The organism is Flavobacterium sp. LMO6, assembly GCF_009495795.1.
Taxonomy (GTDB): domain Bacteria; phylum Bacteroidota; class Bacteroidia; order Flavobacteriales; family Flavobacteriaceae; genus Flavobacterium.
Genome location: NZ_WIBH01000006.1, coordinates 1 through 57671, shown reverse-complemented (window position 1 = coordinate 57671; position 57671 = coordinate 1). Strand labels below are relative to the sequence as shown.

At 30.9% G+C, this 57671-nt stretch carries 62 protein-coding genes, 3 tRNA genes and 1 riboswitch (1 of these 66 running past the window's edge); of the genes, 41 read left to right on the top strand and 24 right to left on the bottom strand.

The window, feature by feature from the left end:
- From guaA to GFJ99_RS07660, 9 genes are all read right to left on the bottom strand, one after another.
- A protein-coding gene (gene guaA, locus GFJ99_RS07700; protein ID WP_153208236.1) for a glutamine-hydrolyzing GMP synthase crosses the window boundary here: on the bottom strand, window positions 1–370 show its beginning. 1163 nt of this gene lie to the left of the window's left edge; the window shows 370 of its 1533 coding nt (coding positions 1–370); its start codon is at window positions 368–370; its stop codon lies off the left edge, out of view.
- A gap of 72 nt (window positions 371–442) precedes the next feature.
- Complete coding sequence (locus tag GFJ99_RS07695; protein WP_153208235.1) at window positions 443–1621, bottom strand: AIR synthase related protein; 1179 nt, start codon at window positions 1619–1621, stop codon at window positions 443–445.
- Between the two features lie 91 nt (window positions 1622–1712).
- Window positions 1713–2159: a hypothetical protein gene (locus GFJ99_RS07690; RefSeq protein ID WP_153208234.1), complete on the bottom strand. Its 447-nt coding sequence runs from the start codon at window positions 2157–2159 to the stop codon at window positions 1713–1715.
- Window positions 2156–2980, bottom strand: a complete 825-nt coding sequence (locus GFJ99_RS07685) for an OmpA family protein (protein ID WP_153208233.1) — start codon at window positions 2978–2980, stop codon at window positions 2156–2158. The genes GFJ99_RS07690 and GFJ99_RS07685 overlap by 4 nt, the downstream gene beginning before the upstream one ends.
- 40 nt (window positions 2981–3020) lie before the next feature.
- Entirely contained in the window at window positions 3021–3872 is an 852-nt protein-coding gene (locus GFJ99_RS07680; protein WP_153208232.1) for an OmpA family protein, read from the bottom strand.
- A 43-nt stretch (window positions 3873–3915) separates the two neighbouring features.
- On the bottom strand, window positions 3916–4752 hold the full coding sequence (locus GFJ99_RS07675; protein WP_153208231.1) for an OmpA family protein: 837 nt from the start codon (window positions 4750–4752) through the stop codon (window positions 3916–3918).
- 42 nt (window positions 4753–4794) lie between these two features.
- On the bottom strand, window positions 4795–5682 hold the full coding sequence (locus GFJ99_RS07670) for an OmpA family protein (RefSeq protein ID WP_153208230.1): 888 nt from the start codon (window positions 5680–5682) through the stop codon (window positions 4795–4797).
- Between the two features lie 127 nt (window positions 5683–5809).
- Window positions 5810–6592 carry an OmpA family protein gene (locus tag GFJ99_RS07665; protein ID WP_153208229.1) on the bottom strand — a complete coding sequence of 261 codons (783 nt, stop codon included), beginning with the start codon at window positions 6590–6592 and terminating at the stop codon, window positions 5810–5812.
- Between the two features lie 73 nt (window positions 6593–6665).
- Window positions 6666–8852, bottom strand: coding sequence for a glutamine synthetase III (locus GFJ99_RS07660; protein WP_153208228.1), 2187 nt, complete (start codon window positions 8850–8852; stop codon window positions 6666–6668).
- A gap of 125 nt (window positions 8853–8977) precedes the next feature.
- Here GFJ99_RS07660 and GFJ99_RS07655 point away from each other — a divergent pair, with 125 nt between their 5' ends.
- Entirely contained in the window at window positions 8978–9538 is a 561-nt protein-coding gene (locus GFJ99_RS07655; protein WP_153208227.1) for a DUF1543 domain-containing protein, read from the top strand.
- A gap of 38 nt (window positions 9539–9576) precedes the next feature.
- Here the strand turns inward: GFJ99_RS07655 and GFJ99_RS07650 are convergent, their stop codons facing one another.
- Complete coding sequence (locus tag GFJ99_RS07650; protein ID WP_153208226.1) at window positions 9577–10092, bottom strand: hypothetical protein; 516 nt, start codon at window positions 10090–10092, stop codon at window positions 9577–9579.
- Between the two features lie 107 nt (window positions 10093–10199).
- On the opposite strand from GFJ99_RS07650, the gene GFJ99_RS13645 reads away from it, so the two are divergent.
- A complete protein-coding gene (locus GFJ99_RS13645) occupies window positions 10200–10340 on the top strand; it encodes a hypothetical protein (protein WP_008253734.1) in 141 nt (46 codons plus the stop codon).
- A gap of 3 nt (window positions 10341–10343) precedes the next feature.
- Window positions 10344–10715 (top strand): YchJ family protein, encoded by a 372-nt coding sequence (locus GFJ99_RS07645; protein ID WP_153208225.1) that lies wholly within the window; start codon window positions 10344–10346, stop codon window positions 10713–10715.
- Here the strand turns inward: GFJ99_RS07645 and GFJ99_RS07640 are convergent.
- Entirely contained in the window at window positions 10712–11188 is a 477-nt protein-coding gene (locus GFJ99_RS07640; RefSeq protein WP_153208224.1) for a GyrI-like domain-containing protein, read from the bottom strand. The two genes, GFJ99_RS07645 and GFJ99_RS07640, sit on opposite strands and share 4 nt — an antisense overlap.
- A 158-nt stretch (window positions 11189–11346) precedes the next feature.
- On the opposite strand from GFJ99_RS07640, the gene GFJ99_RS07635 reads away from it, so the two are divergent.
- A complete protein-coding gene (locus GFJ99_RS07635; RefSeq protein ID WP_153208223.1) occupies window positions 11347–14085 on the top strand; it encodes a choice-of-anchor I family protein in 2739 nt (912 codons plus the stop codon).
- Between the two features lie 72 nt (window positions 14086–14157).
- Here the strand turns inward: GFJ99_RS07635 and GFJ99_RS07630 are convergent, their stop codons facing one another.
- Window positions 14158–17589, bottom strand: coding sequence for a methylmalonyl-CoA mutase family protein (locus GFJ99_RS07630; RefSeq protein WP_153208222.1), 3432 nt, complete (start codon window positions 17587–17589; stop codon window positions 14158–14160).
- Between the two features lie 132 nt (window positions 17590–17721).
- Between GFJ99_RS07630 and GFJ99_RS07625 the strand changes: the two genes are divergently transcribed.
- The gene (locus GFJ99_RS07625) at window positions 17722–18417 is read left to right on the top strand and encodes a DUF4197 domain-containing protein (RefSeq protein WP_153208221.1); all 696 of its coding nucleotides are present in this window, start codon (window positions 17722–17724) and stop codon (window positions 18415–18417) included.
- 251 nt (window positions 18418–18668) lie between these two features.
- Here GFJ99_RS07625 and GFJ99_RS07620 read toward each other — a convergent pair whose 3' ends face one another.
- Entirely contained in the window at window positions 18669–19655 is a 987-nt protein-coding gene (locus GFJ99_RS07620; RefSeq protein ID WP_153208220.1) for an FKBP-type peptidyl-prolyl cis-trans isomerase, read from the bottom strand.
- An 81-nt stretch (window positions 19656–19736) separates the two neighbouring features.
- Here GFJ99_RS07620 and GFJ99_RS07615 point away from each other — a divergent pair, with 81 nt between their 5' ends.
- Genes GFJ99_RS07615 through GFJ99_RS07605 form a run of 3 tightly spaced genes read left to right on the top strand, consistent with a single transcriptional unit; the run spans window position 19737 to window position 21205 of the window.
- Window positions 19737–20135, top strand: a complete 399-nt coding sequence (locus GFJ99_RS07615; protein WP_008253749.1) for an RNA-binding S4 domain-containing protein — start codon at window positions 19737–19739, stop codon at window positions 20133–20135.
- Window positions 20136–20702: a methyltransferase domain-containing protein gene (locus GFJ99_RS07610; RefSeq protein WP_153208219.1), complete on the top strand. Its 567-nt coding sequence runs from the start codon at window positions 20136–20138 to the stop codon at window positions 20700–20702.
- 8 nt (window positions 20703–20710) lie between these two features.
- The gene (locus GFJ99_RS07605) at window positions 20711–21205 is read left to right on the top strand and encodes a phosphoribosyltransferase family protein (protein ID WP_008253753.1); all 495 of its coding nucleotides are present in this window, start codon (window positions 20711–20713) and stop codon (window positions 21203–21205) included.
- Here GFJ99_RS07605 and GFJ99_RS07600 read toward each other — a convergent pair.
- On the bottom strand, window positions 21197–21712 hold the full coding sequence (locus GFJ99_RS07600) for a shikimate kinase (RefSeq protein WP_153208218.1): 516 nt from the start codon (window positions 21710–21712) through the stop codon (window positions 21197–21199). The genes GFJ99_RS07605 and GFJ99_RS07600 overlap by 9 nt on opposite strands.
- 128 nt (window positions 21713–21840) lie before the next feature.
- Between GFJ99_RS07600 and GFJ99_RS07595 the strand changes: the two genes are divergently transcribed.
- The 7 genes from GFJ99_RS07595 (at window position 21841) to GFJ99_RS07565 (ending at window position 26057) form a co-directional block, all read left to right on the top strand.
- Window positions 21841–21913, top strand: a tRNA-Lys gene (locus tag GFJ99_RS07595).
- Between the two features lie 26 nt (window positions 21914–21939).
- Window positions 21940–22012 (top strand) — tRNA-Lys (locus GFJ99_RS07590).
- Between the two features lie 43 nt (window positions 22013–22055).
- A tRNA-Leu gene (locus tag GFJ99_RS07585) sits at window positions 22056–22138 on the top strand.
- A 132-nt stretch (window positions 22139–22270) separates the two neighbouring features.
- Entirely contained in the window at window positions 22271–23170 is a 900-nt protein-coding gene (locus tag GFJ99_RS07580; protein ID WP_153208217.1) for a MerR family transcriptional regulator, read from the top strand.
- A gap of 55 nt (window positions 23171–23225) precedes the next feature.
- Complete coding sequence (locus GFJ99_RS07575; protein WP_162523940.1) at window positions 23226–24686, top strand: phytoene desaturase family protein; 1461 nt, start codon at window positions 23226–23228, stop codon at window positions 24684–24686.
- Window positions 24687–24688: 2 nt separating this feature from the next.
- Complete coding sequence (locus GFJ99_RS07570) at window positions 24689–25528, top strand: phytoene/squalene synthase family protein (RefSeq protein ID WP_153208216.1); 840 nt, start codon at window positions 24689–24691, stop codon at window positions 25526–25528.
- A gap of 85 nt (window positions 25529–25613) precedes the next feature.
- Entirely contained in the window at window positions 25614–26057 is a 444-nt protein-coding gene (locus GFJ99_RS07565; protein ID WP_008253768.1) for a sterol desaturase family protein, read from the top strand.
- 26 nt (window positions 26058–26083) lie between these two features.
- Here the strand turns inward: GFJ99_RS07565 and GFJ99_RS07560 are convergent, their stop codons facing one another.
- The 5 genes from GFJ99_RS07560 to GFJ99_RS07540 all read right to left on the bottom strand — a co-directional run bounded on the left by GFJ99_RS07560 (window position 26084) and on the right by GFJ99_RS07540 (window position 30151).
- On the bottom strand, window positions 26084–26617 hold the full coding sequence (locus GFJ99_RS07560; protein WP_153208215.1) for a DUF4252 domain-containing protein: 534 nt from the start codon (window positions 26615–26617) through the stop codon (window positions 26084–26086).
- Between the two features lie 3 nt (window positions 26618–26620).
- Window positions 26621–27151, bottom strand: coding sequence for a DUF4252 domain-containing protein (locus GFJ99_RS07555; protein WP_153208214.1), 531 nt, complete (start codon window positions 27149–27151; stop codon window positions 26621–26623).
- A gap of 8 nt (window positions 27152–27159) precedes the next feature.
- Window positions 27160–27603 carry a hypothetical protein gene (locus tag GFJ99_RS07550; RefSeq protein ID WP_153208213.1) on the bottom strand — a complete coding sequence of 148 codons (444 nt, stop codon included), beginning with the start codon at window positions 27601–27603 and terminating at the stop codon, window positions 27160–27162.
- Entirely contained in the window at window positions 27584–28099 is a 516-nt protein-coding gene (locus GFJ99_RS07545; RefSeq protein WP_008253778.1) for an RNA polymerase sigma factor, read from the bottom strand. Before GFJ99_RS07545 ends, GFJ99_RS07550 begins: the two co-directional genes overlap by 20 nt.
- Before the next feature lie 114 nt (window positions 28100–28213).
- Window positions 28214–30151, bottom strand: coding sequence for a TonB-dependent siderophore receptor (locus tag GFJ99_RS07540; RefSeq protein WP_153208212.1), 1938 nt, complete (start codon window positions 30149–30151; stop codon window positions 28214–28216).
- Window positions 30152–30230: 79 nt separating this feature from the next.
- A riboswitch (cobalamin riboswitch) is annotated at window positions 30231–30433 on the bottom strand.
- A gap of 80 nt (window positions 30434–30513) precedes the next feature.
- Between GFJ99_RS07540 and GFJ99_RS07535 the strand changes: the two genes are divergently transcribed.
- From GFJ99_RS07535 to GFJ99_RS07510, 6 genes are all read left to right on the top strand, one after another.
- Entirely contained in the window at window positions 30514–30924 is a 411-nt protein-coding gene (locus GFJ99_RS07535; protein WP_153208211.1) for a hypothetical protein, read from the top strand.
- Between the two features lie 218 nt (window positions 30925–31142).
- Window positions 31143–32273 (top strand): ABC transporter substrate-binding protein, encoded by a 1131-nt coding sequence (locus GFJ99_RS07530; protein ID WP_153208210.1) that lies wholly within the window; start codon window positions 31143–31145, stop codon window positions 32271–32273.
- Window positions 32274–32298: 25 nt separating this feature from the next.
- Window positions 32299–33324: an iron ABC transporter permease gene (locus GFJ99_RS07525; protein ID WP_153208209.1), complete on the top strand. Its 1026-nt coding sequence runs from the start codon at window positions 32299–32301 to the stop codon at window positions 33322–33324.
- Between the two features lie 2 nt (window positions 33325–33326).
- Window positions 33327–34112, top strand: a complete 786-nt coding sequence (locus GFJ99_RS07520) for an ABC transporter ATP-binding protein (protein WP_153208208.1) — start codon at window positions 33327–33329, stop codon at window positions 34110–34112.
- 70 nt (window positions 34113–34182) lie between these two features.
- A complete protein-coding gene (locus GFJ99_RS07515) occupies window positions 34183–34944 on the top strand; it encodes a dienelactone hydrolase family protein (protein WP_153208207.1) in 762 nt (253 codons plus the stop codon).
- 7 nt (window positions 34945–34951) lie between these two features.
- Window positions 34952–35929: a hypothetical protein gene (locus tag GFJ99_RS07510; RefSeq protein WP_153208206.1), complete on the top strand. Its 978-nt coding sequence runs from the start codon at window positions 34952–34954 to the stop codon at window positions 35927–35929.
- A 2-nt stretch (window positions 35930–35931) separates the two neighbouring features.
- On the opposite strand, the gene GFJ99_RS07505 is transcribed toward GFJ99_RS07510, so the two are convergent.
- Window positions 35932–36498 (bottom strand): pseudouridine synthase, encoded by a 567-nt coding sequence (locus tag GFJ99_RS07505; protein WP_153208205.1) that lies wholly within the window; start codon window positions 36496–36498, stop codon window positions 35932–35934.
- Window positions 36499–36579: 81 nt separating this feature from the next.
- On the opposite strand from GFJ99_RS07505, the gene rmuC reads away from it, so the two are divergent.
- The 6 genes from rmuC to GFJ99_RS07475 all read left to right on the top strand — a co-directional run bounded on the left by rmuC (window position 36580) and on the right by GFJ99_RS07475 (window position 43553).
- A complete protein-coding gene (gene rmuC, locus GFJ99_RS07500) occupies window positions 36580–37956 on the top strand; it encodes a DNA recombination protein RmuC (RefSeq protein ID WP_153208204.1) in 1377 nt (458 codons plus the stop codon).
- A 6-nt stretch (window positions 37957–37962) separates the two neighbouring features.
- Window positions 37963–38511 (top strand): acyl-CoA thioesterase, encoded by a 549-nt coding sequence (locus tag GFJ99_RS07495; protein ID WP_153208203.1) that lies wholly within the window; start codon window positions 37963–37965, stop codon window positions 38509–38511.
- 52 nt (window positions 38512–38563) lie between these two features.
- Complete coding sequence (locus GFJ99_RS07490; RefSeq protein ID WP_153208202.1) at window positions 38564–39688, top strand: hypothetical protein; 1125 nt, start codon at window positions 38564–38566, stop codon at window positions 39686–39688.
- Between the two features lie 11 nt (window positions 39689–39699).
- Window positions 39700–41760 (top strand): FG-GAP-like repeat-containing protein, encoded by a 2061-nt coding sequence (locus GFJ99_RS07485; protein WP_153208201.1) that lies wholly within the window; start codon window positions 39700–39702, stop codon window positions 41758–41760.
- 130 nt (window positions 41761–41890) lie between these two features.
- Window positions 41891–42562, top strand: a complete 672-nt coding sequence (locus GFJ99_RS07480; RefSeq protein ID WP_153208200.1) for a hypothetical protein — start codon at window positions 41891–41893, stop codon at window positions 42560–42562.
- Between the two features lie 181 nt (window positions 42563–42743).
- Window positions 42744–43553 carry a hypothetical protein gene (locus GFJ99_RS07475; RefSeq protein ID WP_153208199.1) on the top strand — a complete coding sequence of 270 codons (810 nt, stop codon included), beginning with the start codon at window positions 42744–42746 and terminating at the stop codon, window positions 43551–43553.
- Window positions 43554–43778: 225 nt separating this feature from the next.
- On the opposite strand, the gene rocD is transcribed toward GFJ99_RS07475, so the two are convergent.
- Window positions 43779–45059, bottom strand: coding sequence for an ornithine--oxo-acid transaminase (gene rocD, locus GFJ99_RS07470; protein WP_153208198.1), 1281 nt, complete (start codon window positions 45057–45059; stop codon window positions 43779–43781).
- Window positions 45060–45287: 228 nt separating this feature from the next.
- Window positions 45288–45827 carry a DUF1697 domain-containing protein gene (locus GFJ99_RS07465; RefSeq protein ID WP_153208197.1) on the bottom strand — a complete coding sequence of 180 codons (540 nt, stop codon included), beginning with the start codon at window positions 45825–45827 and terminating at the stop codon, window positions 45288–45290.
- A 69-nt stretch (window positions 45828–45896) separates the two neighbouring features.
- Here GFJ99_RS07465 and rlmD point away from each other — a divergent pair, with 69 nt between their 5' ends.
- The 5 genes from rlmD (at window position 45897) to GFJ99_RS07440 (ending at window position 50545) form a co-directional block, all read left to right on the top strand.
- The gene (rlmD, locus tag GFJ99_RS07460; RefSeq protein WP_153208196.1) at window positions 45897–47309 is read left to right on the top strand and encodes a 23S rRNA (uracil(1939)-C(5))-methyltransferase RlmD; all 1413 of its coding nucleotides are present in this window, start codon (window positions 45897–45899) and stop codon (window positions 47307–47309) included.
- A 151-nt stretch (window positions 47310–47460) separates the two neighbouring features.
- Window positions 47461–47994: a DUF6452 family protein gene (locus tag GFJ99_RS07455; protein WP_153208195.1), complete on the top strand. Its 534-nt coding sequence runs from the start codon at window positions 47461–47463 to the stop codon at window positions 47992–47994.
- A complete protein-coding gene (locus GFJ99_RS07450; protein WP_153208194.1) occupies window positions 47975–48685 on the top strand; it encodes a DUF6048 family protein in 711 nt (236 codons plus the stop codon). The genes GFJ99_RS07455 and GFJ99_RS07450 overlap by 20 nt, the downstream gene beginning before the upstream one ends.
- 246 nt (window positions 48686–48931) lie before the next feature.
- Window positions 48932–50071, top strand: a complete 1140-nt coding sequence (locus tag GFJ99_RS07445; RefSeq protein WP_153208193.1) for a linear amide C-N hydrolase — start codon at window positions 48932–48934, stop codon at window positions 50069–50071.
- A gap of 21 nt (window positions 50072–50092) precedes the next feature.
- Complete coding sequence (locus tag GFJ99_RS07440; RefSeq protein WP_153208192.1) at window positions 50093–50545, top strand: phosphate-starvation-inducible PsiE family protein; 453 nt, start codon at window positions 50093–50095, stop codon at window positions 50543–50545.
- 61 nt (window positions 50546–50606) lie between these two features.
- Here GFJ99_RS07440 and GFJ99_RS07435 read toward each other — a convergent pair whose 3' ends face one another.
- Both GFJ99_RS07435 and GFJ99_RS07430 read right to left on the bottom strand, forming a co-directional pair.
- A complete protein-coding gene (locus GFJ99_RS07435) occupies window positions 50607–50840 on the bottom strand; it encodes a hypothetical protein (protein ID WP_008253822.1) in 234 nt (77 codons plus the stop codon).
- Between the two features lie 111 nt (window positions 50841–50951).
- Window positions 50952–52115, bottom strand: coding sequence for a class I SAM-dependent RNA methyltransferase (locus GFJ99_RS07430; protein WP_153208191.1), 1164 nt, complete (start codon window positions 52113–52115; stop codon window positions 50952–50954).
- Between the two features lie 110 nt (window positions 52116–52225).
- Between GFJ99_RS07430 and GFJ99_RS07425 the strand changes: the two genes are divergently transcribed.
- The 9 genes from GFJ99_RS07425 to GFJ99_RS07385 all read left to right on the top strand — a co-directional run bounded on the left by GFJ99_RS07425 (window position 52226) and on the right by GFJ99_RS07385 (window position 57578).
- The gene (locus GFJ99_RS07425; RefSeq protein ID WP_153208324.1) at window positions 52226–52969 is read left to right on the top strand and encodes a cyclopropane-fatty-acyl-phospholipid synthase family protein; all 744 of its coding nucleotides are present in this window, start codon (window positions 52226–52228) and stop codon (window positions 52967–52969) included.
- Entirely contained in the window at window positions 52969–53703 is a 735-nt protein-coding gene (locus tag GFJ99_RS07420) for a ZIP family metal transporter (protein ID WP_153208190.1), read from the top strand. The genes GFJ99_RS07425 and GFJ99_RS07420 overlap by 1 nt, the downstream gene beginning before the upstream one ends.
- Before the next feature lie 75 nt (window positions 53704–53778).
- Entirely contained in the window at window positions 53779–54243 is a 465-nt protein-coding gene (locus GFJ99_RS07415) for a hypothetical protein (RefSeq protein ID WP_153208189.1), read from the top strand.
- A 170-nt stretch (window positions 54244–54413) separates the two neighbouring features.
- Window positions 54414–54794 carry a PH domain-containing protein gene (locus GFJ99_RS07410; protein ID WP_153208188.1) on the top strand — a complete coding sequence of 127 codons (381 nt, stop codon included), beginning with the start codon at window positions 54414–54416 and terminating at the stop codon, window positions 54792–54794.
- A 4-nt stretch (window positions 54795–54798) separates the two neighbouring features.
- On the top strand, window positions 54799–55617 hold the full coding sequence (gene murQ / locus GFJ99_RS07405) for an N-acetylmuramic acid 6-phosphate etherase (RefSeq protein WP_153208187.1): 819 nt from the start codon (window positions 54799–54801) through the stop codon (window positions 55615–55617).
- 8 nt (window positions 55618–55625) lie between these two features.
- Window positions 55626–56090: a hypothetical protein gene (locus GFJ99_RS07400; RefSeq protein ID WP_153208186.1), complete on the top strand. Its 465-nt coding sequence runs from the start codon at window positions 55626–55628 to the stop codon at window positions 56088–56090.
- Window positions 56090–56323 carry a DUF6095 family protein gene (locus tag GFJ99_RS07395; RefSeq protein WP_008253839.1) on the top strand — a complete coding sequence of 78 codons (234 nt, stop codon included), beginning with the start codon at window positions 56090–56092 and terminating at the stop codon, window positions 56321–56323. The genes GFJ99_RS07400 and GFJ99_RS07395 overlap by 1 nt, the downstream gene beginning before the upstream one ends.
- 62 nt (window positions 56324–56385) lie before the next feature.
- On the top strand, window positions 56386–56772 hold the full coding sequence (locus GFJ99_RS07390; protein ID WP_153208185.1) for a DNA topoisomerase IV: 387 nt from the start codon (window positions 56386–56388) through the stop codon (window positions 56770–56772).
- A gap of 35 nt (window positions 56773–56807) precedes the next feature.
- Complete coding sequence (locus GFJ99_RS07385) at window positions 56808–57578, top strand: TerC family protein (RefSeq protein ID WP_153208184.1); 771 nt, start codon at window positions 56808–56810, stop codon at window positions 57576–57578.
- Window positions 57579–57671: the final 93 nt, after the last annotated feature.

Genomic DNA, 57671 nt, shown 5'->3' with positions numbered 1-57671 from the left:
GACTATTTTCAGAAACACCTTCTAAAAACACTTCGTTTTCTTTTATATATGAAAGGTTTGCTCTTCCGTATTCTCTTGTGTTAGAAGCCGCTACTTCTCCGCCTGAAAAATGGGCTAAATATTGTGCTCCATAACAAACTGCCAATAAAGGCATTTTTCCTCTAATTTGAGATAAATCTGGGTGAAGTGCTTCTTCTGAACGCACCGAACATGGACTTCCACCTAAGATTACCGCTTTGTATGATGATAAATCTGCTGGAATTTTATCGAAAGGAAAAATCTCGCAGAAAATGTTTAATTCTCTTACTCTTCGGGCAATTAATTGGGTGTATTGCGAACCGAAATCTAAAATTAATACGTTGTGTTGCATTTTATTGTTGTTGTGTTGTAAATTTTAATTTCATTAAAAACAGAAAGACAAGTCACGACTTGTCTCTACAGATTAATATTCAAACGTTCCGTATTCGGATGTAATTGTTAATTTCTTACTTTCTGATTGCTCAACTCTTCCTACGATTTGCGCGTCGATGTTGAATGATTTTGAAATTTCGATAATATCTTGTGCTACTTTGGCAGGAACATATAATTCCATACGATGACCACAATTGAAAACTTGATACATTTCTTTCCAATCCGTTTTAGAATTTTCTTGAATCAGTTTAAATAATGGTGGTACTGGAAATAAATTATCTTTAATCACGTGAACATTGTCTACGAAGTGAAGCACTTTTGTTTGCGCACCACCAGAACAATGAACCATGCCGTGAATTTGATTGGAATTGTATTTTGATAAAATCTTTTTGATCACTGGCGCATATGTTCTCGTTGGAGAAAGTACTAATTTTCCAGCATCAATTGGACTATTTTCAACAGCATCTGTCAATTTCGTTTGACCTGAATACACTAATTCACTTGGAACTGAAGCATCAAAACTTTCTGGATATTTCTCCGCTAAATATTTCGCAAAAACATCATGACGAGCCGAAGTCAAGCCGTTGCTTCCCATTCCGCCATTGTATTCTTTTTCATAAGTAGCTTGACCAAAAGATGCCAATCCTACAATAACATCACCTGCTTTAATATTGGCGTTATCAATTACATCAACACGTTTCATACGAGCTGTTACTGTTGAATCTACAATAATTGTTCTAACTAAATCGCCTACATCAGCAGTTTCTCCACCAGTAGAATGAATAGTAACTCCGTGACTTTTTAAATCTGAAATTAATTCTTCTGTTCCGTTGATAATAGCTGAAATAACCTCACCTGGAATTAGATTTTTATTTCTTCCGATAGTTGATGAAAGTAAGATATTATCGGTTGCACCAACACATAATAAATCATCAATATTCATGATTAAGGCATCTTGAGCAATTCCTTTCCAAACTGAAATATCTCCAGTTTCTTTCCAATACATGTAGGCTAAGGATGATTTTGTTCCTGCGCCATCGGCATGCATAATGATGCAGTATTGGTCGTCGTTAGTTAAATAATCAGGGATGATTTTACAAAATGCTTGTGGAAATAAGCCTTTGTCGATGTTTTTGATAGCTTGGTGCACATCTTCTTTAGAAGCCGAAACTCCTCTTAAATTGTAGCGTTTGCTAGTATCAGAACTCATGAATGTTGTGTGTTGTTGTTGTGGCGCAAAGATAGTTTTTTAATTTAGAATTCAGAAATTTAACAATTAGAAATTTCCTAGTTGACAGCCTTTAAATTTTTACCACAAAAATTGCTTCAGCTAATTCAGATTGGTTATTTGGAAATAAAATATTTTCGATTTTATTCGTAGTAAAGCATTCACCTGCGCTTGAAGAAACATCATAATTAACATTAATTTCGTCTGTTTGCATTGATGTTTCATTATTTAGTTTAATAACCAATATATTTCCAATAGATTCACCTTCACTTGGAAATATTTGAATACTATTTAAACTCTCTATAAATTTAAAAGGAATAGCAACTTCATCTAAATCTTGAATTGTAATTTGTTGCGCAGTATAGGTTGCATTTTCAAAAACATTTTCTCCTGTTGTTTCATCTATAATTTCCACAAAGAAAGAAGCAGGCGTTGGTTGATCTCCTTCATTGCAATTACTGCTACAACTCACTGAAAAAATCATCAGTATTATTAAAAAAAAACTTAAAATTCTTTTCATCTTGTTTTACTTAAAATTTCTATTTCTACCCTTCGATTTTCAGCAGCTTGCTCTGGTGTTGCTTCTGGAATTGGGTGAATAGGTTGCGAAACACCAAAACCCTTTGTTTTTACACGATAATCCTGAATACCATTATAAACGAGAAAACGCTTAATTTGTTTTGCTCTATCGGTAGACAAATTTCGATAATCTTTATCAATACAACAAATATGACCTTGAATTTCAATTTTTAATTCAGGATTATTTTGCATAATGAACAACAAATCATATAAAGTTCCTTGCGATTCTGGCATTGTAGCAAAGGTATTTTGATAAAAATTAATGTTTTTTAAAACAATCTTCATCCCTACTTTTGACAACTTTACTTTTTCTGCCAAGGTAGCATCTTCTGGAATTATCACTTCTGGTTCTTCTTCTTTAATTCCTAAAACTTCATTTTCTTTTTCTAAATCTTTTTCTAACAAATAATGTATAATAGCTTTACGATTTTCGGCTTTATTTGCTGAAGTTGCTCCTTTTTCACCTAGAGAAATACTTTTAAAATCGGCTCTAATATTTACTTTTCCTTGTATTTGATTAAAAATATAACTTACTCTTTTTAAAGATAAAGTATCGTTATAACCTGAACTTCCTACTTCGTCTGTGGAACCTGTTATGGATAAAATTTTTGAAGTTTTATTTTCTAAAATCCATTTTTGAAGCTTAGCTGTTTCAGTATTGTTCAATTCAAATTTATTGTTGTCAAAATAAAACATCGCTTGTTCTTGTGCGAATGTTATTTGAAACAAAATGAATGATAGGAAGGAATATAAAAATTTCATGCTTTAAATTTTATCAAAATTACGCAAAATAATTTAGTCTTTACTTTTCTTGAATTACTATTTCAACTCTTCGGTTCATTAAAGCTTCATATCCGTTTTTTTCAGGAATTATAAATTTAGGTCGTGTGGAACCATAACCGATATATTGAATTCTTTCTTTCTCTACTCCTTTTGAAACTAAATAATCCATGACCGCTTTTGCTCGTTTTGAAGATAGTAAAATATCATCTTTCGGAATACAACATATATGGCCTTGTACAATAATTTTTAAATTTGGATTTTTATTTAACACTACGAACCACTTATTTAATTCTTCTTTTGCATTTAACATCAAAACTGCTGAATCAAAATGAAATTGAATGTCTTCCAAATTAAAAAGAGTCCCTTCTGGAACTTTTTGAACGATTTCATTTAAAGCTAATTTGGGGTGAATATTGAGTTTATCAAGTGCTTTAATTGATAAGGAATCCAAACTTTTTTGAACTTTAAAATCATTAATAATAAATTCTTCTAATTCAATTTGAAATTCAGAAAGGTAATATATTGTAACTCTTCTGTTTTCTGCTTTATTTTCTGAAATTAGTTTTGATTCACCAAATCCATTAGTCTTGAAATCAGCTCTTACAGGAACTTTTTTCTGAACTTGATTATAAATATACCCTACTCTTTTTAACGACAAAGTATCATTATAACTTATAGAACCCACCTCATCTGTAAACCCTTCCATTGATAAGATTTTCGACTTTGAATTCAGATTTATCCAATCCTGTAATCGTTTGCTTTCTTGGGAAGTTAAATCATACTTAGCAGTATCAAAATATACGGAAAATGTTTGTTGGGAAAACCCCAAAAGAGTCAAAAATATAAAAATAGTACTAAATAAAAATTGCATCAAATTTTACTTTCTTATGGAATTAAAAAAACTATGCCAAAAATTAATTTTCTAAGATAAGGATTTCTACTCGACGATTTAACCTTTCTTGTTCATTATTTGATTCTGGTATTATATAAATTGGTTTAGAAGAACCAAATCCCTTGTATTTTAAACGATTCTTATCGATACCATTTTCAACTAAAAAATCATGTATTTTTTTTGCTCTTTTTTCTGATAATCTTAATGACTTTTTATCTTTAGGCAATGGATTACAACAAATATGACCCTGAATTTCAATTTTCAAAACATAATAATTTCTTAACAAATCTAACAATTGCTCTAATGCAAATTTTGAATCTGGAATAATTTGATCTGTTGTAATAAAAAAATTTATAGTGTTAATAATAATTTTATCTCCAACTTTTGCATTCTTAAATTGGTTTTCTATAGAAACTACTTTTGTAGTGTCAATTGTTTCTAATAGAATTTCTTCTTTTATCCCTAAGATTTTATTTTCTTTTGCTAAATCTCTTTCTATCAAATATTGAATTATCACTTTTCTATTTTCAGCTTTATCTATTGAAGTAGCTCCTTTTTCACCCAGAGAAATACTTTTAAAATCGGCTCTAATATTTACTTTTCCTTGTATTTGATTAAAAATATAACTTACTCTTTTTAAAGACAAAGTATCATTATATCCGGAACTTCCTACTTCGTCTGTGGAACCTGTAATCGATAAAATTTTTGAAGTTTTATTTTCTAAAATCCATTTTTGAAGTTTGGCTGTTTCAGTATTGTTCAATTCAAATTTATTGTTGTCAAAATAAAACATCGCTTGTTCTTGTGCGAATGACATTTGAAACAAAACAACTACTATAAAGGAATAAATATATTTCATGAAATCATGTTTATAAAATAAAACGAAAAACTATGCCAAAAATTAATTTTCTAAGATAAGGATTTCAACGCGACGATTTTCATTTCGCTCTTTTTCGTTTTTTTCTGGAATTTTATGAAGTGGTTGTGTGCTTCCAAAACTTTTATACATCAACCTTTCATCATTAATATCATTTGCAACTAAATAATTATGAACTGCAATAGCTCTAATTAATGCAATATCTTCAGGATCTTCGCCTAATTGACAACAAATATGACCTTGAATTTCAATTTTAACTTTTGGATGCGCAATCATAAACGCTAACAGTTCTTCCATAACTGGCAAAGATTCTGGAACAAAAATTCCGGAACGATCATAAAAATATAAATTATTCATTACCAACTTATCGCCTACTTTTGCTGTGTCATATGGTGTTTGATGAAGTTCTACTGGTTCAATTAATTCATCAGCATCAGGAACTCTTGCTTCTTCAAATTGATTTAATTTTTCCGGCACTTTGTTGATTACCTGACCTGTATAAACTTCTGAATCATAAACAACAGGAGTAGCTATTCGTTTATTAGGCAAAACATTATAAAAAACATCGACTCTTCTATTAAAACGCCTTTCTTTTCTTGTTTGAACTCTTTCGCCATAACCTTTAATTATAATTTTGTCACTAAAAAAAATGGTGGCATTTTCTTTTGTCTGAAGTTCATTTTGTACCGTATTTATTCTTTTGTAGGCTAATGTATCATTATAATCAAAAGTACCATACCAGTCGCAATACCCATTAATAATTAAAATTTCGCGATTTTCGTCTTTGTTCAACCAAGTCAAAAACAATTCGTTTTGCTTAGGATTGAATCTATCTTGATCAAAATCAAAATAAAAACTCGCTTTTTCTTGTGCTGAAAGTAGTAATCCAAACAGCAATAATACGTATTTCATTTAGGGTATTTTTAATGTAACGAATATAAAAAATAAATAAGTATTAAAAAAACTTATTATAGAAAGAACTTACTTTTACTATTTAATAAATTCATTTACAACAGCTTAAAAAAATTGAAGTTTAAAATTAATTTGCAACAATTTGAATTTCTACTCTTCGGTTTTCATTTCGCTCAATTTCATTATTTTCTGGAATGGTATGAATTGGTCTAGAACTTCCAAAACTTTTATAACTTAAACGTTGTTTATCAATACCCTTATTAATAAGATAATTATAAACAGCTAATGCTCTTACTTTTGCTGTATCTTCTACATCAGTTCCTTTTTGACAACAAATATGACCTTGAATTTCAATTTTTAAGTTAGGATTATCCAACATAATTTTCAGTAATTCCTCTAAAATTGGTCGCGATTCTGGAACAAAATTTCCTGAACGATTATAAAAATGTAAATTTTTTAAAATTAACTTATCCCCAACTTTAGCTGTAGAAACCTGATTGACTAAACTATTTTGACCTTCTTCAACAATTTCTTTTTCAATAACACTTACTGGAATTTCTGAGTAATAAATTTCTACTTTTCTATTTAAAGCCAAGTCAGAATTTTGTTCAAAATTTTCCCCTTTACTTTCAATTGCTATTTGCTTTTGATTGGTAACTTTATCGATAATTCCATTAACAAAATTAGCCCTGTTAAATGCCAAAGTATCGTTATAACCATTTGAAGCACGATAATCGCAATACCCAATTACTTTCGTAAATTTCAACTCTTTGTTCTTTAAAAAATCATCTAATCTATTTAATTCAGAAAGTTGTAATTGGTAAGAATCGGTATCAAAATAAACCGTAAACTTGTTTTGCCCAAAAGAAATGGAACTCAGTAATAAAAATAATCCTAAATATTTTTTCATTCTAATTTTATTTATGACGAAAATAAAAAAAACCTGCTCAAATGAACAGGTTTTAAGATTAATTTAGACAAAATTACTTCGTAAATAATAATTCTCTGTATTTTGTTAGTGTCCAAAGTTCGTCGTCTACTAACAATTCTAATTTATCAGCGTGATAACGAATTTCTTCAAAATAAGGTTTTACTTTATCGCAATAAGCAGCTGCCATTTTTTCTGAATCAGAAAGGGCATTTGCATTTTTACGTTCGTTAGTCATTTTTTCAACTTTCGTGTTTATACCTTCAATATGTTCAGAAATTTCTTTAATCATTCCTATTTGCTCTTTTGCAACTTTTTCAAAGTCTTTACCGAAAATTTCTTTTAACCCTTTAACATTTTCAATCAATACGTTTTGGTAACGAATAGCAGTTGGAACCACATGATTACGAGCAATATCTCCTAAAACACGTCCTTCAATTTGAATTTTCTTCATGTATTCTTCTAATTCAATTTCGTAACGCGATTCTACCTCAACATGATTCATTACACCCATTTCACTAAACAATTCAATTGCTTTTTTAGAAACTTTTGCTTTTAAAGCTTCAGGTGTTGTTTTATGATTACTCAATCCACGTTTTTTAGCTTCTTTTTCCCAAGCCTCACTATAACCATCTCCTTCAAAAAGGATAGCTTTTGTTTGCTTAATGTATTCTCTTAAAACATTAAAAATAGCTTCGTCTTTCTTTAAATCTTTTTTCTCAATTAAAGCATCCACTTCAATTTTAAAATCTTTTAATTGTTTAGCAACAATTGTATTTAAAGTAGTCATAGAAACTGCACAGTTTGCAGAAGAACCAACGGCTCTGAACTCAAATTTATTTCCTGTAAAAGCAAATGGCGAAGTTCTGTTTCTATCTGTATTATCTAATAAAACGTCTGGTAATTTACCTACAACATTTAATTTTAAATCTGTTTTTTCTTCTGGAGATAATTTTCCTTTTGAAACACCTTCTAATTCAGCTAAAACCTTAGTCAATTGTTGACCAATGAAAACTGAAATAATTGCTGGTGGCGCTTCATTAGCTCCTAAACGGTGATCATTACTTGCAGACGCAATTGAAGCTCTTAATAATTCTTCATTATCATGAACCGCTTTAATCGTATTAATAAAGAAAGTCAAAAACTGAAGGTTGCTCATAGGCGTTTTACCTGGGCTTAATAAATTAATTCCAGTATCAGTAGCTAATGACCAGTTGTTGTGTTTTCCAGATCCATTAACTCCTTTAAACGGTTTTTCATGAAATAATACTTTAAAATCATGACGTTCCCCTACTTTTTGCATCACATCCATTAATAATGAATTGTGGTCAACCGCTAAATTTGTTTCTTCGAAGATTGGCGCTAACTCAAATTGATTAGGCGCTACTTCGTTATGGCGCGTTTTTACTGGAATTCCTAATAACATACATTCGTTTTCTAAATCGCGCATGTACGTTAAAACTCTTGTTGGAATAGAACCAAAATAATGATCATCCAATTGTTGTCCTTTTGCAGCTGTATGACCTAATAAAGTTCTACCCGTTGCTAGTAAATCTGGTCTAGAGTTAGCTAAAGCAGTGTCTACTAAGAAATATTCTTGTTCCCAACCTAAAGTTGGAGTTACTTTTTTAACGTTTTTGTCAAAATATTTTGCCACATCAATTGCTGCAGCATCAATAGCATTTAAAGCTCTTAATAAAGGTGTTTTGTTATCTAATGCTTCACCTGTGTAAGAAACAAAAACTGTTGGAATACATAACGTAGTTCCAAAAATAAATGCTGGTGATGTTGGATCCCAAGCGGTATAACCTCTTGCTTCAAAAGTATTTCTAATTCCTCCATTTGGAAAAGAAGAAGCATCTGGCTCTTGTTGTACTAATTGACTTCCACCAAATTTTTCAACAGGATCACTTCCATCAGGAAAAGTTTCAAAGAAAGCATCATGCTTTTCTGCAGTTGTTCCTGTTAGAGGCTGAAACCAGTGTGTATAATGTGTTACACCTTTAGACAAAGCCCATTCTTTCATTCCTAATGCAATATACTCTGCAGTTTTTCTATCAATTTTAACACCGTCTGCTGCAGCTTTTACTGCTTTATAAGCTTCTGGAGTTAAAAATTGTCGCATAGCTTTGTCACCAAAGACATTACTACCAAAAATAACTGATTTTCTATCCAATTCTTCTACATGAACTGGTTTTCTGTCTGTTGCTTTTCTTAAAGCTTGAAAACGAAATGTTGACATAATGTTGTGTTTGTGTGTTTGTATTATACCCTTGAAAAGTTATGCAAATATATTAATTTTTTACTAAATATATAATTACACCCTATTTTTTTAGGGGTAAAATATAAAATTATTACTTTTACAACATGAAAACGATAAATTTACACATGATTATGCTCGGATGTACTCCAAAAGGACGATTTACCGAACAACACGATATTTTTTTTGGAATTGGTAATAATTTAAAAGAACTAATTCCTGATATGAATGCTTTTTGGCCTGAAGCAAAAGGAAGAATACATATTGATGCATGGCAAAAAGTTACTTTAGTTGATGGTTTTGCGATAGAAGTAGTTCATAAAGATGAAAAAACAGAACAAGAAGAGCAATTATTCTTTCTGAATTTAGGAGGATATAAAGAAGGAGACTTTGAAGAATATCATTATAAAGTGTTAGCTGTAGCAAAAACAAAAGCAGAAGCTATTAAGAAAGCAAAGCAAACTACTTTTTACAAACATTTCGGTTTTAAAGGAGCCGAATCACATATTGACGACAAATATGGTGTTGATGTAGATGACATTCATAAAATTGAAGACATTCTTTCTGACAAATTCAAATTGAAGTATCGTTTGAAAATTACAAAAACCAATGCAACTTCCGAAGACGAAAAACACATTGGTTATTTAAAGATTGATAAAATATCTTAATAAAAAAAAGAGCTATCGAATTGGATAGCTCTTTTGGTTTATATTCTTTTAATACTTGCAGGATTAATTCCGTAAGCTTCAATTACCGCATTATAATCATTAAAATCTACTTGTGTAGCACTTCTATTTGAAAAATAACCTGGTATAATTACAATTCTAAATGTTTGATTAAAAATATACTCTGGTGTTACAGATAAATTATAAGTTCCATCTGCATAAATAGTAAAATCTTCTCTACTAAAATCAAAATCATAATCCAATTCACCTTCATTCAAATATAAAGTCCTAGGTATTAATTGCCAAACAGGTGTATTAGAATCTATTAAATCAGACATTCTATAAATTAAAACATTATCAGAAGCGTAAATTTGAGGATTTAAACTTCTATAAATAAAGTATCCACCTGTTGAATTATTATAACTAAAATTAACGTTTCTCAATTCAAAAACCTCAGCTATAGTATCATTATCAACATTATCTTGAACTTCGTTAACTGTACAACTTTGTAGTGTTATCATCCCGATAAAAGCTATCAATAAAGTAATTTTTTTCATAATATTTATGTTTTAAATTTATTCTTTTGTAAATATAACCAATTGTTGTGCCAAAAATTTATCCAATATAATTTTCGTATCTTTGAAACTTCAAAAAAGCTTGTAAAATGGGAAGAAATAATCCAAAAAATATTAAGGCACACAACGATAAATTGCACAAAGAGCAAGCAAAAGCGAAAGCAAAAAAGAATGCTCGTGCCGAAAAATTAAAAGAAATTCAACGAAAATTTAATGAATCTAATTCGTAATTTATGTTGGGTTGCTACTGCGGAAATTTAATTGCTTTTCAAGATTGTTGCGAACCTTATATTAAAGGAATTGCAAATACTCCAACAGCAGAAACTTTAATGCGTTCGCGCTATAGTGCTTTTGCAACAGGCGATGCAGATTATTTGGTAAACACTACTCATATTTCTAAACGGAAACTCCATAACAAAAAAGATATCTTAACTTGGAGCCAATCCAATACATGGCTAAAATTAGAAGTTTTAAACAGTACAGAAAACACAGTTACCTTTAAAGCCTATTATTTAGATGAAAATTTAAAAGCACAAGTACATTACGAACACTCGACTTTTAAATTGGAAAACGGGAAATGGTTTTATGTAGATGGAGAATATTAAACCTTTCTTTTAATGGGAATCCAAATTTCTTCTTCAGAATCGTGTGCATTATTTTTATATTTCGTTCCTAATATTTCGAAATGCGGTCTGTTATCTAATTCAAAATCTGATTTTGGCAACCATTCAGTATAAATTAAATTAAAAAATGCAGCAGCATTACTTTGATTTCCTTTATAATTGAAAACAGCATACAAACCTTCTGATATTTCAAGAATTTCCATATCAGCTGGAATAAAATCAAAACTAGAAACCGCAATTGCTGCCCATTTTACAAAAGGCGTATTTGGATTAAAATCAAAATTATCAGGATTGATTTGGATATTATATAAATCTGTTCCAACCACATTTTTAATTTCTTTTAATCTTGGCATAAAATTACTCCATAACTCAAAAGCGCTATAATCTGCATAAGTAAATGTAAGTTTTTTACCGATTAATTTAGTATTTGAAAAAAAAAGTATTGAAACATCCATTACTTGAAATTAATAGCAAATATAATTAACAATTAATTTACTTCCTTAATTAAAAAAAAACATTTAAATAATGATTAAAAAATAAATTGATGATTTTACCATAACCACCCCAACTATGATTTAAAAGTAAGTTTGCCAAAATAACACAAACTTATATTATGAAAATTAAAATTACTTTGCTTTTTAGTTTAATGAGCTTATTTATTCAAGCTCAATTAGCTTCTACAGGAGATATTGCTTTTGTAGGTTTTAATGCCGATGGAAATGATGATGTTGCATTTGTAACATTTAAAGAAATTCCAGCAAATTCTTCAATTATTTTTTGTGATTCCGAATGGAATGGAACAAGTTTTGGTAATGACGAAGGAGATTTTACTTGGTCATCTGGTACAACTGTTATTTCAGCTGGTACAGTTATTACAATTAATAATATAAGTACTGCAATTACTCCTTCTATTGGAACTATAACATTAAATAATGCCGGTGGACTTTCATCATCAAGTGATGCCCTTTTTGCTTTTTTAGGAACATCTCCTAGAACTGTTACAACAATGTTGGCAGCAATATCTAATTCCACAACTGGATTTGGAGATTTAACTAATTCGGGATTAACAATTGGTTCTTCGGCAATTCTTTTACCTGAAGGAACCGATATGGCTAACTATAATGGTCCCAGAACTGGGTTTACTTTAAACAATTATTTATCACAAATAAATAATATGGCAAATTGGCAATTGGAAGACACTGCAGCAGATGACAGTGCAAATGCGACAACCCCTGATTTACCTTTTAATACTGCTATGTTTAACGGTACAACTTATACTATTACGATAGCTACAGAAACTGCAATTGTAAATGAAAATGACAACACTATTGATGTCCTACTAAATTTATCAAATCCTTCAACAAGTTCAATTACTGTAGATGTAATCATTTCAACTTCAATTGGAACTGCTACAAATGGAGTAGAATATTCTTTTACTAATCAAACAGTAACCTTTCTTGCAAACACTACTAGTCAATTTATTACTGTAATTTTAAATGATAATAGCGTTGCAAATGGTGATAAATATTTACAATTAGAATTAATTAATCCTAATGGTGCAACTATCGGTGCATTATCTAAAAAAACAATTTATATTTTAGATGATGAAGCTGAAGTACCTGTTGCTACAAATTCTTTAAACATTAATTTCTTATCTAATTATGTAGTTGATGCTACAGGTTCAGCTGAAATTGTAGCTTATGATGCAACAACTCAGCGCTTATTTGTAATGAACTCAACGGCTTCAAAAGTTGAAATATTAAACTTTTCTAACCCATCTGCAATTTCAACCATCCAATCAATAGACTTATCGGCTTATGGAATTGGAGGAACTAGTATCGCAGTAAAAAATGGCATTGTTGTAGCAACAGTTGAAGGTGCAGGTTTTGCAAATGGAAAAGTAATTTTTATGGATACTAACGGAACTATTGGTTCTGTAGTAGAAGTTGGTGTTTTGCCTGATATGATTACTTTTACTCCAGATGGATCTAAAGTATTAACTGCAAATGAAGGACAACCAAGTAATGATTATACGATAGATCCAGAAGGCAGTATTTCAGTAATTAATGTTTCTGGTGGATTTAATAATGTACAACAATCTGATGTTACTCATATAAATTTCAACGCTTTTGATAGTCAATTAGCAACTTTAAAAGCTTCTGGACTTAGAATTTTTGGAGTTAATGCAACTGTTTCTAAAGATGTGGAACCAGAATACATTACTGTTGCTGATGACGGATTAACAGCTTGGGTTACTTTGCAAGAAAATAACGCAATTGCAACAATAGATTTAGTAACAAATCAAATTTCAGCTATTTTACCATTAGGACTAAAAGATCACAATTTACCTGGTAATACTTTAGATACTTCAGATCAATTTAATGGTATATTTATGGGAAATTGGCCAATAAAAGGAATGTATATGCCAGATGCAATGGCGCATTATACTATTGCTGGTACAACATACTTAGTAACTGCAAATGAAGGTGACTCTAGAGATTATAGTGGTTTGTCTGAAGAAGTGCGTATAAGTAATAGCTCATATGTTTTAGACCCAACTGCTTTTCCTAATGCTGCATTTCTTAAAAAGAATATTAACTTAGGTAGATTAACCGTTACTAATGCTTCAGGTGATACAGATAATGATGGTGATTTTGATGAAATTCATGTATTTGGTGCTCGATCTTTTAGTATTTGGAATGCATCAACAGGTCAATTGGTTTATGACAGTGGTGATGATTTTGAAAAAATAACAGCAAACGACCCAACTTTTGGTGCTTTATTTAATGTGAGTAACGACAATATTAATTTAAAAAATAGAAGTGATAACAAAGGTCCAGAACCAGAAGGAATCACAGTAGCTGAAATTAATGGCTCAACTTATGCTTTTATAACTTTAGAAAGAATTGGAGGTTTAATAACATATGATATTACAAATCCGATAGCTCCAGTATTTGTTTCTTATAAAAATAACAGAACCATTGGTACTTTAGGTGGTGATTTAGGTCCTGAAGGCATTATTTATATTAATGCAACAGATAGCCCCCTTTCAAAAGGATTAGTGGTTATGGCAAATGAAGTAAGTGCTACAATTAGTGTTTATGAAATTACTAATGATGTTTTATCTAATGAAAATTTTAATCCAAATACAAATACTTTAGTTGTTTATCCTAACCCAGTAAAAGACGGAATTATTTATTTTAATAGAGAAGTTTCAATTTGTCTTTTTGATATTTCAGGAAGAAAAATTACTGAAAAAGAAAATATATCAAGTTTAGAAATGAATTATCCTAAAGGAATTTATCTTCTTAAAACTAACGATGGTGTTGTTGAAAAAATCATAATTAAGTAGTTAGTGATTATGATTAAACTAAAAGACCTTTCAATTATGAAAGGTCTTTTTTTATATCTAATTCAATTTAAATTACATATTTCGTCTGTATTGACCACCAACCTCAAACAACGCACCTGTAATTTGACCTAACGAACAAACCTTAGTAGCATCCATTAATTTTTCAAAAATGTTTTCGTTTTTTATTGCTGCATCTTGTAAAATAGTAATGTGTTCCGCTACTTTTTCTGCACTTGTTTTATGTAAATTAGCTAACATATCTATTTGATATTGTTTTTCTTCTTCTGTTGCACGAATAACCTCAGCAGGAATAACTGTTGGTGAACCTTTTGAACTCAAGAAGGTGTTTACACCAATAATTGGGAATTCTCCCGTATGTTTCAAAGTTTCATAATACAATGATTCTTCTTGGATTTTCGAACGTTGGTACATCGTTTCCATTGCACCTAAAACACCGCCACGCTCAGTAATTCTATCGAATTCTTGTAAAACAGCATCTTCTACTAAATCGGTTAACTCTTCAATAATGAAGGAACCTTGAATTGGGTTTTCGTTTTTAGCTAAACCTAATTCTTTATTAATAATCAACTGAATTGCCATTGCTCGTCGCACTGATTCTTCTGTTGGAGTTGTAATCGCTTCATCGTATGCATTCGTATGTAAAGAGTTACAGTTATCGTAAATCGCATATAACGCTTGAAGAGTCGTACGAATATCATTAAAATCAATCTCTTGTGCATGTAATGAACGACCAGATGTTTGAATGTGATATTTCAACATTTGCGCTCTTTCGTTAGCCCCGTATTTGTTTTTCATGGCTTTCGCCCAAATTTTACGTGCTACACGACCGATTACCGCATATTCTGGATCAATTCCGTTTGAGAAGAAGAATGATAAATTCGGACCAAAATCATTTATATTCATTCCACGGCTCAAATAATATTCCACATAAGTGAAACCATTTGAAAGTGTGAAAGCTAATTGTGTAATAGGATTTGCTCCTGCTTCAGCAATATGATAACCTGAAATGGAAACCGAATAAAAATTACGAACGTTTTGTTTGATAAAATATTCCTGAACATCACCCATTAATCGTAACGCAAATTCAGTTGAGAAAATACAGGTATTTTGCGCTTGATCTTCTTTTAAAATATCGGCTTGAACCGTTCCACGAACTTGTGCTAAGGTTTTTACTTTGATATCTTGATATACTTCAAAAGGTAAAACTTGGTCTCCCGTTACTCCTAAAAGCATCAAACCTAAACCATTATTTCCTTCTGGTAAAGCGCCTTGATATCTTGGACGCTCCACTCCTTTTTTCTTATAGATTTCGTTGATTTTAGCTTCTACTTCATCTTGAAGATTATTCTCAATAATGTATTTTTCACAGTTTTGATCGATGGCAGCATTCATAAAGAATCCTAACAACATAGGTGCAGGACCATTAATCGTCATCGAGACCGAAGTTAACGGATGACTTAAATCGAAACCTGAATATAATTTCTTAGCATCGTCTAAACAACAAATCGAAACTCCGGCATTACCAATTTTTCCATAAATATCGGGACGAATGTGTGGATCATTTCCGTATAAAGTAACCGAATCAAATGCGGTTGACAAACGTTTTGCTGGTAATCCGGCAGAAACATAATGAAAACGCTTGTTTGTTCTTTCTGGTCCGCCTTCTCCGGCAAACATTCTACTTGGATCTTCTCCTTCACGTTTAAATGGATATAATCCTGACGTAAAAGGAAATTCTCCTGGTACATTTTCTTGTAAATTCCATTTTAAAATATCGCCCCAAGCTTGGTATTTTGGTAAGGAAATTTTTGGAATTTGAGAATGTGATAACGATTCCGTATGCGTTGCGATTTTGATTTCTTTATCACGAACTTTAAAGCTGTAAACCGGATTTTTGTATTTGTTTACTTTTTCGTCCCAAGTTAAAATGATTTCCCAGTTGTATGGGTCAAGATTCATTTTTACACGGTCGAATTCTGCAATTAACAATTTTGTGAAATCCTTTTTGTCATTCTGAACCTGTTTCAGAATCTCATCAGCATCTAAGCCAAACTTCGACAAGCTCAGTTTGACATTCGTTACAGTTTCAATCGTTTTGAAAATTCCGTATAATTTTTGAGCTACTTCTACTTGAGAAAGTGCTGTTTCGTCGTATTTTCTATTGTTTTCTGCAATTTCAGATAAATAACGTGTTCTGTGTGGTGGAATTACGAAAATCTTCTCACTCATTTCACGCGTGATTTCAAAAGTCGATTTTAAATCAGCTCCTGTTTTCTCTACAATCTTATCCATGATAGATTTGTAAAGCGTATTCATTCCTGGGTCGTTGAATTGCGAAGCGATAGTTCCAAAAATTGGCATCGTATCCGTATCCACATCCCATAAATTATGATTGCGTTGGTATTGTTTTTTTACATCACGAATCGCATCTAAAGCACCACGTTTGTCGAATTTATTTAACGCCACTAAATCTGCAAAATCCAACATATCGATTTTTTCCAACTGAGTTGCTGCTCCAAATTCTGGTGTCATTACATATAACGAAACATCAGAATGATCCATAATTTCAGTATCCGATTGTCCAATTCCTGAAGTTTCTAGAATGATGATATCGTATTTAGCTGCTTTTAAAACCTGAATCGCTTCTGCCACATATTTAGACAATGCCAAATTAGATTGACGAGTAGCCAACGAACGCATGTAAACACGAGAATTATTGATGGCGTTCATACGAATTCTATCCCCTAACAAAGCGCCACCAGTTTTACGTTTTGATGGATCAACCGAAATTAATCCGATAGTTTTTTCTGGGAAATCGATTAAAAAACGACGCACTAATTCATCAACTAACGATGATTTTCCTGCACCACCGGTTCCTGTTATTCCTAAAACTGGAATTTTAGACGTTTCATTCTTTTGGTGAATTTGGTCAAAAACTGATTTTGCAATTTCTGGAAAATTCTCAGCTGCAGAAATTAATCTTGCAATTGCTGTTGGGTTTTTCTCTTCGATATGCGATAATTCTCCTGTTAGTTTATCTCCAATTGGATAATCGGAACGTTGAACTAAATCGTTAATCATACCTTGTAATCCCATGGCACGACCATCGTCTGGAGCATAAATTCTTTCGATTCCGTATTCGTGTAATTCTGAGATTTCAGAAGGTAAGATAACTCCTCCACCTCCACCAAATATTTTGATGTGACCTGCTCCTTTTTCCTTAAGCAAATCATACATATATTTGAAATACTCATTATGACCACCTTGGTAAGATGTCATTGCAATCGCATTAGCATCTTCCTGAATAGCAGTATTTACAACTTCTTCTACACTTCTATCATGTCCAAGGTGAATTACCTCAACACCAGTAGCTTGAATAATTCTACGCATGATATTAATGGCTGCATCGTGTCCATCAAAAAGCGACGCTGCGGTCACAATTCTTACTTTATTTTTAGGAATATAAGGAGTTTGTAGTTCCATCTGTAATTTTTATTCGTTTTAAAGGGTGCAATTTACGAATTTAATAATTTTATTCCATTCAAATTTCAGAATTAATTCACTAGAAAAAAAACGCTATATTTGATTTACAATTTATTAAATAATACATAGAATATGAAAAAGATTACATTAGGATTAATTGCATTTGCATTGTTTGGATGTGGAGAACTACAACAATCAGTTGCTCAAGGATCACTTGGCTTAGGTCAATTAGATATTTCAAATGGATTAAAAGAGGCATTAGATAAAGGAATTGAGAAACAAGTTTCAAAACTTACTGCAACAGATGGCTTTTATAAAAATGAAGCCGTAAAAATATTATTACCAGACGAGTTACAAAAAGTAGATCAGAAACTAAGACAAATGGGGCTTTCAAGCCTTGCAGATGAAGGAATTAAAGTATTGAATAGAGCCGCTGAAGATGCAGTTAAAGAAGCTACTCCAATTTTCGTTGATGCTGTAAAACAAATGAGTTTTACTGATGCTAAAAATATTTTAATGGGTAATGAAAGTTCTGCAACAACTTATTTACAAAATACAACCTCTTCTTCTTTATACAGTAAATTTAATCCTGTTATTAAAAATTCTTTTAGTAAAGTTGGAGCTGATAAAGTTTGGAGTAAAATTATTTCAAAATACAATTCACTACCATTTGTAAAAAAAGTAAACCCAGACTTAACTGATTATACAACAAACAAAGCAATGGAAGGTGTTTTTAAAATGATAGCAATTGAAGAGAAAGAAATTAGAACTAATTTAGGATCAAGAAGTTCTAATTTATTAAAAAACGTTTTTGCATTACAAGATTAAAAATAGTTATTGATTAAATCTTTTAAAACAGAAAAAACGATTTCGTAAAATTTTAATAATCAATAACATAAGTATAACAAATCCTTAACATTAGAATTCAAAAAAAGGTAAGATATTTGCAAAGTAATAAGAATAAAATTCTCATTTGTTAAGGTTAGTTTAGTAAAAATCACTCCAATGAAAGTTGGAGTTTTTTTTTGTATAAAAAAAGACCGATTTGAATCGGTCTCTATCTTTTTTTTATTTCAAATTTAATTCCTACAACTAGGATCTAAATGTCTTCTTAATCTTGTAGGCGTTGTATAATCATCTGAACAACTTGGTATACCTTTAGTATCATCATAAGGAGTTGAAGGATCATCTATAAGAGCACCATTGTAAGGGTAATACCCTGTTTTGGTTTCCGAACCATCTAAATAAGTAAACGATCTTTCTACTGTAGTTAAAACACCATCTCCATCATCATCTACGTCAATATAATCTGGTCTTTCGTCGCCATCGGTATCAATTGCATCAACATCAAAATCAGGACCATATTCATACATTGATAGAATACCATCTCTATCATGATCTCTTCTTCTTAAATTATGTAATTTAAAATTAAAAATTAAAGGTGAATAAGAAGGTATAGTTAGAGTTCCTGAACTAAAATAAGCTAAACCAGAAGGAATAAAAATAACTCCTGCACCAAAATTATCAAAAGAAATAGAACCATCTGCCATAGCACTAAAAGTACCAGTTTTAAATCTTGGTATAATTTCAGTCCAACCTCTAATTACTTCATCTAAAGACAACCAAACTGGAGATTGTTTACTATCAAAAACGGTTTGAGTATAAGTATCAACTTCATCAACAGTGGTCTTTGCAAAACTAAATCCTTTGTAAGAAACATAAGAAGAATCTACTCTTGTGATGTTTTCTCCGCTACCTTCTCTTAGATTTAAATAATAAACTTTATAAGTAATATCATGTAAATCAACTTCTTTAAATTCTAATTCTGGCATATCAGAAATTGGAGTTTGAGTTCCTCCATCTGGAATTTGAGTAAAAATAGTATTATAATCCGCATCAACCGTAACATAATGCGTATCTAAAAAATCTTCTATTTCAGCTATATCTTCTAAATAAACTTCATCGTATGGTCTATCCTCTGTGATTGTAGTCCCACTATCGTTCTGACAAGAATATAAACCATTAAATAATCCTAAAACTAATACTAATTTAAACAAGCTCTTCATTATTATGCAAATTTTATGTGCGCAAGATACAATTTTCATTTATTTTTGTTGAAATATTAACATGGTTTTTTGATTTATATTATGCGTATAGATAAACTTTTATGGTGTTTACGTTATTACAAAACCCGAAGCATAGCTACAGAAGCTGTAAAAAAAGGACATATTACTGTTAATGGTCAGGTTGCAAAAGCGTCTAGAGAAGTATATCCTACAGATAAAATTACACTTCGCAAGGACCAAATCAACTACAAACTAACCATTTTAGACATGCCTCAAAATCGATTGGGAGCCAAGTTAGTTGATATGTATCGAAAAGACGAAACTCCGGCAGAAGCTTTTGAACATTTAGAATTACTTAAATTATCAAAAGAACATTACCGAGCAAATGGAACTGGGCGCCCTACTAAAAAAGAACGAAGAGATATTGATGATTATTTATGGGATGCCGATGAAATAGATGATACCAATAAAACCGAATAAATGAATTACTGGGAAGAACGTTATCAAAAAGGAGAAACCGGATGGGATGCCGGAACGATTACCACTCCATTAAAAGAATATATAGATCAATTAACCGATAAGAATCTGACAATTTTAATTCCTGGAGCAGGAAATGGACATGAATTTGATTATTTAATTGACAACGGATTTAAGAATGTATTTGTGGTTGATATTGCGATAACACCTTTAGAAAACATCAAAAAAAGAAAACCCAAATATTTTTCACACCTTATAAATGCTGATTTTTTTTCATTAACAACAACATTTGATTTAATTCTAGAACAAACTTTTTTTTGTGCATTACCCCCTGAAATGCGACAACGCTATGTAGAAAAAATGACTTCTTTGTTAAATCCAAATGGAAAATTTGCTGGATTATTATTTGATTTCCCGCTTACTTCAGAAGGACCGCCATTTGGAGGTTCAAAAAGCGAATATATAACACTTTTTTCAAATACGTTTTCTATAAAAACATTAGAAAGAGCATATAATTCGATAAAGCCACGAGAAAATAAAGAACTCTTTTTTATCTTTGAGACCAAATAACAACACAAATGGAAAATATTATTTTAACACACAAAGAAATTACTCATAAAACAAAACGTATTGCTTATCAAATTTTTGAGACTTTTGTAAATGATGAAGAAGTAATTTTAGCAGGAATCGCAACTAATGGTTTTATTTTTGCTCAAAAAATAGCAAATGAATTAGCATTAATTTCTGACTTAAAAGTAACGCTTTGTGAAGTTAAAATCGATAAACAAAATCCACAAAAAACAATAACAACTTCAATTCCTGCAACAGCATACCAAAACAAGTCTTTAGTTTTAATTGACGATGTTTTAAGTTCTGGAACTACATTAATTTATGGAGTTAAACACTTTTTAGAAGTTCCATTAAACAAATTTAAAACAGCAGTTTTAGTGGATAGAAATCATAAAAAATACCCGGTTAAAGCTGATTTTAAAGGACTTTCTCTTTCAACTTCATTACAAGAGCACATACAAGTGGTTTTTGAAGAAAATAATTCGTTTGCTTATTTAAGCTAACATTGTTAGTAGTTCTTTCACAATATCGTCAACTGACTTATCGTCAACCATAATTGTTTTTGTAGCTTGATGATAATAATAGTTTCGATCAAATAAATGCTTATTAATAAAATCATTTAATGAGGCTTCATCTTGGTTATTCAACAATGGTCTTTTAGACTTTTCATTAATTAATCGGCTAACTAAAGTGGCTGTTGTAGCTTTTAAGTAAACAGAAAATATATCTTCTCTCTGCAATAATTCATGATTATTGTAATAACATGGAGTACCTCCTCCCAAACTTAAAACAAAGTCTTCATTTTTGTCTAAATAGGTTTTTAAAACTTCGTTTTCTTTTTTTCTGAAAAATATCTCTCCTTTATTTTGAAACAATTCAGAAACAGAATTTTGAGTTATTTTTTCAATTTCATTATCTAAATCATAGAAAGGAATTTGTATTTTTTTTGCTAAAAATTCACCAACCACAGACTTACCACACCCCATATAACCTAACAATACTATTTTCATAAATAAATAATCCCCTATAAATTAAAGGGTTAAGAAATTAATTTTAAAAAAAGACAAATTTATAATAAATTACCATTGCAAACTAAATAAATGTTTATATATTTGCACCCGCATTCAAGGAAATAAATGACTTGGTAGCTCAGTTGGTAGAGCACATCACTTTTAATGATGGGGTCCTGGGTTCGAGCCCCAGCCAGGTCACTACATTTTTTCCCCTTGAACGCTACGACTTGGTAGCTCAGTTGGTAGAGCACATCACTTTTAATGATGGGGTCCTGGGTTCGAGCCCCAGCCAGGTCACAAAATAAAAAGTTAAGCATTTTGCTTAACTTTTTTCATTTAAGGTCATGTGGAGAAACGGTAGACTCGCCATCTTGAGGGGGTGGTGCTCGCAAGGGCGTGAGGGTTCAAATCCCTCCATGATCACTTTTAACTTCTCTCATTTTCAAAAAAACATATTTGTTTAGCTTATTTTGATAATAATTAAACATTTTTTTTTAGATAAAACATATTTGTTTACTTTTTTTATTACTTTTGTTAAACAAAATTAATTTTAAAATGAACAATGTAAAAAATGTTTTCAGTATTAAAGACTTAGAAAATCTTTCTGGTATAAAAGCACATACTATTCGTATTTGGGAAAAACGCTACAACGTTTTGGAGCCAATGCGTTCTGATACTAACATTCGTTCATACGATATTAAAAACTTACAAAAGCTTTTAAATATTGTTTTACTACATAATTACGGGTATAAAATTTCAAAAATTGCAACTTTAGATCAAGCACAAATAAACAAGCTATCTAACGATATCATTTCTGAAAAAAGCGCTAAAAATCATGCCATAAGTACTTTTAAAATGGCTATGATGAATTTTGATCAATCCTTGTTTTTTAATACTTACAACGAACTTTTAAACGAAAAAACATTTAAAGAAGTTTTTTATACTGTATTTATACCCCTAATGCAAGAATTAGGTTTCTTATGGCAAACGGAAACAATTTCACCATCGCATGAACATTTCATTACGTATTTAATTAAACAAAAATTATTAATTAATACCGAAAAGGTTCAAGTTTTAGAACCCACTAAAAACGATAAAGTTTTTGTATTATTCCTTCCGTTAAATGAAATACACGAATTAGGATTAATGTATTTAAACTACGAAATATTACTAAACGGCTACCAAACTATTTATTTAGGAGAAAGTATTCCAACTAATAGTCTAGTTGACTTAAAAAATTCATTTGAGAAAATTACTTTTGTAAGTTATCTTACGGTAGAACCAAATCAAGAAGAAATCAACGATTATATAGTTGATATGCAAACAAAACTTTTAGATAATACCAATCACGAATTATTGTTATTAGGAAGAATGACGCAATTTATAACTACAAAAGAACTATCAAAAAACATACATTTATTTAGTAGTATTGAGGAGCTAGCAAATACTTTGTAAAAAGATTTGTTTTGTTTAACTTTTTTATTATTTTTGTTAAACAAATTATATTCAAGTGAGTAAAAAAATTGCAATAATTGGATCTGGATTTTCTGCATTATCTGCAGCTTGCTATTTAGCAAAAGCGGGCAATAATGTTACTATTTATGAAAAAAACAGCACTATAGGTGGAAGAGCCCGTCAACTTAAAAAAGAAGGATTTACTTTTGATATTGGTCCAACATGGTATTGGATGCCTGATGTATTTGAGCGTTTTTTTGCAGATTTTGGTAAAAAACCGTCTGACTACTATGAATTGATTAAGTTATCTCCTGCTTATCAAGTTTATTTTGGTGAGCTAGATTTTGTAACTATTGCAGATAATTTACCTGAAATAGTAGCTACTTTTGAATCTATTGAAAAAGGAAGTGGTAAGGAACTCGAGCAATTCATGGCAGAAGCTAAAAGTAATTACGACATTGCTATTAGAGATTTAGTATATCGCCCAGGAGAATCTCCATTAGAATTAATTACTTTAGAAACTGCAAAAAAAGTAAATCAGTTTTTTAGCAACATTAAAAAGGATGTTCGTAAAAGATTTAAAAACATGAAATTGGTTCAAATTTTAGAATTTCCAGTTTTGTTTTTAGGTGCTAAACCAAGTGATACGCCATCATTTTATAATTTTATGAATTTTGCCGATTTTGGTTTAGGAACATGGCATCCTAAAAACGGCATGTATTCTGTTATATTAGCAATGGAAGCACTTGCAAAAGATTTAGGTGTAAAAATTGAAACTAATGCTAACGTTGAAAAAATTGATGTTACAAATGGTAAAGCAACAGGCATTTTAGTGAATAACAAAATCGTAGCTGCTGATATCGTTTTAAGTGGTGCTGATTATCATCATTCAGAAACATTATTAGAGAAAAATTACCGTCAGTATTCTGAAAATTATTGGGAAACCAAAACATTTGCTCCTTCTTCACTCCTATTTTATGTTGGTTTTGATAAAAAAATTGAAAATGTAGAACATCATTCTTTATTTTTTGATGTAGATTTTGATATTCATGCCGAAGCCATTTACGACAATCCAAAATGGCCTGAAGATCCACTATTTTATGCGAGTTTTCCATCGAAAACAGACGATAATTGTGCGCCTGAAGGAAAAGAAGCGGCTATCTTTTTAATTCCGCTAGCTCCTGGTTTAGAAGACACTAATGAGTTAAGAGAAATTTATTTTGAAAAAATAATTTCACGCCTTGAGCGATTAACCAACCAAAAAGTAAAAAATAATATTATCTTTAAAGAATCGTTTTGCGTAAATGATTTTATAAAAGATTATAATTCATATAAAGGGAATGCTTATGGTATGGCAAACACACTATTACAAACCGCTTTTTTAAGACCTAAATTGAAAAGTAAAAAAGTGAAAAACTTATATTTTACCGGACAATTAACTGTTCCAGGACCTGGAGTTCCTCCATCATTAATTTCTGGAAAATTAGTATCAGATTTAATAGAAAAATATAAATAAGCATGAAAGCACTATTTGACAAAGTTTCTAATGATTGTAGTGTAAAAGTTACAAAGGCATACAGTACTTCATTTTCTAGTGCTGTAAAAATGTTAGCACCTAGTATTAGACAAGATATTTACAATATATATGGTTTTGTTCGCTTTGCAGATGAAATTGTAGACTCATTTCATGATTACGATAAAGCATTTCTGTTTTCTAAATTTGAACAAGATTTAACTGATGCTTTAGAACACAAAATAAGTTTAAATCCAATATTAAATTCATTTCAATATACGGTAAACAAGTACAATATTCCACTAGAAATGATTGATGCTTTTATGAAAAGTATGAAATTAGATTTAAGTAAAAGTGAATACAAAACAACAGAAGAATACCAAGAATATATTTACGGATCAGCCGACGTAGTGGGTTTAATGTGCTTAAAAGTTTTTGTAAACGGAAATGAAGAAAAGTACAATGAATTAAAAGATTCAGCTATGCGATTAGGTTCAGCTTTTCAAAAAGTGAATTTCTTGCGCGATTTAAAAGCTGATTTTGAAGATCTAAGTAGAACTTATTTTCCAAATACCGATTTAAATCATTTAGATGAAAAATCGAAACAAGAGATTATTGCAGATATTGAAAGTGATTTTGAAGCTGCATTTGAAGGAATTAAAAATCTCCCGTTAGAGGCTAAATTTGGTGTTTATACAGCATATCGCTATTATAAAAAGTTATTAAAAAAACTTCAAAAGACACCTTCACTTGAAATTAAAAACACGAGAATAAGAGTCTCAGATTATCAGAAAGTACAATTACTAGCAAGATGCTATGTTAAATATCGATTAAACATTATTTGATGATTGTTTAATGATGGTTGATTTGTCATGCTGAACTCGTTTCAGCATCTTTAAATAAAATATAATTATTAAAAATTATAATATTATGTGGTTACACGTTTTTGTTTTTTTTACAACGTTTTTTATTATGGAATTTATGGCGTGGTTTACTCATAAATACGTAATGCATGGTTTTTTATGGAGTTTACATGCCGATCATCATAAAAAAGATCATGATTCTTGGTTTGAGAGAAATGATGCTTTTTTTATTTTTTATGCCATTGTTAGTATCACCTGTTTTTACACTTGGAGCACCGGCTCTTTTGAATTAGGTTTATCAATTGGTTTAGGCATTTTAGCTTATGGAATTGCCTATTTTTTAGTTCATGATATATTTATACATCAACGTTTTAAAATATTTAGAAACGCTGATAATAAATATGCAAAAGCAGTAAGAAGAGCTCATAAAATGCATCACAAACATATTGGAAAAGAACACGGAGAATGTTTCGGAATGTTGATAGTTCCTTTTAAATATTATAAAAACTAATAAATCCCGCAGTAGCGGGATTTATTTTATTTCATTAGTTGCTGTAAAGGTTTGAGTTGCTCTAAATCGAGATTCGATTTTTGAAGTAAATTCAGCATGTTCATTATATGAGTAGGATTCATATCGTTTCCTAAAACTCTTACAACGGCAAAACCGTTTTCTTTTTTTCCAGCTAATACCACAAATTCTTCAATATGTTCATCATCATTGCCTACAAAATAAATAGCGGCACCATCATTACCTGAACCAAATTTCATTAATTGTTGGTAGGTTTCCTCTTTTAAAATAGCCTTTACTTCTTTTATTTCCGTTTCGTAACCCGTTACATCAGTTGAATCTGATTTAAAAGCTATAACATTCATCTTATCAAACGATTCTAAAGCTGCTTTTTCGGTTTCAGACATCGCAACTTTATCTGTTTTAATGATATTAGGAGCTAAATCAATCGCAATAAACTTGGAAGATTCTGTGTTTTTTACAAAATACTTTTGAAGTGTTGGTTTGTCATTGCAACTCCAAAGTAAAATCACACTTGAAACAAGTAATACTAACTTTTTCATGGCTTATTTTTTAGAAGCTTTTTTCAAATCATCACCACCTGGCAAGCTCATTTTTTCTGTTAACATAGAAATTTCATCTAAATTAAAATTTCCTGTTAACGATAAAACAATTGTATTAGCATCTTTCATATTCGCTCCTTCAATAAACATTAAAAGCTCTTTTACGATATTTTCATTTGCACCAGTCTTAACGTAAATTTTCACGTTTTTACCATCGCTATTCACTCGCATTAATTCTTCTAATGGATTTGATTTTAAGTAAGTCATCACAGTTGCTTTCATATCTGCACTAATTTTTGCATTACTAGTTGTAAACACTTTTAAGTTGTCTAATTTTTTTAGTAAATTAAAATATTGCTGTAATTCTTTATCTTTTGGATCAGCTTTAACTTTACTCATCATTTGAAACATCGTTTTATTCACAATAACCGATTGAATCATTGGATTGTCTTCATATTTATCAAATGCTGTATTTTGAGAAAAAGAAACTATTGATGCCATTAAAAATGCTATAACTACTACTAAATTTTTCATTGCTTTTATTATTTAAAAATTGTTTTTTTTGTTTTTTCATATTCTTCTAAATATACTACACTTTCCATGCCAATGTTTACTTGTTCTGAAACCATTAACAAGGCTTTCTGTGTAGCGGCAAAGGCTTCCTCTGGATTATCATATGTTCCTAAATCTTCATTATTAGGAACCGAAGGATAAAAATAAAAGGTTGCCAATCCAAAAAGCACTACAAAACTTGCTGCGATACCTATCCATTTTACAGATCTTTGTTTTCTAGGTTGTAATGGAAGTTTTTGTTTGAATTGCGTTTCTTTTTGTGTTTCAAAGTAACCAAAAAGCGATTGATATTTTGCCAAATGTGGCACCACATCGTTTGAAGAAAAATAGGCCTTTAATTGTTTCTCTTCTGCTATTGTAGTTTCTCCTTGAAAGTATTTTTCCAATAATTGTTCAACTAACTTGAGTTCCATAATTATGTGTTTTTTCTATTTGTTCTCTTAAGGTTTTTCGTGCTCTTGATAAAGCTACTCGAACCGCTGTTTCATTCATTTCTAATACTTGAGCAATTTCTGAAAATTCGTATTCTTCAATTTCTCTAAGTTGCACAATCAATCGTTGTTGTTCGGGTAAATCGTTCATTAACTTTTCTGCCCATTGCAACGTATTTTGATGTTCTATCTGTGTTTCAACACTAGCTTGCTTGTCTTGATAATTATTATGTACAATTTGTAAATTAGTCGCTCTCTTGCTTTTTAACTGATCTAAACAATAATTTTTTGTCATTGTCATTGCCAAAGCTTCCACACTATTATATTGCGCTAAAGCATCATTTTTATTCCACAACCTAACCATTACTTCCTGAGTAGCATCTTCAGCTTCTTCAGTACTCACTAACATTCGCTTTGCTAAACGAAATAGTTTGTCTTTAAAAGGAGTTATAATTTGTATAAACTCGATTTGATTCATTTGTAATAGGTTGGTTTATAATGAAGACGAATGTAAATTAATTTTGTTACAAAATAAAAAAAGGTTTTGATAAATAATTACCAAAACCTTTTAAATCCAATTAATTATATAAAATTAAAACATGAAATTTAAACCTAATTTATAATTTCTTCCTCTGGTATTGTAACCTATTATTTCTTGAAAATCTTCATTCAAAATATTAGTCACAGCTCCAAAAACTTGCAAACGATTTGGCAATAACTCATATGAAATATTTGAATTTACTAATTTATAAGCCGATAAATCAACCGCTTGCGTTGCCCAAATATTCGAATTATAAAATGCGTCATTTCTTTGATCTACATACTGATATTGTATTCCGAATGTTCCTCTTTTAAATAGATAACTTACATCTACATTTCCTTTATGTTTTGGAATTAGTCGATTTAATTGTTTCTCAACTTGTGTAAAAGTGTAATTTCCACCTATATTGAATCTTTCAGATAATGTGTAACGAACGCTTGCTTCAACTCCTTTTGCGTTGTAAGTTCCATCAATATTAATATAATAGGATTCAAATGTTGCTGAATTGTAATAGAATCCGAATGTGTTTTCTTCTTCTCTATAAAAACCAACTGCATTAATAGTCAACTTCTTATCCAATAATTGCGATTCAAAACCAAATTCTGCCGTAGCATTTTCTTCTGGCGTTAAGCCTAAGTTTCCGTAAGGTCCGTATAATTGATATAAACTTGGCGTGATATATCCACCACTAATTGAGCCTAAAATCTTTAATGGTAAATTTTTAAAAGTATAGCTTGGATTAATATTTAACACATAATATGTATCATATTCACTGTGAAAATTTAACCTAAGACCAGCATTCAAATTAAAACCGAAATTAGAATTATAAACAAAATTTGCATACGGATCTAATAAATTGAACTTCGCTCCTTCTCTTGCAACATCAGTGTAAGCATCTTTTTGCGTCATATCGAAATATTGATATTGCACACCTAAAACTAAATATACTTGCTTGCTGAAATTGTATTTATTGAAAGCATCAATCGAAGCACTTCGTCCTGAATAATTATAATTATCAATCGTTCCCGACCACGAATTTGAAATATTTAAAACTCTATCAATAGTTGAAGCTCCAGCATTAATTGCAAATTCTCCTTTATTGTATTTGTATTTTGGCAAAAATCCAATTCTGAATTGTTCTGAAAAACTATTATTGTTCAAATCATCAGAATTTGCAATAAAACCGTCAAACGAATTGTCAAATGTGTTTTTGATTCGGTCATAATTCCCAAAAAACTCAAAACTTAATTTATCATTTGCTTTGAAACCTATTTTCTGCAACACATTCACTCTCGAAAACGTATCTTCTTCAAAATCTTCTCCTGCTGCTTCCGACATTCCTTTGGTTTCCGTACTGTTTAAAGTTGTCATGTACGAAACTTTATTGATAGTTCCGTTTACCGATAATCCTTGATTGAAATCTTGTGCACTCGTTTTTGAAGTTTCCGAAGTATTTTGCGTTCCCATATTGATGTACGCATTACCTGAAATTTCTTTTTTAGCTGATTTTTTCAACGTAATATTGATAACTCCAGTCGCAGCTCCAGTCCCGTATAACGTACTTGAAGCGCCTTTCATTACTTCAATTTTCTCAATTTGTTCCACTGGAATCAAACGCAAATCATATTCGATATTAATTCCTGAAGCATCAGAAACTGGAACACCATCAATATAAATGGCTACTTGACGATTGCGACCACCACGAATGTAATAGCCTAAATTTTTACCGTTAAACGATTGATTTCCGTTGATTTCAACTCCCGCAACTTGACTCAACACATTTGCTAAATTTTGACCTTTTTTAGCTTCTAAGTCTTGCGCGGTAATCACTTCAATAATTTTACCTGATTTTTCTTTGCTTTGCGCAAATTTTGTGTCCGAAACAACAACTTCTTTTAAATTAGTAACTTTTAGCGTATCTGATTCTTGAGCATACGCAAAAGCAGTAGCCAGTGTAAATACACTTAAGCCAATAAACTTTTTGTTCATTTTAAGGTTAATAAAATTTTAATAAATTGGGGAGAAAAGCACAGAATTTACCCATACTCAAACTTTTTTTCCCGAAAGTTTGTTACTCAATGAATGTGGCAGGTCTCCTGGCTTGCGTCTTGTTATCAACCTTCTCACCACGCAAGGCGTGGCAATGGTAATGTAGATAATAACAAGCTTTATAGCTTACAGTTGCGGGTACAGCTTAGGTCTTACACCTAATTCCCTTTTAATGTTGTTTTGAAAAATTCAGAAACAACAACCAAAATTCGAGGGCAAAGGTAAATAATTTTTAAAAGTTTCCTAATTTTTAAGGTTGCATAATAAAATTTCAAGTAATTCGTTAAAACAAACAAAAAGGTATGCTCAAAAAAATCTCATATTTAATTCTACTAACATTTCTAATATCATGTAAAAGTAAAATCCAAGTAATTGAATATACATCTGAAAAATATGGTCAAGCAATAACTGGAGAAACATTAAATATGTTTAAAAGGAAAGATATAACTCAAACTAAGACAATATCAGATAAAGATGTCTTGAATGAATTTTATCACATAAAAAACGAAATTGAAAAAAGAGGTCAAGATGATTTCTTAAAAACAATGATTTATCTTTATGCCTTTACTAACAAAAAAGACACTATTTATACAGTAGCTCTAAAATCAAAAGATTCTACCGAATATGACCGTTACATAAAAATTTGGAAATACAAAGGAAAAACTTTGAGATACTCCTCAGATATTATAACTGTAGAAACTGTTAAAAACTAAAATCTACTTCTTCTTATTCATCTTACGCCACAACCAAATAAAGCCAATAACAAAATGTGCTAAAATAATAGTTGCTACTGCATAAAGGAAAGCGTTTGAATCTGTTCTCATGTTTTTTTTATGACAAATTTAGTGGTTTTTGATAAATCGTTTGGCATCATTTGTTACATATAATCTGTTTTTGAATGTAAAGTACTACTTTTGCAAAAAAAAAATTCATGCGCCATTATTTCTTGTTAGTCGTTTTATTTTTGGGATTTATCCAATGTAAAGAATCAGAAAGTTCTGTAAATCTGAATACTACTGTACAAAATAGCATTCAACATGCGGAAGGATTTTCTATTGAAAAACACGAAGGTTTTTCGATTGTAAAAGTTTCGAATGCTTATCCCGAAGCTGAAGATAATTACATTTATATTCTTCATAAAAAAGGCGTTCAAATTCCAGATAGTTTACAACAATTTACTTCGATTGAAGTGCCAATTAAAAAAGTAATTGTAACCTCAACCACACATATTCCAGCGCTAGAATCATTAGGTGTAGAAAACACATTAATTGGTTTTCCAACCACAGAATATATTTCTTCTGAAAAAACAAGAGCATTAATTGATGCTGGAAAAGTGAGAGATTTAGGTTCCAATCAAGGATTAAATACCGAAGTTATTTTGGACATTCAACCTGATGTAATCGTTGGATTTAGTGTGGATGGTGATTTAAAAACTTACAAAAACTTAGAAAAAAACGATCAGAAAATCATCTTCAACGGAGATTGGACAGAAAAAACACCTTTAGGAAAAGCGGAATGGATTAAGTTCTTTGGCGCTTTGTACGATTTAGACGAAAAAGCAACTGAAATTTTTAACTCGATTGAGAAAGAATATAATTCGGTATTAACATTAGCAAAAAATACAAAAAACCAACCGACTATTTTTGCAGGTGCTATCTACGAAGACCAATGGTTTTTACCACAAGGCGATAGTTGGGCGGCCTATTTCTTAAAAGAAGCTAACGGAAATTATCTATGGAAAGACTCCAAAGGAACGGGAAGTTTAGCTTTATCATTCGAAAGTGTTTTAGACAAAGCCAAAGATGCTGATTTTTGGATTGGTCCAGGGCAATTTGGTTCAATTCAACAAATTTTGGATAATAATCCAAACTACATTCATTTCAAAGCGGTTGCAAACAAAAACGTTTACTCATTTAGTACCAAAAAAGGCAAAACAGGTGGCGTAATTTATTACGAATTAGCGCAAAATCGACCAGATTTGGTTTTGAAAGATATTGTAAAAATTTTACATCCTGAAGTGTTGCCTGATTATGAGTTGTTCTTTTTTGAGAAATTAAAATAACGTAATTTAGCCAAAAAATTAACGCATGCCATTAACCAAAAAACAAAACTTAATTTTCATCATCTTACTTTTAGTAATGGTGTTTTTGTTTTTGGTGAATATTAGCTTAGGTTCCGTTTCTATTCCTATAAAAGAAGTGGTTAACGGACTTTTATCGCAAGACATGAGTAAGGAAAGTTGGGAAATTATTCTGTGGAATTTCCGTTTCCCAAAAGCCATAACCGCAATTTTAGTAGGAATCGGACTTTCGATGAGCGGATTGTTGATGCAAACGTTGTTCAGAAATCCGTTGGCTGGACCTTATGTTTTAGGATTGAGTTCGGGTGCGAGTTTAGGAGTTGCGTTTATCATTTTAGGAACTGGATTTTTACCCACTTTTATCTCTTCCTTCTTTTTATCAAATTACGGAATAGTAATAGCTTCTAGTTTAGGTAGTTTTTTAGTCTTGATGGCCGTTTTATTGGTTTCTCAAAAACTAAAAGACACTATGGCAATTCTGATTGTAGGATTGATGTTTGGAAGTTTTACTAGTGCTATAGTTTCAGTTCTATCTTACTTTACTACGGCTGAAAAATTGCAGAAATTCACGTTTTGGTCCATGGGAAGTATTTCTAATTTATCATGGAATGAAATTTCACTTTTATCCGTTTTTGTTGTCATTGGAATTGGAATTAGTTTCATGGTGATCAAACCTTTAAATGCTTTATTATTAGGAGAAAAATACGCACAAAGTATCGGAATCAACTATAAGAAAACTCGTTTTTTAATCATTATCGCCACCAGTATTTTAGCAGGAAGCATTACCGCTTTTGCGGGTCCAATTGCTTTTATAGGTTTGGCCGTTCCGCACATCGCTAAATTATTGTTTCAAACGAGTAATCATTTGGTATTGTTTTGGAGTACACTTTTGGTTGGCGCTATTGTAATGCTTTGTTGTGATACCATTGCGCAAGTTCCAGGAAATGACATAACCTTACCTATTAATGCGATAACTTCAGTAATTGGAGCACCAGTAGTTATTTGGTTGTTGGTTAGAAAGAAACGATTTTAATTATGAACAACCAAAATTTCACCATACAAACCAAAAACCTTTCGATTGGCTACAAAACCAAATCGGAAACAATTACTATTGCTCAAAACATTAATCTTGGTTTAGAAAAAGGGAAATTAATCGCTTTAATTGGTGAAAACGGAATTGGGAAATCAACATTGTTAAAAACAATAACCGGAATCATTCCTTCTTTACAAGGTGAAATTACGCTATTAAACAAACCGCTTCAAAGTTTTAAACCACTTGATTTAGCGCAAGAATTAAGCATCGTTTTAACCGAAAAATTACCACCAAGTAATTTAACGATTTACGAAATCATCGCTTTAGGAAGACAGCCATATACTAATTGGTTGGGAACTTTATCTGAAGAAGATAAAATTAAAATTAATGAAGCCATTGCCTTAACTGAAATTGGTCATTTAATTCATAAAAAACACGACGAAATTAGCGATGGTCAGTTGCAAATTGCACTTATAGCAAGAGCTTTGGCGCAAGACACTTCGATTATTATTTTGGACGAACCTACAACCCATTTAGATTTGGTTCACAAAGCGACTTTGTTGAAATTATTGCAAAAATTAACCCATGAAACTGGTAAAACCATACTTTACTCTTCACATGATATTGATTTAGCTATTCAAATGGCGGATGAAATGATTGTTTTTACTCCGACTCAAATTGTGCAAGACCAACCCTGTAATTTAATACAAACCGGAATATTTAATACACTTTTCAATACCGAGCACTTAACTTTTGATGCAACTATTGGTAAGTTTAAAATTAAATAGATTTATCTCAATTTTACCTTTTGTTTAACGTTCATCATTAACTATTTTTATAATTTTACTAAAAAAAATTATGAAGTATTTATACATTACACTAATATTAGCGAGTTTGAATAGTTTTGGACAATTAAAAACAGTAGATTATTTTGATGGCAATCAAAAGCTAGAAGGTTTTTTTGCTAAGTCTTTAAAAGCAAATCCTAAAAAAATTGGTGTAGTTGTTTTACCCGCTTGGATGGGAATTGATGCACACGCAAAAGAATCAGCTGAAGCATTGGCAAAACTTGGTTATCATGCTTTTGTAGCTGATATTTATGGTGTTGGAAACAATCCGAAAAACACAGGAGAAGCTGGAAAAAATGCAGGTTTTTACAAAAATAATCCATTAGAATATCAAAAAAGAATTCAGTTGGCTATTGATGAATTAGTGAAAGCTGGAGCTGATGTAAATCAGATTGCGGTGATTGGTTATTGTTTTGGAGGAACAGGTGCTATTGAAGCAGCTAGAGGAAATTTAAACGTAAAAGGCGTAGTTTCTTTTCATGGTGGTTTAGGAAAAGCTGCGAATAGCCCAACGAATGAAATTAAAACAAAAGTTTTAGTGTTACATGGAGCAGATGATTTTTATGTTCCTGCGAAAGAAGTGGAAGCTTTTCAAAACGAAATGCGTGAATCTAAAGCAGATTGGCAAATGAATTATTATGCTAATGCAGTTCATGCCTTTACACACAAAGATGCCGGAAGTGATAACAGCAAAGGTGCTGCTTACAACGAATTAGCCGATAAAAGAAGTTGGGAAGCGATGAAAACTTTTTTTATGGAGATTTTTAAATAATAATTAAATGAATTTTAAACCAATTCTAATATTTATTCTATTATTTGAATCCATTTTATCCCAAAATGTAGAAATAAAGATTGAAAATATTACTCAAAAATTGGCATCTAAAAATAAGTTAGATGTCAATTACTTAAATATTTTAGATAGTTTATCTAAATCAGAATCGGTTATTGAATCATACAATGAAAACGAATTAATAACCATTTTAGATAAAAATAATGATTTTAAAAAATTAGTAGCATTTTATTATATTGTTGGAATTAATGAACAAAAAAGCATAGAAATATTACTTAAAAATATTAATAATCCAAAAGTTATTACATTCAACATGCCTGATTTTTATGAATCAACTTTTGGTGATGAACTTACTAGAATTACTTTTCATAAAATGAAAGAGAATAAGTCTAGTAATTATGATGATTTCGTGAAGTTTATAGAAAATTTGATTTTAAATGATGCTAATTCTAATAGCATCTTCAAAGCTGGACTAATTAAAAATCTTGAGATCATTGAAAAAAATCATGAGCTTCTTAGAAAAATTGCCAAAGAAAAAAAATTTCCTGAATCAATAATACAATTAGCAAAATTTAAAAATAAAAATGATATTGAAATCATAATTAATTATTTGATGGACGAAAAATATAATGTTTATGGAATTAAAGCAGTTCAGAACTTCCCTAATAATTCTTTTCTTCCTTATTTAATCAAAATATTCAAAAAAGATTGGAAAGAAAGATATTTCAATTTTCCAAAATGGAGAACTTTATACCAAACTCTTACCTTTTATCCTGATTCACCGGAGATACATGAAGCTTTCAAAAAAACGATTTCTACTAGGAATAAAAAGAAAAGAAAATATTTGTCAAAATATTTAGACATAGCATTAATAAAATATCCAAATCCAAAATTTGAAGTTTATAAAAATAGTTTGAATTACAATAGAAACGATTATCTATTTGATTTAGAACTAAATGCTGAATAATTTCACACATCAAAACCACTCACTTCTACAACTTCTCCGGCTTTCAAATCATTCAAATGAATATTTCCTACACGCACACGAACCAATCGTAATGTAGGAAAACCAACTGCGGATGTCATTTTTCGCACTTGACGAAATTTACCTTCGGTTAAAGTTATCGAAACCCAAGAAGTTGGACCGTGTCGTTCATCTCTGATTTTTTTTCCTCTTTCACCTAAATTGGGAATCGTTTCTAAAATAAAAGCGTTGCATTTTTTAGTCAGGTATTTTTTTCCATTAAAACCAATTTCAACTCGATTTTTAAGTTTTTCAATGGCATCTTCAGTAATTAATCCATCTACTTGAGCGTAATATTCTTTTTCAACTTTTTTGCTTCGTACAATTTCACTCATCATGCCATCAGTGGTTAATAAAAGTAAGCCTTCTGAATCTTCATCTAAACGCCCAATAGCCATTGTGTTTTCAGGAAAATCATATATTTCTCCTAGTAATTTTTTAGGTCTTTTTAGTTCATAAATAAACTGCGATAAATAGCCATAAGGCTTATGAATAAGGAAATGATGATGCATGTTAAATATTTGCTACAAAAATACATTTTTCAAATTTGAAGTTTGATTTAATTGCGTATTTTTACATTTTACAATTCATTTATGCCAGAATCAATGCTTATTTTAATTACGTTTATTGTTGCACTTGCCATTGGACTTTTCCTTGGAAAGATGCTTTTTACTGCTAAATCACAATCTGAAAAATCAGGTTTAGAAGAACGAATCAATGGTTTTTTAGGTCAAATTGAACAATTAAAAATTCAGTTTCAAACCGAAAGAAATCAGTTTGAAAAATCGTTTGCCCAACTTTCATCTGAAAAAGAAAACCTGCAAAAAGAAAAAGAATCGTTAGCTATTCATCTAGCCAAAAAAGAAAATGATTTTGATAATTTATTGGAAAGAAATAAAGAACAAAAGCAAGAAGTAGAACAACTTCAGGAGAAATTTACTAAAGAATTTGAAAATTTAGCCAATAAAATTCTGGAAGAAAAAACGGTTAAATTCACCGAACAAAACAAAGAGAATTTAAAAAATATCTTGTCGCCTTTACAAGATAGAATTCAACTTTTTGAAAAGAAAGTAGAAGACACGCACAAAGAGAGCATTGATTATCATGCGGCTTTACGTCAGCAAATATTGGGACTTCGTGAAATGAACGAACAAATGAGCAAAGAAACCATCAATTTAACCAAAGCCTTAAAAGGTGATAGTAAAATGCAAGGAAATTGGGGCGAATTGGTTTTGGAACGCGTTTTAGAAAAATCAGGCTTAGAAAAAGATCGCGAATATTTTGTTCAGCAAAGTCATACTACCGAAGATGGTAGTCGTGTTTTTCCGGATGTTATCATTAATCTTCCAGATGGAAAGAAAATGATTATCGATTCAAAAGTAACGCTTACGGCATACGAACGCTATATTAATGAAGAAGATGATAATCTGAAAAACCAACATTTAAAAGAACATGTGGTTTCAATAAATCGTCATGTAGAACAGTTAGGCAACAAAAATTATCAGGATTTATACCAAATGGAAAGTCCGGATTTCGTTTTATTGTTTGTTCCTATCGAATCGGCTTTTGCTATAGCTTTAAACGAAGACACAACTTTATACAACAAAGCTTTTGAGAAAAATATTGTAATCGTTACACCTTCTACCCTTTTGGCTACTTTACGCACCATTGATAGTATGTGGACGAATCAAAAGCAGCAAGAAAATGCGATTGAAATTGCACGTCAGGCGGGCGCTTTGTATGATAAATTTGAAGGTTTTGTTTCCGATTTAATTAAGATTGGTAAAAAAATGGATGAAGCCAAGTTAGAATATGGAGCTGCCATGAACAAACTTACAGAAGGCAAAGGGAATTTAATTACTAGTGTTGAAAAATTGAAAAAAATGGGAGCCAAAGCAAAAAAATCGCTTCCAGAAGCCATATTAAAAAGAGCAGAAAATAATCCTAACGAATTAACTGAAGAAAATTAACATCTTATGCATACTGCCAATACCGTTGCCGCTTCAAAAATTACATTATCAGAATTAATGTTACCATCACATTCTAATTTTAGTGGAAAAATACATGGAGGCTACTTATTAAGTTTAATGGATCAGATTGCATTTGCAAGTGCTTCTAAATTTTCGGGTTGTTATTGTGTAACGGCTTCTGTAGATACTGTAGACTTTCTAAATCCGGTTGAAATTGGAGAATTAGTCACCCTAAAAGCTTCAGTAAATTACGTTGGTAATAGTTCAATGGTTGTAGGTATTCGAGTTGTTTCAGAAAATATTCAAACGGGTAAAGTAAAACACTGTAATTCAAGTTATTTTACAATGGTTGCAAAAGACGAAAATAGCATTAATGTAAAAGTTCCCAAATTAATTTTATCCAACTTTGAAGAAGTTCGTCGTTTTTATGATGCAATTAGAAGAATTAGTCAAAAGAAGAAACTAAAAACATTGGAAGAAAAGTTTGACCATTCTTCTGAAGCTGTAATTGAGAATTTAAAAAATTACAATGTAATTGTGAAAATTAACAATTAAAACACATTTATTTTAAAAAAATATTATATTTGTTTAAAATCAACTAACAAATATGATAAAAAAATACTTCTCTCTCATTGTTCTATCTGTTTCATTTGCTGTAATTTATGCTTGTTCGAACGATAATGACAATGACTACATGCCTATTTCACCAGTAACGGTAGATTTAACGCTGGTACCTTATCCAAAATTATCCGATTATAAGTTTTTTGAAGGTGATTTAAAAAACCTTAACCCCTCATTAGACGTTATCCCTTATGAGCCAATTTCATCTTTATTTACAGATTATGCTCACAAAAAAAGATTTGTTTGGTTTCCAAATGGAACTAAAGCAACATATAACGGTGACGATCAAATATTAGAATTACCTGTTGGTGCAGTTTTAATTAAAAACTTTTATTACGACAATGTTCAACCTTCCAATGTAACAAAAATAATAGAAACTAGATTGATGATTAGAAAATCAGATGGTTGGATTTTTGCAGATTATGTATGGAATGATGAACAAACAGAAGCCAATCTAGATTTAAACGGAAGTACTAAAACCATTTCATGGAAAGACGAAAACAATGTTATCAAAAATGTTGAATATCGAATTCCGAATGAGGTTCAGTGTATCGTTTGTCATAAAACGAAAAGCTATGAAAATGGTAATTATGTTCAAATAAATATTCCTATTGGTATAAAACCGCAAAATTTAAATAAATTATACAATTACGGGAGCGAAAATAAAAACCAATTAACAAAATGGATTGAGCTTGGTAAATTAGAAAATAATTTCGCATTACCTTCTGAAGCAAGTACAATTGTTGATTACAATGACACTAGCAAACCAATTGAAACAAGAGTTCGATCGTATTTTGATATTAATTGTGCGCACTGTCATAAAGAACATGGTCATTGTGATTACAGACCTATGCGTTTTGCTTTTTCAGAAACTTTAAATAACCAAACAAACATGGGAGTTTGCGTTGATACACAAGATATGCAAAGTTTTCCACCTGCGCTCGCTAAACTGGTAACACCAGGAAACACTGGTCGTTCTATGCTATATTACAGACTTGATACTGTAGACGAAACCTATAGAATGCCTTTACACGGTAGAACTTTAATCCATGACGAAGGAGTTCAACTCGTCGAAGAATGGATTAACTCAATTACAACACCTTGCAACTAAAAAAAACTATTATGAAAAAAACTACTCTTTATTTTCTATTCTCTATATTGTTTTCATTAACATTACAAGCGCAAGATACGTGTAATGGTGCTTTACCCATTTCTGGTCCTGGAATTTACGCTGTTGGAATTATTAATGGACAGGCCCCTACAACTTTCTGTGCACCTAATGGCGCAATTGTTACAAACGTTCCTGCCGGAGAATGGTATTCTTATACACCTTCTCAAAACTACACAGTTACAATAACATCCGATATTGCTCAAAACAATCCGAGAAAGGATACTCGTATTCATATTTACTCAGGCGATTGTAGTTCTCTTACTTGTGTTGCCGGAGATGATGATACTGGCACCGGATTTTCCTCTGTAGTTTCGTTTAATGCAGTAGCAGGAACAACTTATTATATAGCTTGGGATAACAGATGGTTAAACACGGTTAACAATACTGGTTTTAGTTTTCAATTATCAGAAAGTACAATAGTAATTCCAGTTACACCTATATCGTATACAACACAAACAGTTGCAACGATAAATAGTAGTTATAATATTTGTGTAGTAGATATGAATGGTGATTTTAAAGATGATATCGTAGGCATAAGTGCAACTAATATGAGAATTCATGTACAATCAAGCACTCCTGGAAATTTTATTATTAAAGATATTCCTTTAACTGGTTCAGTTTTATTACCTAATTGGAGTATTGCAGCAGGAGATTATAATAGAGATGGATATAATGACATTGTATTAGGTAATGGTAGTGGTGCCACAATTTTAACTTCTTTTAATAACGGAACCGAATTTTCTACTTACACTCCTGGTCAATATATTTTCTCACAAAGAACAAATTTTTCAGATTTAAATAACGATGGTAATTTAGATATTTTTGTTTGCCATGATATTGCGCCAAGTTGTTATTATTTAAATGATGGTGCTGGAGGTTTAACTTTTTATCAATCAACGGTAACTCCTGGCGCTATGAGTATTGCAACATCAACAGGAAATTACGCAACATTATTTACTGATTTTGATAATGATGGTGATTCTGATGTTTTTGTTTCGAAATGTTCAGGACCTCCGTGCGAATTATATCGTAACGATGGAAACGGAGTTTATACTAATATTTCTGCGTTAGCCGGAATTAATGTTACTCCAATTCAAACATGGTCTTCAGCTATCGCAGATTTTGACAACGATGGTGATATGGATATTATTATAACAGCTAGTGCTGGCTCACATAATTTTTTTAGAAACAATTTAGACACTTCAAATAGTGTAGAAGAAGCTTATACTAACATTACTTCAGGATCTGGTTGGGAATCTAATAGTTCTACAAACATTGACAACTTAGCTTATGATTTTGATAACGATGGTAAAATTGATGTATTAGGTGGTGGTAATAAAATTATGTTTAATCAAGGAAATAATACTTTTGCTCCTGTAAGTTATTCAGGATTAACAGTATCTGCAGTTGGTGATTTAAACAATGATGGCTTTTTAGACTTTCAAAATGGTACTACCATTCGATATGCTGTTCCTAACGGAAATAATTGGATTAAAGTAAATCTTCAAGGTTTACAAAGTAATCGCAATGGAATTGGAGCACGAGTTGAAATTTATGGCGCTTGGGGAAAACAAATAAGAGATATAAGAAGTGGTGAAGGTTTTAGACACATGAGTACTTTGAATGCTCATTTTGGAATTGGTACTGAAACTTCAGTTTCTCAAGTTGTAGTAATTTGGCCTTCAGGAGTAGTTGATGTTATTAATAATCCAAATATAAATGAGTCACTTTCTATTATTGAAGGTTCTAGCCCATTAAGTTTAGTAGATAATGGTAATTCTAAAATTATTTTATACCCAAATCCTACATCAGATCTAATCACACTTTCAAATATAGAAATGTTAAACATAAAAAATGTATCCATAATTTCAACATTAGGAAAAGTGATTAAAAATGTAAATCTTACTAACTCTAGCTTTTCAGTTTCCGACTTATCTGAAGGATTTTATATACTTATGATAGAAACTGAAGATGGAAAAAAATATTCCGAAAGTTTTATAAAGAAAAATTAAAACCATAAAAAAAACCGAGTCAAGCTCGGTTTTTTTATTTATATTAAAAATAATATCAAAATATAATGTTGTTTTTATTTTTTACAATAGTAAAATAATTTATTACATTTACAGAATAAAATCCTTACAAATGAAGAAAATAACAAAAATCGCATTCGCTTTATTACTAGTTGCGGGTGTATCTATGAATGCTCAAACTGCATTAAAAAATGGTTCTGTAACTTATAGTATGACAATGCCAGGTGCTGGTGAAGAAATGGCTGCTATGGGAGAAAGTACAATAACGGTTCATTTTAATGATAAAACTCAAGCAACAGACATGAGCATGATGGGCGGAATGATGTTAATGAAAACTATCGTTCCAATTGCAAATGAAAAAGAATCTAAAATGACTGTAGAAGTAATGGGTATGAAATACGAAATTACTGATGCTGGAGAAGCTGCTTCTAAAAATACAAACGGACTAAGTAATTTAGATAATGCTAAAGAAATTGTGTATGATAAAAAAGACACTAAAGAAATTGTAGGTTTTAAATGTTATAAAGCTACTGTATCTATGAATGATGGAACCACAAGTATTTTTTATATTACAGATGCAATTGCTCCACAAGCTCAAAAAGAAGATGCAAAAGTTAAACTTTCTGGTTACCCTTTAGAAATGACTGTTCAAACAGCTCAAGGAGATATGGTAATGAAAGCTACAAAATTTTCAAAAGAAGTTCCTGCAGATGCTTTTAAAGTTGGAGAAGGATTTACAAAAATAACTATGGAAGAATTCCAAAAGCAAATGGGTGGTATGTAATACTAACTTCTTTTATAATATAAGAAGCACTGTGAAATCAGTGCTTTTTTGTTTGTTATAATCTAATGGTGTAAAAGTCCATTTGATGATTTCTAAGAATTAAAAAATACTATATTTGAATAACGCTATTTCATAGCGCATATATATAAATTAGAAGCAATTAGCCCAAAAATATTAAAAAATGAAAAAAATCATTATTACATTTCTAATATTAAGTTTTAATTTAATGTTCTCTCAAAATTATTTTGAAGGAAAAAATTTATACTGCAAATCTGACAATCCGAGAGCAATGGAATTGTTTAATACAGGAATTGAAACTTTGTACTTAAATAAAACTTTAGATAAAAAATACTTAAAAATGACAGCCGATGTATTTTTCAGGGCTTATCAAACCGACACTACATTCTGTGATGCTATTTTTTTTGCAGGATATACAAAAAGATTATTAAATGATAAATATGCTTTAACATGTTATTATTATGCAGACAGTTTAGCTAATAATAAATCAATTGAATTTAAAACCAATCTTGCAGCTGAAGCCTTAAGATTTGGAAATGAAGCATCATTTAAAATTGCAAGAAGAAAATATAATGAATTGATCGAATATTTTCCTGAAAGTCCTGAAGGCTACTATGGATTTGCTATAACTTCTCCCATTTTTGAGGATACTGATAAAGGTTTAGAAAATATAAATATCGCAATTGAAAAGTATAAAAAAATTAATACAGAATTAAAAGACGATGTTATATTTATGAAAGGTATTTTATTGTCTTTCAATAAAAAATATATAGAAGGGTTGGAATGTTTAGAAAAATCCTATTCATCATATAAAAAAGAAGAAAACTTTAAAATACATTATTCTCTCTGTTTACTTAAAGTATCAGAAATTAATAATGACGAAAAAATGAAAAAAAAGGCTCTTAAAAATTATGAAAAAATTGAAAATAAAGAGCAAATACCAAATGAACTCAAAATATTGTTAAATTTTTAAAATAACTGCTGGTAAAAGTAGTTTATAAAAATGACGGGGTTTTGAGCTTAATTTAAAGTTGGTTTTGTACTTATAAAACATCGTTTAACCGGAAGTATAGTCTTTCTTAATCCGCCACTCCCGAGAAGAGGCAGAATGTCAAAAAAGCTGCTAATAACTACTCGCCTTTTTTAGGACAACTCAAAAACAAAAAAAAATCCTAATCTTTCAATTAGGATTTCATTTTTATTTCTCAAACTCTTTTAATGTATTAATAATAATTGAAACACATTCTCTAAGTTGTTCTTCTGACATTACTAACGGAGGAGCAAAACGAATGATGTTTCCATGAGTAGGTTTCGCTAATAATCCGTTTTCTGCTAAACGTACACAAATATTCCATGCCGTGTCGCTTTCTTCTGTGTCGTTAATTACCACAGCATTCAACAAACCTTTTCCTCTTACTAAAGTAGCAATGTTAGAAGTCTCGATGAATTTTGCTAATTCCTCACGGAAGATTTTTCCTAATTTTCTAGCATTTTGAGACAAACTTTCGTCAGAAACTACTTCTAGAGCCGCCATAGCAACGGCAGCTGCTACTGGATTTCCACCAAAAGTAGAACCGTGTTGTCCTGGTTTTATTACATTCATAATGTGATCATTTGCCAAAACAGCCGAAACTGGATAAGCACCACCAGATAAGGCTTTACCTAAAATTAAAACATCAGGTTGAACATATGTTTCTTGTTTTTCACATTTAGATTCGCAAGAACAATTTCCACAAACCGCTAATAACGAACCTGTTCTAGCAATTCCTGTTTGCACCTCATCAGCAATAAACAATACATTATTTGCTTTACAAATCGCTTGTGCTTTTTGTAAATAATCTGTCGCAGGTGTATATACTCCAGCTTCACCCTGAATAGGTTCAACTAAAAATCCTGCAATATTTTTTGAAGAATTAACCGCTTTTTCTAAAGCTTCAATGTCATCATAAGGAATACTAATAAATCCTGCTGTATAAGGCCCGAAGTTTTTACGAGCATTTTCGTCATTTGAAAACGAAATAATAGTTGTTGTTCTTCCGTGGAAATTTCCATCACATACTATAATTTGAGCATCATTTTCATTAATTCCTTTTTTCTCATACGCCCATTTTCTACACAATTTTAAAGCTGTTTCAACTGCTTCAGCACCAGTATTCATTGGCAAAACTTTATCAAAACCAAAATAGTTTGTTACAAATTCTTCGTAAACTCCTAATTTATCGTTGTAAAATGCTCTTGACGTTAAAGTTAAAGTTTGTGCTTGGTTTACCATTGCTCCAACAATTTTTGGATGACAATGCCCTTGATTTACTGCAGAATAAGCCGAAAGAAAATCGTAATATTTCTTTCCTTCTACATCCCAAACATAAACTCCTTCTCCTCTACTCAAAACTACTGGTAGTGGATGATAATTGTGTGCACCGTACTTGTCTTCTAATGCAATAGCTTCAGCCGAATTCATTTTTTCTAAAACTGACATAAAATGTTTTTCATTGATTGTTACATCGCAATTCCTTCTTTATGGTGAGAAATCAACCGAATAGTTGTCAAAAATACAAAAATCAAGGGCAAGTTCAAATTCAAACTTAATAATCCGTAAAAAAATCTAATTTTCGGAACACAGTTTTTAAAAAATTGAAGAAATTATAAAAACCTATAAAATGTTCAAAACTCTTATAAACTTTTAATCTATTAACCTTTTAAACATTTAATCAAACATTTCTAACAATGTCGTAACTGTATTCCAATTTCGTATGGTGGCAGTTACATTTAGTTTTTTCTCAATATATTTTTGGTCTAATCTAGTTTTACCAGCTCCAACAGCGTATTTAATGTAAATTCTGCTTTTATCAATTGCGGCTTCATCGGGTTTAAATTGACTAATTTTTAAATCATTTAAAGCACCACTCGATAATTCTTTCGAAATGAAAGCCACATATAGTTTCTTAGTATCGCACTCTTTTTCTTTTAGATAAGAATTGTTCTTGAAACACGCTTCTAAATCTTCTTTTGAAATAACAACAACCGGAACTTCCAAACCTAATTCTTTGAAAATTTCTTGTTTAATTTTAAACCCAACACTAGCGCCATGTTCCTCTTCCGAATCCACAAAAACATTTCCCGATTGAATATATGTTTGTACATTTTGAAATCCTGCATTTTCTAAAACAGTTTTCAATACATCCATTTTAATCATATTGTGTCCGGAAACATTTATTCCGCGAAGTAAAGCCAAGTGCGTTTTCATATTTATTGAAATTTGCTATAAAAGTAAAATATATTATCAAATCAGCATAACAATTCTTATTTTTGCTGCATGGGAAAAAAGAGAACAGAAAAAATCGTATTCGAAAACGTAAAAATCCTTGATGCAGGTGCAAAAGGTGTATCGGTATCGAAAGCACCAGATGGTAAAGTAATATTTCTTCCAAATGTAGTTCCAGGCGATGTGGTTGATGTACAAACAATGAAGAAAAGAAAAGCCTACTACGAAGGTAAAGCCATAAAAATTCATGAATTTTCAGAACATAGAATTGAACCCGTTTGTTCTCATTTTGGTGCTTGTGGTGGTTGTAAATGGCAAAACATGAAATACAGCCAACAATTGTTCTATAAAAATCAGGAAGTATACAATAATTTAAAACGAATAGGTAAAATTGAATTGCCCGAATTTGAAGCTATTTTAGGTTCAGAAAAACAATTTTTCTATAGAAATAAAATGGAATTTGGTTTCTCGAATGCGCGTTGGATGACCGATGCCGAAATTCAATCGGGAACCGAATTTGACAATAAAAATGCCTTAGGTTTTCATATTCCTAGAATGTGGGATAAGATTTTAGATATTGAGAAATGTCATTTACAAGAAGATCCATCAAACGAAATTCGTAACGAAATCAAACGTTTTGCAAACGAAAACAACTTAACTTTCTTTAATGCAAGAGCTGTTGAAGGTTTATTGAGAACGTTGATGATTCGTACCGCTTCAACAGGTGAAATCATGGTGTTGATTCAGTTTTATGAAAACGATAAAAACGGAATCGAATTGATGATGAATTTCTTGTCAGAACGTTTCCCTCAAATTACGTCGTTACAATATGTTATCAATCAGAAATTGAATGATACGTTATACGACCAAGACATTATTTTATTTAAAGGTCGCGATTATATTTTAGAAGAAATGGAAGGGTTGCATTTCAGTATTAATGCGAAATCTTTCTATCAAACCAATTCAGATCAAGCGTATGAATTGTATAAAATTACGAGAGAATTTGCAGGTTTGACAGGAAACGAAACGGTTTACGATTTATATACTGGAACAGGAACCATTGCGCAATTCGTATCAAAACAAGCGAAAAAAGTAATTGGTGTTGAAGCCGTTCCAGAAGCAATTATTGATGCAAAAGCGAATGCAACACGCAATAACATCACGAATTGTGAGTTTTATGTAGGTGATATGAAAAACGTTTTCAACGACGAATTCATCAATCAACACGGACAACCCGACGTTATTATCACCGATCCACCAAGAGATGGAATGCATAAAGATGTGGTAGAAATGTTATTAAAAACAGATGTACCAAAAATTGTGTATGTAAGTTGTAACTCAGCTACACAAGCCCGTGACTTAGCTTTGATGGACGAAAAATACAAAGTAGTTCGTGTGCGTCCTGTGGATATGTTTCCGCAAACGCATCATGTGGAAAACGTGGTTTTATTGGAAAAACGATAATAAAATTTTAAACCACATAGAAACATAGAATATAATAAATAGGAAGTTCCGCATAGCATTTCATTAAGACAAAGCTATGTTAACTATAAAAAGTGAAACACCTCAAGACATTTAAAAAAACTATGTATCTATGTGGTAAAATAAGAAATCTATGAAAAAAATAGTTTTTATAACCTTATCCTTGCTTTTAGCTGTTTCGTTTTGGAACTGTGAAAAAGATGATATTTGTGCCGAAGGAACCGCAGTAACACCTCGAGTAATTATTGAGTTTTATGATGCGGCTAATCCTACTGTTTTGAAGAATGTTACCAATCTTAGAGTGGAGGAATTGAATACAGATAATGGGGTTGTTTTTAATGAAGACATGGATGAAACTGTTCCTGCAAGGTACTTAGCAAACGGAAATAAAATTGCTATTCCATTAAAAACATTTTCAGAAACTTCAGCATTTGAGTTCATCTTTAATTATGGTGATGCTGCTGCTAATACAGATGTCATTACTTTTAATTACACAAAAGATGATGTTTATATATCGCGCGCTTGTGGTTATAAAACAGTATTCTATTTAGACACAACAAATCCAATTGAATTAACAACAGATGGAAATAACTGGATTCAAAATATCGAAGTAATACAACCCAATATAGAAACCGAAAATGAAGTACATGTTAAAATATATTTTTAGTTTGATCTTTTTGTGTGTTTCGTTATCAGGAAATGCACAAACCAAAGACACTACAAAAGTGTTGTATCCTGAACGATATGGTTTACGTATTGGGGCTGATTTACATAAAATTGCTCAATCGTTTTACGAAAAAGATTACAGAGGTTTTGAAATTGTAGGCGATTATCGTTTAACCAAGCGATTTTATATTGCTGGCGAAATTGGAAACGAAGATAAAACTGTTGATGACGATCGTTTTAACTTTACTACTAAAGGAACTTATTTTAAAGTTGGGTTTGACTACAATTCGTTTGAAAACTGGCTCGACATGGAAAATATGATTTACGTTGGAATGCGATACGGAATTAGTAGCTTTGATCATACTTTAAACAGCTACACCATTTTTGACCCTACAAATTATTATGGTGAAAACACCGTAATATCTGGTGAAAAATTTAGTGGTTTAAATGCAAGTTGGTTAGAAGTTATTGGTGGTATTAAAGCTGAGTTATTCAGTAATGTATATTTAGGTTTTTCGGTTCGATTAAACTATTTAGTATCTAACAAAAAACCAGATAATTTTGATAACCTTTTTATTCCAGGCTACAACAGAACGTACGATGGAAAATTTGGAGCCGGTTTTAACTACACGTTGAGTTATTTCATACCTATTTACAAGAAAAATAAAACTAAGCAGATATCAATAAAATAAACTAAAACCACATTAATTGATGTTTTTTTTTAGGATAATTTTAAATTATATGTATATTATGTTACTTTTGAAAACAATAATTTTTTCCTTAAATTTTCACTTTAGTGGTTTAAAATCTATTAAAATTTTAATTTATTTTTACAAATATCAAATTAAAAATTATGGGATAGTAATAAAATTAAGAAAAAAAATATAATATATTTGATAACATTAAAATCAAACAACTCTCAATTAACAAATAACATCATGAAAATAAATTATATAATTAGAAATAGCATTATAACAATTCTTGTATTCTCCTTATTCTCTTCGCCGATTTATGGTTGTACTGGAATTACTTTACTATCAAAAGATGGCGGTGTAGTTGTAGCGAGAACTGTTGAATGGGCATTGAATGACGCACAACATAACAAAATTTTAATTGTTCCAAGAAATAAAGAATTTAAAGCCCAAACTCCAGCAGGATTTAATGGTAAAAATTGGAAAGGAAAATATGGTTTTGTAACACTTACTGCTTACGGGCAACCTTATGGACCTGATGGATTAAACGAAGAAGGATTGTATGTTGGGGTTTACTATTTACCCGGATTTGCTGAATATGCAGTTTATGACAGTAATAATGCTTCAAAATCTATGAGTGTTGGCGATTTAATGCAATGGATGCTTTCATCATTTAAAACTGTAGATGAAGTTATATTACATTTAAAAGATGTAGTTGTTGTTAGCGTTGAAAACAAAGATTTTGGTGGTGCTGAACTTCCTTTTCACTTTAAAATTGTAGATCCTAGCGGAAACAGTAGAATAATTGAAATTGTAAACAAAGGTGAAGTTAAAATTTACGAACCTTATTTAGGTGTCATTACAAATTCACCAACTTATGATTGGCACATTATAAATCAAAGAAATTATTTAAATCTTTCTACTAATCCTAACCAACAAAAAAGCTTTGGTAATTATGAATTAAATCCAATTGGAGGAGGTTCTGGTTTTATAGGATTGCCTGGAGATTTTACTCCACCATCTAGATTTGTAAGAGCCGCAGCTTTTACTGCCTCATGTAGACCTCTAGACACATCGTTAGATGCCGTTTTTGAATCATTTAGAATACTAGATAATTTTAACATTCCGCTTGGTGCACAAGTACCTGCAGAAAAGCTACCAACCGATATTGTGAGTGCAACTCAAGTAACTTCTTCTTGTGATTTAAAAGAAAAAGTTTATTATTATCATACCATGTGGAATAGAGAAGTAAGAAAAATTGACCTTAAATTGATTGACTTCTCTGAAATAAAAGAACAAATAATCGATGATGATGTAAAGAAAGAAAACACCATAAAAGATGTAACACCACAACATTTGAAAAGAAAAAAAGCAAGTAAAAAATAGTTTGAAATTAAAATTAAAACAATGAATATTATAGATAAAATAATTCACTTCACAGAAAAGACAATTTATTACATCTTATCAATTCTAATACTTTTGTTTGTGATATACGAAGTAGTAGATTTAATTAATTTATTTTATAATGAAGTTAGTAATGCTTCCATTATAGATAATAAATCAATTGCGCTTACAGGTGTTCCTTTATTCTTTAACATAATAATTGCATTAGAAATCCTTGAAACATTTAAAGGAGATAATGAAAATATTTTACGCAAAGTAAAAATCATTTTGTTAGTTGCATTAACAGCAATTTCAAGAAAAGTAATTATAATGGATGTTAAGCATGTTGGATTTGAAACAGAAATTGGTATTTCAATTTTAATACTTACAATTTGTATTGGTTATTTAATTCTTAACAACAATAAGTTCAATAAGAAATTCATCACAAATAAAAGCATTTCAGAGAATAAGGATTAAATTTAATAGATAAAATTTAATCGCATTTAAACAAAAAATCCAGAGATAGCTCTGGATTTTTTTATTGAATTTCTTTTACACCTTTTATAAAAAGCCACTTCATAAATATCTTTTCACCTGAAGGTGTTTTAATTGCTTGGAACTTTGGTGCTAAAAGCAACGCTACCATAAATGAAGTCATAGGAACCCAAAGACCATTCAAATGGGTGAATTTGTCTACTAAAAACAAAGTTGGCAAATAAATCACCGTAAATCCTAAGAAGTTATATAAGAATGATTTTACTTTTTTACTCATTGTATTTTTGTTTAATTGATAAATTGTTGAATTGAAAACGCATCTGTCATTCTGAACTCGTTTCAGAATCTATCTAGAGAAGCTGAAACGAGTTCAGCTTGACAAAAAATTTTACTCTTCAGTATTCATGTATTTCCCTTTTTTACTACCTTCATACATTTCGTATTTCACTAAACGCGCTTCTAACTTTCCGTTAAAAAGTTTAATTTTTCTGCTTGGCTTTAAACCTACAAACTTTAAAGCTTCTAAATTTGCAGTAATAAACCAAGCATTGGTATTGGGATAATTTTGTTTTAACGTATCTCCTATTTCTCTATAAAAACGCTCCATATCAATATCCAAACGTTCTCCATAAGGCGGATTGAATACCATATGTAACGGTCCTTCGGTTTCCTTTTTAGAATCGAAGAAATTTTCGTTGGTAATCGTAATGTATTCGTCTAAATTGGCATTTTTTACATTATCTTTTGCTTTTGCAACCGCACTTGGCGCTTTGTCATAGCCTGTAATCGTATAATGAAATTCGCGTGTTTTCTTTAATAACGATTCTAAAATGTTATCAAATAATTCGGCATCCCAATCTTTCCATTTTTCAAAACCAAATTCCTTACGATTAATATTCGCTGGAACGTTGCAAGCAATCATCGCCGCTTCGGCTAAAATAGTTCCGGAACCACACATAGGGTCTAAGAAATGACTTTTTCCTTCCCAACCGGCTAAAATCAACATACCAGCCGCTAAAACTTCGTTGATAGGTGCAATATTGGTAGCCGTACGATAACCTCTATGATGCAACGAAGCGCCTGAAGAATCTAACGAAACCGTCACGTTGTCTCTATCAATATGCACGTGAATTTGTAAATCTGGAAAGTCTTTATCAATACTTGGACGCTTTCCATTCAAATCTCTAAATTGATCTACAATCGCATCTTTTGTTTTTAAAGCCACGAACTGACTGTGATTGAAGTTTTCAGAATGCAAAGTCGTTTCTACTAAAAACGTATTATGTTCGGTTAAATAATCCGACCAATCAATTGCTCTAATACCTTCATACAAGGCTTTGTCGTTATGTGCTTTAAAAGTTTTAATAGGTTTCAAGATTTTTAAAGCAGTACGAAGTGCCAAATTGGCTTTGTACATAAATCCTTTATCGCCTTTAAAACTTACTACACGCGTACCAATTTCCACTTGTTGTGCGCCAAGAATCTGAAGTTCTCTCGCTAATATTTCTTCAAAACCAAAGAAGGTTTTGGCCGTCATTTTATAATTTTCCATTCTTCAATTTCAAGTTCAATTGCAAAAATCAACCGCAATCGCAATAATTAGGGTATTCTTGTGCAAAAATACATTAAATTTGCTACTTGAAAGAAACGAATTCAGAATTAATGTCAGAAACACAAAAGACTTCAACAGAAAATTGGTTTGCCTCTTGGTTTGATACCGAATATTATCATATTTTATACAAGGAACGCAACGACGAAGAAGCGCAATTGTTAATGGATAATTTAACGCATTACTTAAACCTTCCAGAAGATGCTAAAATATTAGATTTAGCTTGTGGAAAAGGACGTCATGCTATTTACTTGAACTCTTTAGATTATAATGTAACAGGTGCCGATTTATCTGAAAATAGTATTGCAGAAGCAACAAAATTTGCTAACAATAAATTGCAATTTAAAGTTCATGATATGCGTGAACCTTTTGAAGAAAAATACGATGCCATTTTTAATTTGTTTACGAGTTTTGGCTATTTTGAAGATGATGCCGATAATTTTAAAACCATAAAAGCAATTCACAACAGTTTAACGGAAACAGGTTTTGCCGTAATCGATTTTATGAATGTAGATTATGTGTTGGATAATTTAGTTGCCGATGAAATAAAAACGGTAGACGGAATTGATTTTCACATTAAACGTTATTTAAAAGACGGACACATTTATAAAGAAATTGAATTCGAAGATAAAGGTGAAAAATTTCATTTCACCGAAAAAGTACAAGCCCTTCGCTTAGTAGATTTTGAAAAAATAATGGAAGAAGCTGGTATTTTTTTATTGGATATTTTTGGCGATTATAAATTGCGAAAATTCTATAAAACACAATCAGAACGTTTAATTATGATATTTAAATAATGCACTATATTATAACATTTTCAGCTGTAATTTTAGGGTTTTTAATTGCTCTGTTTTTAAAACCTCAAAAGAAAAAAAACATCAAATTACTATTAGCATTTAGTGGTGCGTTTTTACTTTCGCTTACTGTTTTACATTTACTTCCCGAATTATTTAGCGAAGGACATAATCACGTTCATGAAGGAGAAGAAACACATGCCACTTTACCTGTTGGTGTTTTCATTATGATTGGAATTTTATTCCAAATCTTACTAGAATTTTTCTCTAAAGGTGCAGAACACGGTCATGTTCATGTTCATACAGACGAACATAACGAATTGCATCAAATTCCGTGGTTATTATTTATTAGTTTGTGTATTCATGCTTTGTTAGAAGGTTTCCCAATTCACGATAACAACAATTTAGCGTACGGAATTGCAGTTCACCACTTCCCTATTGCTATCATTCTAACATTATTTTTTGTAAATGCTAAAATGAATAAATTAATGGTTTTTGCATTTATGTTTTCATTTGCCTTAATGACACCACTAGGAACTTTATTAGCAGAACAAATGCATTTTGCCCAACATTACTCAAAAGAAATCTCGGCTATTGTAGTTGGAATTTTATTTCATATTTCTTCTACAATTATTTTTGAAAGTAATGAAGGACATAAATTCAATTTGGCAAAAATTACCATGATTGTATTTGGTTTTGTTTTAGCCTACATTATTGAAATGGGACATTCGCATTAAAAGATATAGCTAAATAAAATATATTTAGTATGTAGTTTTTAGTTACAGCCATAGACAGCAAATGATATTAGAAAAATGAAAATAAATTTAAAATTCGTTACAGATTACAGACAATTTTACTTGAATGACAAAAATGCAAATGGGAATACAGGTTCTGAAAATTTTTGGTCAGAAAGCGCATTTGCAGACAAACTCGCAATTGAAGATGGAGTATTGGGGATTGGAATTGAAAATGATGAAGGTAAAGTAGAATGTGAATTTGAAATTTTAAACTCTAAAAGCTTAATAGATAATTTCACTGACTTTGACCATGTAGTAGAAGCAAGTTTAAAAATTCATTCTGGAATTTTACAAATAATAGATTGCCCTCATTCAGAAGTTGAAATGGAAACAGAAATTGAAAATGGAGAATACAGAGTACGTGTTTACTCGATAAATTTGAATACTGCTTACGAAGAAAACCCTAAAGATTCTTATAAAATAGAAATGTGGAAAGAAGCTTATTCAGCCAGAAAAGTATTAAAAAGATTTGAAGATTAAGCATTGGCTTTAACCGCTGATTACTTCAATGACTACTTCCGGATTTTCAGAAGAAAAATCCACTCCTGAATAGAATGTTTCGTTATATTTGTAATGGCTTAATATTTGTTGAATGCGACTAAAAATAAGCTTCAAAACATTTAATTTGAACAACATTTAAAACATTTAATATGGGATTATTTTCTGCGCTACTTGGCAATGCAGGTGCTGTAAATCAGGAAACTTTAGTTAAAGATTATGGCAAATTATTAATTACGGGTGAAGAAATCGAATTGGGCTTTAAATTAATCCGAGATACATTTATTTTTACCAACAAACGATTAATTCTAATTGAAAAACAAGGGATTACAGGTAGCAAAATAGAATATAAATCCATCACATACAAAAGCATTTCACGTTTCAGCGTTGAAACTGCTGGGACTTTTGACTTAGAAGCCGAATTAAAAATTTGGGTTTCCAGCGAGGCAAATCCTAGTATTGTGAAACAATTCAATAAATCTGTTAATGTGTATGATGTGCAGAATGTTTTGGCACATCATGTTTTAAAATAATCGCATGAACTTTACCAAAACTACTGAACAAGCTTCCAAATACGAACATTTAGAAAAAATGTCGGTAACTGATTTGTTAACCAATATCAACAACGAAGATAAAACCGTTCCGTTAGCAGTAGAAAAAGCATTGCCACAAATTGAAAAATTAGTGACTGAAATTGTTTCGAAAATGAAACAAGGTGGTCGTTTGTTTTATATTGGAGCCGGAACTTCGGGACGTTTAGGAATTGTAGATGCTTCAGAATGTCCACCAACTTTTGGAGTTCCGTTTGATTTGGTAATCGGAATTATTGCAGGTGGTGATACTGCCATTAGGAAAGCAGTTGAATTTGCCGAAGACGACAAAGAACAAGCTTGGAAAGATTTACAACAATGGAATATCAATGAAAATGATGTTGTAGTTGGAATTGCTGCTTCGGGAACTACACCTTATGTAATTGGTGGATTAGAAATGTGTAATCAAAACAACATCAGTACAGGAAGCATCAGTTGTAATGCGGAAAGTCCGTTATCCAAAACGGCTAAATTTCCTATTGATGTGGTAGTTGGACCTGAATTCGTAACGGGAAGTTCGCGAATGAAAGCGGGAACGGCTCAAAAATTAGTTTTAAACATGATTTCGACCGCAACTATGATTCAGTTAGGCAAGGTAAAAGGCAACAAAATGGTCGATATGCAATTGAGCAACACCAAATTAATTGACAGAGGTACGAGAATGATTATGGAGGAAATCCCGGTTAGTTATGAAGATGCCAACCAACTTTTAAAAACACACGGAAGTGTTAGAAACGCAGTAGATTTTTACAATAACAACAAATAAAACATAAAATGAAACAATTATTTTTAATCTTAGCAGTATTTGGTTTTTCGATATCTTTTGCTCAAAAATTAGAATACAACAATGGTAAAATTTTTCAAGATGGTGAGCAAATATCTTCTTTTGAAACAAAGAAAGTATTGGCTTCCGATTTAAAAGCATTGCATTTATTTAAAAAAGCAAAATCGAAAGAATCGTTAGGAGGATTCATTTTAGGATTAGGAATTGGAGGAACTGTTGCTGATTTAGTAATGGGATTAACTTCTGATGTAAAATATCCAACTGCCATTACTTATGTTGGTGTTGGATTAATGGCTGTTTCTATTCCAATTTTATCAGGAAGAAAGAAAATGGTTCAAGAAAGTGTTGATATTTATAATGATGGGCTACAAGAACAAAAGAAAACATTAGGCGACAATTTCGAGTTGAATATTGTAAATAATTCAAACGGAGTTGGTCTTCAAATTAATTTCTAATGGCAACCGATAAAAACATATTAGCAAAAGGTATTAAATATCTTTCAGGTGCGTTACCTTTACTATTTCTTGGTCCAATAATTATTAATAGTGCTTTTAAAAACGAAGGAAGTCCATTATATCCTTATGTTTTAGGATTGGGAATCATAATTGCTTTAGCGGCAATGTTTTTAATTTTTAAAGGAATTACGACTCTAGTAAAAAGCATGTTTGACGGCGATAAACAAGGGTAATAAAAATATCAATAACAAGTTCAATATCAATTTCGAAATCAATAACAATTTCAAAATCAAATATGAAATTCAAAGTACAACATTCTATTTGTAGTTTAATACTACTTACATTGCTAACTTCTTGCTACAATCAAAAGCGTAATTGTAGTGATTTTAAAACTGGTAAATTTTCATCAGAAACCGAAATTGAAGGTAAAAAATATACGAGCACTTTTGAACGAAATGATTCTATTCAAATAGAAACCTACGAAGGAAAAATAGACACTTTTAAAGTACGATGGACCAATGATTGCGAATACATAATGCAAAATATAAATCCAAAAAACCGAGAAGAGAAAAAACCAGTTCAAATGAAAATTTTGACTACAAATTCAAACTCATATAGTTTTGAATATTCTTTTGTAGGCGATTCAAAAAAACAACGCGGCACTGTTACAAAACTAAACTAATCAAGGTATAATTAGTTGTAAAACCAAAACAAAAAATGGAAGTATTTTTAAATCCAGATGCCTGGATAGCGCTTTTAACCTTAACCTTTTTAGAAATCATTTTAGGCATCGATAACATCATTTTTATATCAATTGTTACCGGAAAACTACCTCAAGAAAAGCGTAAAAAAGCTACCCAATTAGGAATGTTCTTAGCAATGTTCATGCGGATAGCCTTACTTTTCGGAATCACACTTTTAATTGCAATGAAAGCGCCTTGGTTTAGCTTTGATTTTGGTTGGTTCTCAGCAGATATTACAGGTCAAGCTCTAATTTTATTGTTAGGCGGATTATTTTTAATCTACAAAAGCACCAAAGAAATCCATGAAAAAGTAGACCACAGAGGCGAAGAAGAAAAAGAATTAAAAACTTCGGCAACCAAATCATTTGGAAGCGTTATTGGTCAAATTTTATTAATCGATATCATTTTCTCTGTAGACAGTATTTTAACTGCTGTAGGTATGACTAATGGCATCGAAGGTGCGTTAGTAATTATGATTACTGCTGTAGTTATTTCTGTGGGAATTATGATGTTATTCGCGGTTCCAGTTGGGAATTTTGTCAACGCTAATCCATCCATTCAAATTTTAGGATTATCATTTTTAATCTTAATCGGATTTATGTTGATTACCGAAAGTATGCATTTATCCAATGCTGAATTAGCAGGTCAACACGTAGGAGCCGTTCCAAAAGGCTATTTGTATTTTGCAATTACCTTCTCATTGGCTAATGAGTTTATCAATATGAAGATGCGTAAGAAAAATTAATTATAAAATGATTATATAAAAAATGTCCCGATAAATATGAGGGCACTGAAAAACATCGACTATTTTGATTAGTACCGTTTTTAGTCAATAAAA

Excerpts from the sequence above, each read along its gene's own strand:
- GFJ99_RS07485 (WP_153208201.1), top strand. The coding sequence starts at position 39,700 with ATGAAAAAAACTACTCTTTATTTTCTATTCTCTATATTGTTTTCATTA.
- GFJ99_RS07535 (WP_153208211.1), top strand. The coding sequence starts at position 30,514 with ATGCTCAAAAAAATCTCATATTTAATTCTACTAACATTTCTAATATCA.
- rocD (WP_153208198.1), bottom strand. The coding sequence starts at position 45,059 with ATGTCAGTTTTAGAAAAAATGAATTCGGCTGAAGCTATTGCATTAGAA.
- GFJ99_RS07660 (WP_153208228.1), bottom strand. The coding sequence starts at position 8,852 with ATGTCAACATTTCGTTTTCAAGCTTTAAGAAAAGCAACAGACAGAAAA.
- GFJ99_RS07555 (WP_153208214.1), bottom strand. The coding sequence starts at position 27,151 with ATGAAAAATTTAGTAGTAGTTATAGCATTTTTAATGGCATCAATAGTT.
- GFJ99_RS07480 (WP_153208200.1), top strand. The coding sequence starts at position 41,891 with ATGAAGAAAATAACAAAAATCGCATTCGCTTTATTACTAGTTGCGGGT.
- rmuC (WP_153208204.1), top strand. The coding sequence starts at position 36,580 with ATGCCAGAATCAATGCTTATTTTAATTACGTTTATTGTTGCACTTGCC.
- GFJ99_RS07665 (WP_153208229.1), bottom strand. The coding sequence starts at position 6,592 with ATGAAAAAATATTTAGGATTATTTTTATTACTGAGTTCCATTTCTTTT.
- GFJ99_RS07670 (WP_153208230.1), bottom strand. The coding sequence starts at position 5,682 with ATGAAATACGTATTATTGCTGTTTGGATTACTACTTTCAGCACAAGAA.
- GFJ99_RS07645 (WP_153208225.1), top strand. The coding sequence starts at position 10,344 with ATGTTGGGTTGCTACTGCGGAAATTTAATTGCTTTTCAAGATTGTTGC.
- GFJ99_RS07610 (WP_153208219.1), top strand. The coding sequence starts at position 20,136 with ATGAATTACTGGGAAGAACGTTATCAAAAAGGAGAAACCGGATGGGAT.
- GFJ99_RS07545 (WP_008253778.1), bottom strand. The coding sequence starts at position 28,099 with ATGAATCAAATCGAGTTTATACAAATTATAACTCCTTTTAAAGACAAA.
- GFJ99_RS07445 (WP_153208193.1), top strand. The coding sequence starts at position 48,932 with ATGAAAATAAATTATATAATTAGAAATAGCATTATAACAATTCTTGTA.
- GFJ99_RS07640 (WP_153208224.1), bottom strand. The coding sequence starts at position 11,188 with ATGGATGTTTCAATACTTTTTTTTTCAAATACTAAATTAATCGGTAAA.
- GFJ99_RS07435 (WP_008253822.1), bottom strand. The coding sequence starts at position 50,840 with ATGAGTAAAAAAGTAAAATCATTCTTATATAACTTCTTAGGATTTACG.
- GFJ99_RS07600 (WP_153208218.1), bottom strand. The coding sequence starts at position 21,712 with ATGAAAATAGTATTGTTAGGTTATATGGGGTGTGGTAAGTCTGTGGTT.
- GFJ99_RS07450 (WP_153208194.1), top strand. The coding sequence starts at position 47,975 with ATGTTAAAATATATTTTTAGTTTGATCTTTTTGTGTGTTTCGTTATCA.
- GFJ99_RS07385 (WP_153208184.1), top strand. The coding sequence starts at position 56,808 with ATGGAAGTATTTTTAAATCCAGATGCCTGGATAGCGCTTTTAACCTTA.
- GFJ99_RS07615 (WP_008253749.1), top strand. The coding sequence starts at position 19,737 with ATGCGTATAGATAAACTTTTATGGTGTTTACGTTATTACAAAACCCGA.
- GFJ99_RS07425 (WP_153208324.1), top strand. The coding sequence starts at position 52,226 with ATGTCAGAAACACAAAAGACTTCAACAGAAAATTGGTTTGCCTCTTGG.
- GFJ99_RS07570 (WP_153208216.1), top strand. The coding sequence starts at position 24,689 with ATGAAAGCACTATTTGACAAAGTTTCTAATGATTGTAGTGTAAAAGTT.
- GFJ99_RS07495 (WP_153208203.1), top strand. The coding sequence starts at position 37,963 with ATGCATACTGCCAATACCGTTGCCGCTTCAAAAATTACATTATCAGAA.
- GFJ99_RS07515 (WP_153208207.1), top strand. The coding sequence starts at position 34,183 with ATGAAGTATTTATACATTACACTAATATTAGCGAGTTTGAATAGTTTT.
- GFJ99_RS07505 (WP_153208205.1), bottom strand. The coding sequence starts at position 36,498 with ATGCATCATCATTTCCTTATTCATAAGCCTTATGGCTATTTATCGCAG.
- GFJ99_RS07680 (WP_153208232.1), bottom strand. The coding sequence starts at position 3,872 with ATGCAATTTTTATTTAGTACTATTTTTATATTTTTGACTCTTTTGGGG.
- GFJ99_RS07675 (WP_153208231.1), bottom strand. The coding sequence starts at position 4,752 with ATGAAATATATTTATTCCTTTATAGTAGTTGTTTTGTTTCAAATGTCA.
- GFJ99_RS07465 (WP_153208197.1), bottom strand. The coding sequence starts at position 45,827 with ATGAAAACGCACTTGGCTTTACTTCGCGGAATAAATGTTTCCGGACAC.
- GFJ99_RS07650 (WP_153208226.1), bottom strand. The coding sequence starts at position 10,092 with ATGAAAAAAATTACTTTATTGATAGCTTTTATCGGGATGATAACACTA.
- GFJ99_RS07415 (WP_153208189.1), top strand. The coding sequence starts at position 53,779 with ATGAAAATAAATTTAAAATTCGTTACAGATTACAGACAATTTTACTTG.
- GFJ99_RS07390 (WP_153208185.1), top strand. The coding sequence starts at position 56,386 with ATGAAATTCAAAGTACAACATTCTATTTGTAGTTTAATACTACTTACA.
- GFJ99_RS07695 (WP_153208235.1), bottom strand. The coding sequence starts at position 1,621 with ATGAGTTCTGATACTAGCAAACGCTACAATTTAAGAGGAGTTTCGGCT.
- GFJ99_RS07395 (WP_008253839.1), top strand. The coding sequence starts at position 56,090 with ATGGCAACCGATAAAAACATATTAGCAAAAGGTATTAAATATCTTTCA.
- GFJ99_RS07550 (WP_153208213.1), bottom strand. The coding sequence starts at position 27,603 with ATGGAACTCAAGTTAGTTGAACAATTATTGGAAAAATACTTTCAAGGA.
- GFJ99_RS07410 (WP_153208188.1), top strand. The coding sequence starts at position 54,414 with ATGGGATTATTTTCTGCGCTACTTGGCAATGCAGGTGCTGTAAATCAG.
- GFJ99_RS07630 (WP_153208222.1), bottom strand. The coding sequence starts at position 17,589 with ATGGAACTACAAACTCCTTATATTCCTAAAAATAAAGTAAGAATTGTG.
- GFJ99_RS07685 (WP_153208233.1), bottom strand. The coding sequence starts at position 2,980 with ATGAAATTTTTATATTCCTTCCTATCATTCATTTTGTTTCAAATAACA.
- GFJ99_RS07605 (WP_008253753.1), top strand. The coding sequence starts at position 20,711 with ATGGAAAATATTATTTTAACACACAAAGAAATTACTCATAAAACAAAA.
- GFJ99_RS07420 (WP_153208190.1), top strand. The coding sequence starts at position 52,969 with ATGCACTATATTATAACATTTTCAGCTGTAATTTTAGGGTTTTTAATT.
- GFJ99_RS07430 (WP_153208191.1), bottom strand. The coding sequence starts at position 52,115 with ATGGAAAATTATAAAATGACGGCCAAAACCTTCTTTGGTTTTGAAGAA.
- GFJ99_RS07400 (WP_153208186.1), top strand. The coding sequence starts at position 55,626 with ATGAAACAATTATTTTTAATCTTAGCAGTATTTGGTTTTTCGATATCT.
- GFJ99_RS13645 (WP_008253734.1), top strand. The coding sequence starts at position 10,200 with ATGGGAAGAAATAATCCAAAAAATATTAAGGCACACAACGATAAATTG.
- murQ (WP_153208187.1), top strand. The coding sequence starts at position 54,799 with ATGAACTTTACCAAAACTACTGAACAAGCTTCCAAATACGAACATTTA.
- GFJ99_RS07620 (WP_153208220.1), bottom strand. The coding sequence starts at position 19,655 with ATGAAGAGCTTGTTTAAATTAGTATTAGTTTTAGGATTATTTAATGGT.
- GFJ99_RS07625 (WP_153208221.1), top strand. The coding sequence starts at position 17,722 with ATGAAAAAGATTACATTAGGATTAATTGCATTTGCATTGTTTGGATGT.
- GFJ99_RS07455 (WP_153208195.1), top strand. The coding sequence starts at position 47,461 with ATGAAAAAAATAGTTTTTATAACCTTATCCTTGCTTTTAGCTGTTTCG.
- GFJ99_RS07525 (WP_153208209.1), top strand. The coding sequence starts at position 32,299 with ATGCCATTAACCAAAAAACAAAACTTAATTTTCATCATCTTACTTTTA.
- GFJ99_RS07690 (WP_153208234.1), bottom strand. The coding sequence starts at position 2,159 with ATGAAAAGAATTTTAAGTTTTTTTTTAATAATACTGATGATTTTTTCA.
- GFJ99_RS07520 (WP_153208208.1), top strand. The coding sequence starts at position 33,327 with ATGAACAACCAAAATTTCACCATACAAACCAAAAACCTTTCGATTGGC.
- GFJ99_RS07540 (WP_153208212.1), bottom strand. The coding sequence starts at position 30,151 with ATGAACAAAAAGTTTATTGGCTTAAGTGTATTTACACTGGCTACTGCT.
- GFJ99_RS07635 (WP_153208223.1), top strand. The coding sequence starts at position 11,347 with ATGAAAATTAAAATTACTTTGCTTTTTAGTTTAATGAGCTTATTTATT.
- GFJ99_RS07490 (WP_153208202.1), top strand. The coding sequence starts at position 38,564 with ATGATAAAAAAATACTTCTCTCTCATTGTTCTATCTGTTTCATTTGCT.
- GFJ99_RS07580 (WP_153208217.1), top strand. The coding sequence starts at position 22,271 with ATGAACAATGTAAAAAATGTTTTCAGTATTAAAGACTTAGAAAATCTT.
- GFJ99_RS07510 (WP_153208206.1), top strand. The coding sequence starts at position 34,952 with ATGAATTTTAAACCAATTCTAATATTTATTCTATTATTTGAATCCATT.
- GFJ99_RS07655 (WP_153208227.1), top strand. The coding sequence starts at position 8,978 with ATGAAAACGATAAATTTACACATGATTATGCTCGGATGTACTCCAAAA.
- GFJ99_RS07475 (WP_153208199.1), top strand. The coding sequence starts at position 42,744 with ATGAAAAAAATCATTATTACATTTCTAATATTAAGTTTTAATTTAATG.
- rlmD (WP_153208196.1), top strand. The coding sequence starts at position 45,897 with ATGGGAAAAAAGAGAACAGAAAAAATCGTATTCGAAAACGTAAAAATC.
- GFJ99_RS07565 (WP_008253768.1), top strand. The coding sequence starts at position 25,614 with ATGTGGTTACACGTTTTTGTTTTTTTTACAACGTTTTTTATTATGGAA.
- GFJ99_RS07530 (WP_153208210.1), top strand. The coding sequence starts at position 31,143 with ATGCGCCATTATTTCTTGTTAGTCGTTTTATTTTTGGGATTTATCCAA.
- GFJ99_RS07440 (WP_153208192.1), top strand. The coding sequence starts at position 50,093 with ATGAATATTATAGATAAAATAATTCACTTCACAGAAAAGACAATTTAT.
- GFJ99_RS07560 (WP_153208215.1), bottom strand. The coding sequence starts at position 26,617 with ATGAAAAAGTTAGTATTACTTGTTTCAAGTGTGATTTTACTTTGGAGT.